Below are 57,671 nucleotides of genomic sequence, written 5' to 3'. Positions count from 1 at the left end.
CCGAGCAGGATCCGGACGACTGGTGGCGGGCGGGCGCGCACGCCGTCAGGCAGGCGCTCGCCGAGGCGGGCGGCCCGTCGATCGACGGGATCGCGGTGGCGACCACGGCTTCGACCGTGGCCGTGCTCGACCGGGACGGCCGCCCGCTGCGGCCGGCCCTGCTCTGGATGGACGGCAGGGCCGGCGCGGAGTCCGAGCTCACCGCCGAGACCGGCCATCCGGTCCTGCGGTACTCCGGTGGCCGCGACGCGGTGGAGTGGCTGGTGCCCAAGGCCATGTGGCTGGCCCGGCACGAGCCCGCCACCTACCGCGCCGCCGCCCGCATCGTCGAGGCGGCGGACTACCTGGTCTGGCGGCTCACCGGACGGTGGGCGGGGTCGCGGATGAACGCGGTCTGCAAGAGCAACTACGACCCGCGCGGCGCCGGTCATCCGCACGACCTGTACGAGGCGCTCGGCATCGGCGACCTGGCCGCCAAGCTGCCCGACGAGATCGTGCCCGTCGGTGACCCGGTCGGGCCGCTCGGCGCGCGGGCCCGCGCGGAGCTCGGCATCACCGGACCGGCCACCGTCGTGTCCGGCGGGATCGACGCGCACCTGTCGCTGCTGGCCGTCGGCGGCGGCCACGAGGGGCAGGTGTCGATCGTCTGCGGCACGTCCAACGCCTTCGTCACGGAGATCGCCGAGCCGGTCTACCCCTCCACCGTGTGGGGGCCGTACCCGGACGCGCTGCGCACGGGCCGCTGGCTCGTCGAGGGCGGCCAGGTGAGCGCGGGCTCCGTCCTGGCGTGGACGGGTGAGGGGCTCATCGGCCGGCCGCGGGCGGAGATCGGCGGGCTGATCAAGGCGGCGGCGCAGTCGCCGCCGGTGGAGCACGGCCTGATCGTCCTGGACTACTTCATGGGCAACCGCACGCCGCTGCGCGACCCGCACCTGCGCGGCGCGGTGCTCGGCCTGACCCTGGCCAGCACGCCCGAGCAGGTCTACCGGGCGGCGGTGGAAGGCGTCGCATACGGCACCCGCCAGGTCGTCGACTCCTTCACCGACGGCGGGATCGCCGTGGACGAGATCTTCCTGTCGGGCGGCATCCAGCACAACGAGCTGTGGCTGCAGACCACCGCCGACGTGCTCGGTCGGCCGGTGCACCTGGTCAGCGGCGACAACCTGACGCTGCGGGCCTGCTCCGTGCTGGCCGCGGCCGGCTCGGGCCGGCACGGCTCGCTGGCGGAGGCGGCGGCACGTTACGCGCCCAAGGTGCGCACGGTCGAGCCGCTCCCCGGCAACGTGGCGGCCTACCGCGACGGCTACGCCGACTACCGCGCCGCCACCGCCGCCACCACCGGCATCTCCCACCGCCTCAGCGGAAGGAGGCCGGGCGCATGAGCCACCGCAACCCGAGAGCCCCGCGCATGAGCCACCGCAACCGGAGGAGGCCCGGCGCATGAGTGACGACGACCAGCTCTACCAGGTGGCCGTCCGCTACTACGAGAGCGGCGAGACCCAGGAGCAGATCGCCACCGCGATGCACCTCACCCGCTGGAAGGTGGGCCGCATGCTGGCCGAGGCGCGCGAGGTCGGCATCGTCCGGATCGAGGTGCTGCACCCGCGCTCCCGGGTCCGCACGCTGGAACGCTCGCTCAGGGAGCGCTTCGGCCTGCGCGACGCCGTCGTGGTCGCCGCGGTCGGCGGCGACGACGCCGAGCAGATGCGCGACCGGGTGGCCGCGGCGGGCGCCGAGCACCTGATGGAGATGCGGCCCGCGCCGAACCTGATCGGCGTCTCCTGGGGCCGCACGCTCGACCGGCTGGCCGGCGGGCTGACCCCCGGCTGGGCCACCGGCGTCAACGTGGTGCAGATCAACGGCGCGCTCAGCCGGTCGCGCCACCCCACCAGCGCGCACAGCATGGCCAGCCTGATGGCCCACCACGGCGGCGGCACCGCGACGCTGCTGGCCGCCCCCGCGATCCTGGAGCAGGAGAGCACCCGCGCGGTGCTGGAGAGCGACCGGGCCATCGCCGACGTGCTGTCCCTGGCCGCCCGCGCCGACCTGTTCCTGTTCAGCCCCGGCGGCATGGACAGCGACTCGGTGCTGGTGGACTCGGGCCAGATCGACGCCGCCCACCTGTCCAGGCTCGCCCGGGCGGGCGCGGTCGGCGACGTGCTCGGGCGCTTCATCGACGCCGACGGCAAGATCGTCGATCCCGCCCTGGACGGGCGTACCCTCGGGCTCTCCCTGGACGTCCTGCGCTCGGCCACCACCTCCGTCGCGCTGGTCAGCGGCGCGGCCAAGCGCGCCGTGTGCCGGGCCGTCGTCTCCAGCGGCCTGTGCGACGTGCTGATCACCGACGACCACAACGCCCGCCATCTCCTGGAGGCCGCATGAGCACGGAACGCCTGCGCATGACCGGGATCGTGAAACGGTTCCCCGGCACCGTCGCCCTGGACGGCGTCGAGCTGAGCGTGCGTCCCGGCGAGGTGCACTGCCTGCTGGGCGAGAACGGGGCCGGCAAGAGCACGCTGATGAAGATCCTGTCGGGCTCGTACCGGCCGGACGAGGGGACGATCCTGCTGGACGGGCAGCCGTACACGCCGGTCACCCCGCACGCGGGACTGGCCGCCGGCGTCGCGGTGATCTACCAGGAGCTGGACCTGCTGCCCGACCTGACCGTGGCGCAGAACCTGCTGCTGGGCCGCACGCCCCGGCTGGGCCCGTTCGTCCGCAGGGCCGAACGGGCGCGGCTGGCCCGCCGGGCGCTGGACCGGGTCGGCGCCCGCTTCCCGGTGACCGCCAGGGTCAGGGACCTGCCGATCGCGGCCCAGCAGCTCACGGCCATCGCCAAGGCGCTGACCGCGGACGCGCGGGTGATCGTCATGGACGAGCCGTCCGCCACGCTCGGCGAGAGCGAGCTGCTCGCCGTGTTCGAGGTCATCAGGTCCCTCGTCGCGGAAGGACGCTCGGTGATCTTCATCTCGCACCGGATGGACGAGGTGATGGAGATCGGCGACCGCGCGACCGTGCTGCGTGACGGCCGCGCCGTCGGCGTCTACGACCTGGCCGTCACCAGTGCGGACGAGATCGTCGCGGCCATGATCGGCGAGGCCGGTGAGCTCGTGGGCGCCACCGACAGGCCCGCGCCCGAGGGCGAGCCGCTGCTGAGCGTCGAACGCGTGCACGTCCCCGGGCTGCTCGACGTGCGCGGCATCGAGGTGCGGCCAGGCGAGGTGGTCGGGCTCGCCGGGCTCGGCGGCGCGGGCCGCACCACCCTGCTGCGCGCGCTGTTCGGCGACCTCAAGGCCCAGGTCACAGCCCGCCTGGACGGCCGCCCGCTCAAGGTGGGCAGCCCGGCCGCGGCCGTGCGGGCCGGGCTCGCGCTGGTGCCGGAGAGCCGCAAGGAGCAGGGGCTGATGCTGGGCCTGTCGGTGAGCCGCAACGCCGCCGTCGGCGCGCTCGGCAGGCCGCCGTGGCTGCTGCCCGGCCGGCTCGGCCGGCGCCTGACCGCGCCCGCCCTGGCCGACCTCGGCGTCAGGGCGGCCGGTCCTGGCCAGCCGGTGGGCCAGCTCTCCGGCGGCAACCAGCAGAAGGTCGTGCTGGCCAAGTGGATCACCCGCGGCGGGATCAGGGTCCTGCTGCTGGACGAGCCCACGCGCGGCCTCGACGTGGGCGCCAAGGCCGACCTCTACCGCCAGGTGCGCCACCTGGCCGACCAGGGCGTGGCCGTCCTGCTCGCCAGCAGCGAGCTCAACGAGCTGACCGCCAACGCCGACCGGATCCAGGTCCTGTACGAGGGCCGCAACGTCGCGCGCTTCGATCCCCGGGTCAGCGCCGAGAACGTCATCGCGCACACCGTCATCACAGGAGCGACACCATGACCGCATCCATCGGATCCTCGGTGACCTCGGCCACCGGGGAGCCGGGCACGCGCTCACGCCGCGGCGCCGACCTGATCGTCAAGTCCAATCTGCTGCTGGTCTTCCTCGGGCTGTGCGTGGTCGCCTCGCTGCTGGCCCCGCAGTTCCTCACCGGCCGCAACATCGCCAACCTGCTGCAGCAGTCGTCGCTGACCGGGATCGTGGCCATCGGCATGACCATGGTGGTGCTGACGGCCGGGATCGACCTGTCCGTGGGCAGCGTGGCGGCCTTCGGCGGGATGACGGTCGCGCTGCTCATGACCTCGGGCGTGCCGGTCCTGCCGGCGATCCTGCTCAGCGTGGTCGCCGGGGCGGCGTTCGGCGCGTTCATGGGCGGGCTGTCGGCGTACCTGACGCTGCCGTCGTTCATGACCACGCTGGCCGGGCTGACCGCCGTGCGCGGGCTCACGTACCTGCTGACCGACGGCAAGCCGGCCGAGGCCGGCGGGTCGGAGGGGTTCCAGCTGCTCGGCGGCGGATTCATCGGTTACGTCCCGATCGTCGGGATCATCTTCGTGGTGGTCACGCTGCTCGCCGCCGGGATCCTGCGCGGCACCACGTTCGGCGAGTACGTCTACGCGGTCGGCAGCAACAAGGAGGCGGCCCGGCTGTCCGGGCTGCCCGTACGTGGAGTGATCACCACGGTGTTCGCCGTGTCGGGCGGGCTGGCCGCGCTGGCCGGGGTGCTGCTCACCTCCCGCCTGACCGTGGGCCAGCCCACCGCGTTCAACGGGCTGGAGCTGGACGCCATCGCGGCGGTGGTGCTCGGCGGCACGAACCTGTTCGGCGGGCGGGGCGGCGTGTTCGGCACGTTCGTGGCCGTGCTGCTGCTGTCGGTGCTGCGGAACCTGTGCAACCTGCTCGGCCTCGGCTCCTTCTTCCAGATGGTGGTGACCGGTCTCATCCTGCTGGTCGCCCTCGTGCTCAACCTGCTCATCGAAAGGCGTGGCGCCCGTGCCTGACACCCTGCCCGGCTCCCTGAGGGGCTATCTGCACGGTTTGCCCGGTGTGGACGAGGTCGGGGTGGCCCGCAGGGCCGCCGGCCTGTCCACCCGGTCGATCAAGACGACCGCGAAGCGGCAGGCGATCGACCTGGCCATCCGGATGGTCGACCTGACCACGCTGGAGGGGTCGGACACCCCCGGCAAGGTACGCGCGCTGGCGGCCAAGGCCGTGCGGCCCGACCCCGCCGACCCCACCGCCCCCTCGGTGGCAGCCCTCTGCGTCTACCCCGACATGATCGCCACGGCCGCGCCGGCGCTGGCGGGCAGCGGCGTCGGGCTCGCCTCGGTCGCCACCGGCTTCCCCGCCGGGCGTACGTCGCTGGAGGTCAAGCTGGCCGACACCCGCGCGGCGGTGGCCGCCGGAGCCACCGAGATCGACATGGTCATCGACCGGGGGGCGTTCCTGGCCGGCGACTACGGCAAGGTCTTCGACGAGATCACCGCGGTCAAGGAGCAGTGCGGCCGGGCGCACCTGAAGGTCATCCTGGAGACCGGCGAGCTGGTCACCTACGACAACGTGCGCCGGGCGTCGTGGCTGGCGCTGCACGCCGGGGCCGACTTCATCAAGACCTCGACCGGCAAGGTCTCCCCCGCCGCCACCCTGCCGGTCACGCTGATCATGCTGGAGGCCGTCAGGGACTACCGGGCCGCGACCGGGCGGCAGGCCGGGGTGAAGCCGGCCGGCGGCATCCGTACCACCAAGGACGCCATCCGCTACCTGGTGCTGGTCAAGGAGATCGCCGGGGACGACTGGCTGGACCCCGCGTGGTTCCGGCTCGGCGCGTCGACGCTGCTGAACGACCTGCTCATGCAGCGCACCAAGCTCGCCACCGGGCACTACTCAGGCCCCGACTACTACACCATCGACTAGGGAGAGGCGTGGAGATCTTCGAGTACGCGCCCGCGCCGGAGTCACGTTCGATCGTGTCCATCCGGCCGTCGTACGACCTGTTCATCGACGGGGAGTTCGTCGAGGCGAAGAACGACGAGCGCATCGTCACCGTCAACCCGGCCGACGAGGAACCCCTCGCCGAGGTGGCCGCCGCCGGCGAGGCCGACGTGGAGCGGGCGTTCGCCGCGGCGCGGCGGGCGTACGAGCACGTGTGGTCGCGCCTGCCGGGCGCCGAACGCGGCAAGTACCTGTTCCGCATCGCCCGCATCATCCAGGAACGCGCCCGCGAGCTGGCCGTGCTGGAGTCGCTGGACAACGGCAAACCGATCAAGGAGACGAGGGACGTCGACCTGCCCCTGGTCGCGGCCCACTTCTTCTACTACGCCGGCTGGGCGGACAAGCTGGCCCACGCCGGGCTCGGCAGTGCCCGGCCGCTGGGCGTGGCCGCGCAGGTCATCCCGTGGAACTTCCCGCTGCTGATGCTGGCCTGGAAGGTCGCGCCCGCGCTGGCCACCGGGAACACGGTCGTGCTCAAGCCGGCCGAGACCACGCCGCTGACGGCGCTGGCCTTCGCCGAGATCTGCCAGGAGGCGGAGCTGCCGCCCGGCGTGGTCAACATCGTGACCGGCGCCGGCGACACCGGCCGGGCCGTGGTCTCCCACCCGGACGCCGACAAGGTCGCCTTCACCGGCTCGACCGAGGTGGGCCGGCAGATCGCCCGCGCCGTGGCGGGCACGGACAAGCGGCTCACCCTCGAACTGGGCGGCAAGGGCGCCAACATCGTCTACGACGACGCCGCCCTCGACCAGGCCGTGGAGGGGATCGTCACCGGCATCTTCTTCAACCAGGGCCACGTGTGCTGCGCCGGGTCGCGGCTGCTGGTGCAGGAGTCGATCCAGGAGGAGCTGCTGACCCGGCTGCGGGCCAGGATCGAGCTGCTGCGGCTCGGCGATCCGCTGGACAAGAACACCGACATCGGAGCGATCAACTCGGCCGCCCAGCTGGCCAGGATCCGCGAGCTGTCCGCCGCCGGGCAGGCCGAGGGCGCCACGGGCTGGTCGCCGGTCTGCCCGCTGCCCGAGCGCGGCTACTGGTTCCCGCCCACCGTGTTCACCGGCGTCACGCAGGCGCACCGGATCGCCCGCGAGGAGATCTTCGGTCCTGTGCTGTCGGTGCTCACCTTCCGTACGCCGGAGGAGGCCGTGGCCAAGGCGAACAACACGCCGTACGGGCTGTCGGCGGGGGTGTGGACGGAGAAGGGCTCGCTGATGCTCTGGACCGCCGCCCGGCTGCGGGCCGGGGTGGTGTGGTCCAACACGTTCAACGTGTTCGACCCCACCAGCCCGTTCGGCGGTTACAAGGAGTCGGGGTACGGCCGCGAGGGCGGACTGATCGGGTTGGAGGCTTACGTCAATGGCTGAGCGGACCTCGACGGGCGAGACGGCGGCGGCGCGGGTCGGCGTGCGCAGGACGTACAAGCTCTACATCGGTGGCGCGTTCCCGCGCTCGGAATCAGGGAGGTCGTATCCCGTGACGTCCGCGGCCGGAGACCACCTCGCCAACGCGGCCCTGGCCTCCCGCAAGGACGTGCGGGACGCCGTCGTGGCGGCGCGGAAGGCGTTCCCCGGCTGGTCGGGGCGGACCGCGTACAACCGGGGTCAGATCCTCTACCGGATCGCCGAGATGATGGAGGGGCGGCGGGACCAGTTCGCGGCCGAGGTGGCCGCGGCCGAGGGCGTGAAAGCGGGGCGGGCGCAGGCGCTGGTCTCGGCGGCGGTGGACCGCTGGGTCTACTACGCCGGGTGGACCGACAAGATCGGTCAGGTGCTCGGCGGCGCGAACCCGGTGTCCGGCCCCTACTTCAACGTGTCGGATCCCGAGCCGACCGGCGTCGTGGGCGTGCTCGCCCCGGCCGGATCGTCGCTGCTCGGGCTCGTGTCCGTGCTCGCGCCGGTGATCACCTCGGGCAACACGGCCGTCCTGGTGGCGGGCGAGCGCGTCCCGCTGCCGGCCGTGACGCTGGCCGAGGCGCTGGCCACCTCCGACCTGCCGGCCGGCGTGGCGAACATCCTGACCGGCCGGGTCGCCGAGCTGGCCCCGCCGCTGGCCGGGCACGCCGACGTGAACGCCCTGGACCTGACCGGCGCCGGCGCGCTCGCGGCCGAGCTGGAGGAGCTGGCGGCCGGCACGCTCAAGCGAGTGCTGCGGCCGGGCCGGGACGACTGGGCCGACGCCGATCCCGGGCTGGCGCGGATCCGCCCCTTCCTGGAGGTCAAGACGGTCTGGCACCCGATCGGCCGCTGAACCCTTGGTCCGGGGGCGCAGGCGACTGCGCACGGGCCTGGCGGTGCGGGCGGCTGGGCACCGGGCCTGACAATGCAGGCGACTGAGCACCGGGCTTGGCGCTGAAGGCGGCTGCCAACGGAAAAGTGCCAGACCCGTCCGGCCAGGTCATGGCCCGGGGCGGGCGCGGGACCGGCGGTGCGCGGAGGTAGGTTCGCGCCATGCACACCGTCGCGGTCCTCGCGCTCGACCAGGTGATCCCGTTCGACCTGTCCACCCCGATCGAGGCCTTCGGCCGGGCGCGGCTGCCCGGCGGCCGGCCCGGCTACCGGCTCCGGGTGTGCGCGCAGCGGCCGGAGATCGACGCCGGGGCGTTCACGCTGCGCGCGCCCTGGGGCCTGGACGGGCTTCAGGGCGCGGACACGATCATCGTGCCGGGCACCGCGACGCCGTTCGCGCCGCTGCCCGGCGTCGTCCGCGACGCGCTGCGCGCGGCCGCCGCGGCCGGCACCCGGATGGCCTCCATCTGCTCAGGCGCGTTCCCCCTGGCCGCGACCGGGCTGCTGGACGGCCTGCGGGTGACCACCCACTGGATCCTGGCCGACCGGCTGGCCGCCGGCCACCCACGGCTCGAGGTCGCCCCCGACGTCCTGTACGTCGACAACGGCCAGTTCCTCACCTCGGCCGGCGCCGCCGCCGGGCTGGACCTGTGCCTGCACCTGATCCGCCGCGACTACGGCTCGGCCGTGGCCGCCGACGCCGCCCGGCTGTCCGTGATGCCGCTGGAACGCGAGGGCGGGCAGGCCCAGTTCATCGCGCACGACCACCAGGTCACGCCCCGGGGCGCCGAGCTGGAGCCGCTGCTCGTCTGGCTCCAGGACAACCTCGCCCGCACGCTCACCCTCGACGACATCTCCTCCCAGGCCGGGATGAGCACCCGTACGCTGATCCGCCGCTTCCGCGAGCAGACCGGCACGACCCCGCTGCGGTGGCTGCACCGCGCCCGCATCCGGCAGGCCCAGCACCTGCTGGAGACCACCCGTCATCCCGTCGAGCGCATCGGCGCGCAGGTCGGCTTCGGCTCGCCGACCGCCTTCCGCGACCGCTTCAAGAAGACGACCGGCGTCAGCCCCAACGCCTACCGGCGGGCCTTCGGCTCATGAGACCCGAGTTGACGTGCTCCGGGGTCCGGGCGCAGGGTGAGCCTCGTGCAGGATGGTGACGCCGCCCGGCTGGCGGACTTCGAGGCCCACCGCGCCCACCTGTGGGGGGTGGCGTACCGGATCATGGGCACCCGCGCCGACGCCGACGACGCGCTCCAGGAGGCGTGGCTGCGCTGGCAGCGGGCGACTCCGGGGGCCGTCGAGGACGTGCGCGCCTATCTGACCACGACCGTGAGCCGGATCTGCTACGACACGCTCACCTCCGCCCGGGCCCGGCGCGAGTCGTACGTCGGGGAGTGGCTGCCCGAGCCGGTGGTGCGGGAACCGGGCCCGGAGGACCGGGCCACCATGGACGAATCGGTCAGCCTGGCCCTGCTGGCCGTGCTGGAGCGGCTGTCGGCGGCCGAGCGGACCGCGTTCGTGCTGCACGACGTGTTCGCGGTGCCGTTCGACGAGATCGCCCGCGTGCTCGGGCGCAGCGACGACGCGGTGCGGCAGCTCGCCTCCCGGGCCCGCGGCCGGGTGCGCGAGTACGCGCCGCGCCGCACCGGTGACCGGGTGGCCCACCGCAAGGCGGTGGCGGCGTTCGCCGCCGCCGCGACCACCGGCGATCTGAGCGGGCTGGTCGCGGTGCTCGATCCCGACGTGGTGTGGCGGGCCGACGGCGGCGGCGTGGTCGGCGCGGCGCTGGTGCCCGTGGTGGGCGCGCAGCGGGTGGCCCGGCTGGTGCGCGGCCTGGTCGAGCGCTGGTACGCGGGCATGACCTCCGAGTTCACCGAGGTCAACGACGCTCCCGGCGTGGTGGTCAGGAACGCGGACGGCACCGTGGACTCCGTGCTGGCCTTCACCGTCGCCGACGGCCGCATCACCGAGGTGTGTCACGTGCGGAACCCGGCCAAGCTCACCGGCGTGTGACCCGACTCACGCTCACGTTCTCCTCCGCCGTGCCGTCTGTCCCGCAGATGGAATTCTCAAGGAGGCGGACATGGACATCCTGGTCATCGGAGCGGGCTACGCGGGCCTCACCACGGCGCTGCGGCTGGACCGTACTCACCGGATCACGCTGATCAGCGCGGACTCGTCCTTCCGGCAGCGGATCAGGCTGCACGAGCTGGCGGCGGGACGGCCGAGCGTGACGATCCCGCTGGCCGAGCTGACCGCGGGCACCGGCATCGCCACGGTCCAGGCGCGGGTGAGCGGCATCGATCCGCAGGCGCGGCGGGTGCGCACTGACGACGGGCGGGTCTTCCCGTACGACACGCTCGTGTACGCCCTGGGCAGCGGCACCGACGTGAGCGCCCCCGGCGTCGCCGAACACGCCTACACCGCCGAGACGGCCGGCGAGCTGCGCGCCCGGCTCGAAGCGGGCGGCGGCGAGGTGGCCGTGGTCGGCGGCGGGCTGACCGGCGTCGAGATGGCCGCGGAGCTGGCCGAGCGCCATCCGTCCTGGCGGGTGTCGCTGGTCACCGGCGGCGAGCCGGGAGCCGGGCTGTCGGAGAAGGGCCGGCGGCATCTGGCCCGCACCTTCGCCAGGCTCGGCGTCCGCACGCACGCGGGGACGCGGGCGACGGGAGCGGGACCCGGCGTGCTCAGGACGGATCGGGGCGACCTGGCGGCCGACGTGGTGGTCTGGGCGGCGTCGTTCGTGGTGCCGCCGCTGGCCGCCGAGGCGGGGCTGGCCGTGGACCCGCGCGGGCGGGCCCTGGTGGACGAGACGCTGAGGTCGGTGTCGCATCCCGAGGTGTACGTCGTCGGCGACGCGGCGGCCGTGCGCGTGCCCGGCGGGGCGTCGCGGATGTCGTGCGCGGCCGGGATGCCGATCGCGGCGCACGCGGCCGACGTGGTCAACGCCAGGGCCGCGGGTCGCGCCGCGCGGCCGTTCCGGTTCCGGTACCTGATCCAGTGCGTCAGCCTGGGGCGGCGCGACGGCGTGATCCAGTTCGTCAGGAGCGACGACTCGCCGGTGGAGTTCATCCTGCGCGGCCGGGTGGCCGCCTGGGTGAAGGAGCTGGTGTGCCGGTTCACCGTCGGGTCGCTGCGGCTGGAGCGCCGCCGTCCCGGCAGCTACCTCTGGCCCAAGGGCTCCGCGCGCCCGTCGTCCGCGCCGGTCAGCGCGTCCAGCTCGGCGGCGTAGAGCAGCGCGGGGTCGAAGCCCATTCCCGTGAAGTGCCCGGCGAGCTCCAGTGACAGGACGCCGTGCAGCCGGGTCCAGAACGTCAGCGCCCGGCGCAGGACGGCCGGCGGGGCGGGATGCCCGCCCGCCCACCGCCGCCGCCCGTCGAGATGCGCGTCGAGCGCCGCCCGGCTGCCGGGCGGTGCGGCGGCGTGCGCGTCGAGTGGTGTCGCGGGGTCGCCGGCGTGCTCGGCGGTGCAGGCGTCGAGCAGGGTCGTCATGGGCTCGGACGCGATCGTGGTGATGTCCCCCGGCGCGTGATAGCCGGGCACGGGGGGGGCCGAAGACGAGGAAGTACCGCTGCGGGTCGTCGAGCGCCCAGCCGCGCAGGACGTGCGCCAGCTCAGCGACGCCGGCCTTCGGGTCCGCCGCTCCGAAGGCGGCGGCAAGACTCCGGTACGCGTCCCTCACCAGCTCGGTGATGAGCTCGTCGCGGCCGGCGAAGTACCGGTAGAGCGCGGGGCCGCTCATGCCCACCCGCCTGGCGATCGCGTTGAGCGAGAGCGCGGAGGCCCCGGCCGTGGCGATCTGCTCCGACGCGCATTCCTTGATCTCGGCCCGCACCTGGGCGCGGTAGCGCCCGCGCGGAGTCGTCGGCTCGACCATCCCATCAACTCCTCACTTCAGTTAGAGTCTATCACTGTAGTGATTGACACTACCGGTAGCGTGGGCTATAACTTCTAACTAGAGCAAGGATCTATAACAGCACCCGAAGGAGAGTCACCATGGACACCGGAGAGCTCGTCGAGGTCGTCCTGCCGGGCAAGGTGGAGCCGGAGAACCTGCGGATCCGGCGCGGAGCGGTCCCCGACGCCGGCCCCGGCCAGGTCGTGATCAGGATGGAGGCGACCGGCGTCTCGTTCGCCGAGCAGCAGATGCGCCGCGGCCGCTACTACGACCAGCCGCCGTTCCCCTTCGTGCCCGGCTACGACCTGGTCGGCACTGTCGTCGCGACCGGTGCGGGCGTGCCTCCCGGCCTGGCCGGCACCCTGGTGGCCGCGCTGGTCAAGATCGGCGGCTGGGCCAGTCACGTCGTCGTGGACGCGGCGGACGTGGTGCCCGTCCCCGAGGGGGTCGGCGCGGCTGAGGCGGAGACCGTCGTGGTCAACGGCATCACCGCCTGGCAGATGCTGCACCGTAAGGCGCGGATCCGCGCGGGACAGACCATCCTGGTGCATGGCGCCAACGGCGGCGTCGGCTCGGTCCTGGTCCAGCTGGCGCACGCGGCGGGCGTCAAGGTGATCGGCACCGCGTCCGCCCGCCACCACGACGCGCTGCGCGAGCGCGGCGTCGTCCCGATCGACTACCGCGACGGAAACGTGGCCGCGCGCGCCCGCGAGGTCGCTCCGCGCGGTGTGGACGCCGTCTTCGACCACGTCGGCGGGCCCGGCATCGTCGGCTCCTGGCGGCTGCTGGCGCCCGGCGGCACGCTCGTCGCCTACGGCACCGCCTCCACCAGGGACGACCAGGGCTCCAAGCAGTGGCCCGTGATCAAGCTGCTGATGCGGGTGTGGCTGTGGAACGCGCTGCCCAACCGCCGCCGGGCCTACTTCTTCAACGTCTGGGCCGGACGGGCCCTGTCGAAGGACCGGTTCCGCGCCCGGCTGCGCGCCGACCTCACCCAGGTCTTCGCGGCGGTCGAGCGCGGCGACATGACGCCCCAGATCGCGGCGCGGTTCCCGCTCACCCGCGTCGCCGAGGCCATGCGGATGGCGGAGTCCGGCACCGTGGCCGGCAAGGTCGTCCTGACCCCATGAGAACGCGGCGGCGCTCCCCGGACCGGATCCGGAAGGCGCCGCCGCGTTCGGCCGGCTAGGCCGCTGCCCGCTCGCGGAGCTCGTGAACCCGCTCCAGGGGCTCGCGGACCGGGACCAGGCGGGCGCCGAGCGCGCGGGCCGCGATCACCATGGCCGCGGCGGCCAGGACGATGTCCTTGAAGATGTACTGCGCCTCCAGCGTCGGCGCGCCGGGGAACAGATCGGTGAAGAAGAGCGCGTACGGGGCGAAGAACCCGGCCAGCGCGCCGGTCATCACCACGAGGCCGGTCTTGAGCAGCTTGCCGGTCACCAGCGTGAGGCCGATGAAGACCTCCATGACGGCGATCACGGCCTGCGCGGCGTAGCCCGACAGCAGGCCCAGGGACAGCTTCTCCAGCGTGGCAACGGACAGGGCCTCCGCCGGGCTGACTCCTGGAAAGAATTTCAGCGTGCCGAAGGCCACGAAGACCAGCCCGAGGCTGATGCGCAGGACGTCGATGCTGTGCCGGCTCAGCCAGGCGGCCAGTCTGGAGATCATGGTGTCGATGGTGGCGGTCATTTCGGGCTCCCTCGTCGAGGTCGTCGATTTCGTCTGCGTTCAGAGTCGCGAAACCGGCGCCGGGAAACGTCAGGCTGAGGGAGGCAACCGGCCTACGTCTTCGCACGTACGCGAAGGGCCGCGGGTACCACCCCAGGCCTCGGGAATCACCCCTAGGGGAGCCTTCCCGCCGCCTTTCCGGCCGTCCGGGCGCACCTTTCCGGACGCCCGGCGAGATTTTCTTGAGATTCGTCGCACCGGATGTCGATCCGGCGTTCCGCCGTTCGACGCCCTGGTGAAAGCGCAACACGGGCGGGGACACCCCGCGGACGTCAAGGAGACGCGAATGAGCACGGTGATCATGCACAACGTCGTTTCGGTCGACGGTTTCATCGCCGACCGGAAGGACGAGGTCGGCCCGCTGTTCGACTGGTACTACAACGGCGACGTCGCACTCGTCGAAGGCGGCCCGTTCAAGGTCTCGCGGACCTCGGCCGACTACGTCCGGCCGATCTGGGAGAGCGTCGGGTCGATGGTGATCGGGCGGCGGCTGTTCGACCTCACCAACGGCTGGGAGGGCAGGCCGGCGACGGGTGACCACGTGGTCGTCGTGTCACACCGGCCCAAGCCGGAGGGATGGCACCCCGAGGCGTCGTACCACTTCGTCGGCGACGTGGCGGCGGCCGTGGCCAAGGCCGCGGAGCTGGCCGGTGAGCGCACCGTCGCCGTGGCGGCCGGCGACGTCGGCGGCCAGGCGCTGGCGCTCGGGCTGGTGGACGAGGTCGCGATGGACGTCGTGCCCGTCGTCCTCGGCTCGGGCCGGCGCTACTTCGGGTCGATCGACGCCCAGCACCTGCTGGAGGATCCGCACGCGGTGGTCCAGGGCGACCGGGTCCTGCACCTGCGCTACCGCGTCCGCCGCTGAATTTCATATCGGCGGACTTTCGTCCATCGGGGTGTTCGACGACATGTTCAGCGGAGAATTGGCGTCGCCGAGTATGTCACTTCCTGCTTCCCTGAGTTCAACTGCCATCACGTGCATTTCACTTGTTCCGGCAAACGAAAGGACGGCGAGGGTGCAGTTTCTCGCGGAAGTCTCTGGCAACGTCACCGCCATCGGATACGGCCTGGCCGCGATAGGACCGGGAATCGGCGTCGGCATCATCTTCGGCCAGGGCGTGCAGGCCATAGCGCGTCAGCCCGAGGCGTACGGACTCATTCGCCAGAACATGCTCCTGGGTTTCGTCCTCACCGAGGCGCTCGCCCTCATCGGGCTGGTGGCGCCGTTCATCTTCCGGTTCGTGGGATGACCTCCGGCGTCACCTCGGCGAGCCGGGCGCGGATGGTCTCCGCGTCGACGCCGCTCTCCTCGGCGCGGTCGGCGCCGAGGCCGGTCAGGATGGCCAGGGCCGCGGACCAGTGGTGGCGGGCCAGGTCGGGGCGGCCGAGCGCGGCGGCGGCGCAGGCCAGGCCGTCGTGGGCGCGGGCCTGGTCGCCGCGCTGACCGAGGTCGGAGGCCAGCGCCAGTGCCGTACGGTGGCTCTCCAGCGCCTCGCCGGGACGTCCGAGGTCGTGGTGCAACCGGCCCAGGCCGTGGATGGCCTCGAACTGCCAGTTGCGATTGCCGATCTCCCGCGCGATCTCCAGGACCCGCCGGTAGCAGTCGACCGCCGCTTCGAGACGTCCCTGGCCGCGGTGCAGGAGGCCGAGGGCGGTCAGGCCGCTCAGCTCGCCCAGCCGGTGGCCGGTGGCGCGGGCCAGGTCGAGGGCCCGGCCCAGGCAGGCGGCGGCGGCCCCGTGGTCGCCGGCCGCGAGGTGGATGCGGCCGAGACCGTTCAGCGCGCGCAGTTCGCCGATGCGGTGGCCGGTGACGCGGGCGATCTCCAGCGCCCGGGTCAGCGCGCGGGCCGCCTGCTCGCGCTCCCCCATCGCGCGGTGCGCGTTGCCGAAGCCGATCAGCGCGTCCAGCTCACCGGTACGGTGCCCGATGGTCCGCGCGATCTCCATGGCACGGGTGTAGTACGCCAGGGCCTCGGGGAAGCGTCCCCTGGACCCGGTGCTCACGCCCAGACCGGAAAGGGCCCGCAGCTCGCCGGCCTCATCGCCGATGGCGCGGGCGATCCGCAGGGCGTCCGTGGTGTCGGCGACGGCGGCCTCGTACCGGCTCGACACGCTCCTGATCTCGCCGAGTTGCAGCAGCGCCTCCATCTCCCCCGCGTCGTCGCCCAGGTCGCGGGCGGCGGACAGGGCCCGCGCGTGCAGGGACTCGGCCTCGGCGTAGCGGCCCCGGCCGCGCAGGCAGCGGTGCAGGGTGGCCGACAGGTGCTGGAGGTGGCCGGGGAAGCCGTGGTCGGCGGCGTACTGGGCGAGGGCGAGCAGATTGGGCAACTCGGCGTCCAGCCAGGCCGTGGCCGCATCCGCGTCCGGCATGAACACGTCGAGCGCGGCCCCGCCGGACGCGGCGACGCCGGGCATGGTCGCGCCGGGCGTCGCGCCGGGCACGGACTCCCCGGAGGAGCGGCGCGGGCGGGTGCCGGGGTCGTAGGGGTAGAGCAGGTCCATCGCCGCCGACGCGGCCCGGCCGTAGTGGTCGAGCAGCCTGGTCATGGCGGCGCGCCGATCGGCCTCCGGCTCGCCGGCCACCCGCTCGGCGCCGTGGGCGCGGATCAGGTCGTGGCAGCGGTAGCGGCCGGGATTGGGCTCCTGCAGGAGATGCGCCTCCAGCAGCCGGTCCAGGGTCACGGTGGCGCGGGCGGCGGGCGTGGCCAGCAGCGCGGCGGCCGCTCCCGCGGCGATGTCGGTCCCCGGGTGCAGGGCCAGCAGCCGGTACGCGCGCTGCTCGGCGGCGCTGAGCTCCCGGTACGACAGGTCGAGCGCGGCGGCGATGCTCCGGCGGCCCGCGTGCAGCTCACTCAGCAGCCGCTGGTGCTCCTCCAGGCGTTCCAGCAGATGCCGTACACTCCAGGCGGGATGGGCCTTCAGCCTGGCCGCGGCCAGCCGGATCGCCAGCGGCAGCAGGCCGCACCGCCGTACGACGTCGGCCAGCACCTCCCGCGACGCGCCGGCCACCCGCTCCTCGCCCGCGGTGCCGGTGAAGAGCGCGATCGCCTCCGCGACCGGCAGTACGTCGACCGAGATCGTCCGGGCCTCGTCGAGCCCGACCAGCCGCCGCCTGCTCGTGATCAGCACCAGCGAGCCCCCCGCGCCCGGCAGCAGCGGCCGGACCTGGGCTTCGTCGGCGGCGTTGTCCAGCACGATCAGCATCTTCCTGTCGGCCAGGATGCTGCGGTAGAGGGCGGCGCGGTCGCCGGTGTCGAGGGGGATCGCCTCACCCGGGAAGCCCAGCGCCTCCAGCAGGCGGGCCAGCGTCTGCGCCGGCTCGGCCGCCGGCACGCCCTGGGTGTGGCCGTGCAGGTCCATGAACAGGTCCCCGTCGGGGAAGTGCGCGGCCACGCGATGGGCGGCGTGCACGGCGAGCGCGGTCTTGCCGATCCCCGCCATACCGTCGATCGCGGTGACCATCACCGTACCTGCAGTGCCCGTTGTGCCGGCGATGCCCGCGATGCCCGCAGCGTCTGTGTCCGCAGTGCCCGTGGCGTCGGCAGTGCCTGTGGTGTCCGGTGCGCCGATGAGGGCCAGTTCGCGGGTACGCCCGACGAAGGCCGTCACGTCGGCGGGGAGCTGGTGCGGCGGCACCCGGGTCCGGCGAGGAGCGCGCGGAGGGCCTGCCGCGAGGCGTTTCAGGGTCGCCAGGTCCGCTTCGCCCAGGTCGAGCGCCTCGGCCAGCAGGCGCACCGAGGCGCTCCGCGGGCGGCGTAGCTCGCCGGTCTCCAGCCTGCGCACGGTGCGGACGTTGAGCCCCGCCCGCGCGGCCAGTTGCTCCTGGGTCAGCAGCGCTCGCTCGCGCCAGGCGCGTAACGACGCGCCCAGGCCGGTCTCGGCCGTGGGACGGCCCGCATCGGTGCCGTCACGTGCTCCTGCAGGCATGAACACATCCCCCGTGATCGTGCGCTGAATCAGGAAGGCACTGTCATGCTATCCCGGCGCCCGGCGAAAGCCCATGCGACAGGTCCGCCCGCTGACCGGTTCCCGCCCTGGTCCGGCCGGGGGCGGACGACGGCCCGACCGGCGCCGCTCACCGGTCCTGGGAGCGGCCGGATCAGCCCTTCGCCCGGATCAACCGGACAGGCCCTTGACGACCTCCTTGGCGATCTCCTCCACGCCCTTGAGCATCTCCGCCTCGGGCACCGGGCGGCTGTTCTCGTCGGAGAGGATCTCGCGGCCCTTGTTGTCGGCGCCGATGAACCTGATGTCGAGCGTGACGTTCCCCCGCACGACGTAGATCCAGGCGGTCGAGGTGTGCCTGACGGTGTGCTCGCTGTAGATCATGTACGCCGAGTCGCCCAGCCCGGAAAGCTCCTTGATCTCCCCATATTTCGTGTTGTAGGGATCTTCGCGCGTCTGGCCGGAGAAGTCGCGCATCGAGTCCCACATGAAGTCGGCGTCCTCCAGGGCGTTGTCATGATCCTGGAAGGCGTTGACCTTGACGTTGATCGACCGCGACAGGTTGTAGCCGCCGGCCATGTGGTAACCCTTCTGGTCCCAGCGGCAGTCCTTCCGCTTGGCGCCGTAGCCGTCCTTGGCGACGCCGGGCGCCGACGAGCTCTTGGGCGCCAGCCGCGAGGTCAGGCTCTCCGGCAGCAGGTCGCACACCTCGGGCACGTCCGCGACCGGCGCGAAGGTGGAGGTGGCGGTCGCGGAAGGGGACGCCTCGGGAGTCTCCTCAGAGGTCTCCTCGGGGGCGGAGGAGGAGGGCTCCAGCGACGGCCTCGCGGACGGCCCTTCGGAGGGCGGGAAGACGGGAAGCTCCACCTCGGGGGGAGGCTGCGCGACGGGCGTGCCGGAGCCCGCGTCGCGGGTGGCGAGGACCGTGCCGCCGATCAGCGCCACCACCGCGGCCGCGGACATGATGCCCACCGCCCAACCCGGCGGCTTCGACGTCGCCGGCCGGGTGCTGCCCCCGTCCGGCCAGTACGACGCGGGAGGCACGGGAGGTCCAGTGGTCATCTTCGCTCCGAAGGGTCGGTCGTCAGAGGGATTGGGGCGAAATATAGCGAAGTGAAAGGGGGTCTCAATACTGTTGCCATTGTGCCTGGACTTCCTCAAGAGAGAATCGCCTCCCGTTACCGCGTGCTCGGAGCACTCGGTCAAGGAGGCATGGGAACCATCTGGCACGCCCACGACGAACTCCTCGACCGCGAGGTCGCGATCAAGGAAGTGCGGCTCCCCGACTCGCTCTCCCCCGCCGAGCGGGAGGAGGCGCTGCAACGCTCGATCCGCGAGGCGATGGCCGCGGCCCAGCTCCGCCATCCGGAGATCATCAAGATCCACGACGTGCTCACCCACAACGGCATGCCCTGGATCGTCATGGAGCTGCTGAAGGGCCGCGACCTGAAGGACGCGGTGGCCGCCGAGGGCCCCTGGGCCCCGCAGCGGGTGGCGGCGCTCGGGCTTCGGGTGCTGGACGCGCTGTCCACCGCACACGCCCACGGCATCCAGCACCGTGACGTGAAGCCGGCCAACGTGTTCCTGTCCGACGACGGGAGGGTGGTGCTGACCGACTTCGGCATCGCCCGGCTGGAGGACCTGGCCACGATCACCGAGTCCGGCCTGCTCATCGGCTCGCCCGGATACATCGCTCCCGAACGGCTGCGCGGCGAGCGCGGCGGCCCGGCCTCCGACCTGTGGTCGCTGGCCGCCACCCTGTACTCCGCCGTCGAGGGGCAGGCCCCCTACGTCGGCACCTCCCCCATGGCCGTGCTGCGCGACGCCCTCACCCTGCCGCCCCGGCCGCCGGTCCGGGCCGGGAGCCTCGGGCCGGTGCTCATGCACATGCTGGCGCGCGAGCCGCACGAACGTCCCGATCCGCGTTCGGCGGCGTACCTGCTGCAACGGGTGGCGGAGGGCCAGGAGCCGATGGCGCCGCTGCCCGCGCCCCCGCAGAAGAGCGGGCGCCGGCCGCTCATCATCGGAGTGGCGGCGACCGCGGCGGCCGCGGTCGTCACGGTGGCGGCCGTGGCCGGCACCACGCTGCTCAAGCCGGAGCCGACCCCGCGGCCGACCACGCGGCCGACCACGCCGGAGACCGCCGCGCCGCCCGCCACCTCCGCCCCGTCCACCCCCGAGCCGTCGGAGCCGGCCACCGCGAAGCCCACCGTGGCGGAGGCGAAGTTCGAGGTCCCGGTGAGCCCGTGTACGCTCCTGACGCCGACCCAGGTGCGGCGGCTGGTCCCGGCCGCGCCGGCCAAGGGCAAGCAGAGGGACGAGGGCTGCGAGTGGACGACGCGCGGCAAGGGCGTCGCGGTGGTTCCGCTGCGCCCGGAGCCGCTGGAGAGCGCCTGGGGCCGCAGCGTGGACGAGGCGTCGGAGAAGTTCGTCAACACGCTCAACGCGGCCGAGTCGGGGGCCGAGCTCTCCTGGAACTGGCCGGGCATCGGCCTGGACAAGCTGATCACCCAGAAGCGCAGGTCGTACGAGGAGGTCAACGGGATCGGGGACGAGGCGTTCAGCTACGAACTGGTCAACCCGAAGGGCCAGGTGGAGCGGCACGACGTCGTCTTCCGGGTGAGCAACGTCGTTATGGAGATCAAGTACATCGACGCCGGGAAGATCGGCGACGATGAGGCCATGCGCAAAGGCGCGCGTGACGCCGCCCGATGGATCGCGGCGGCGCTAGGACGCCAGGAGTGATGCGATGAACCAGCCACGACTCGTGGGCGGGCGCTACCAGCTGCTCGCGCCCATCGGCCGCGGCGGGATGGGTGTGGTGTGGCGGGCCCTCGACACCGGGATCGGGCGCGAGGTGGCGATCAAGCAGGTGCACCTGCCGCCGAACCTGTCGCCCGACGACCAGGGGCGGCTGCGCATGCGCACCCTGCACGAGGCACGGACGGCCGCCGAGGTCAGGCACCCGGCCGTGGTCGCGATCCACGACGTGGTCGAGGACGGGGGTGAGCCGTGGATCGTGATGGAGCTGGTCAACGGGCGCTCCCTCGACCAGGTGGTGAAGTCGGGCGGGCCGATGTCGCCGGAGTGGGCCGCCTCGATCGGCCTGTTCGTGCTGTCGGCCCTGGCCGCCGCGCACGCGCGCGGCCTGCTGCACCGTGACGTCAAGCCGGGCAACGTGCTGCTGGCCGACGACGGCCGCATCCTGCTGTCCGACTTCGGCATCGCCACGCGGACCGGCGGCGGGCCGCAGGGCAGCGCGCCCATGGGCACGCCCGGGTTCACCGCTCCCGAGACGCTCACCGAGGAGCCGGGCCGGGCCGCCGGGCCCGCCTCCGACCTGTGGTCGCTCGGGGCGACGCTCTACACGGCCGTCGAGGGCGTGCCGCCCTTCTCGCGTCCGACCGCCATGGCCACGCACGGCGCGGTGATGACCGAGCCGCCCAGGCCGCCGCAGCGGGCCGGCGCCCTCACGCCCGTGCTCATGCGGCTGCTGGAGAAGAACCCGATGCAGCGCCCCGACACGGTGGCGCTCAGGGAGTCGCTGCAGCACCTCACCGGCCGCACCGCCGCCACCGTCCCGTCGGCGCTCCCGGCGTCCTGGACGCTGCCCCGGATCCCGGTGTACGGCTCCGCGGCGGCGGTGGCCGTCGCCTTCGTCGCGGCCCTGGCGATCATCCTGGCCACCTCGTCCGGGCCCGCCGCACCGGCCACCACGCCGGTCGCCGCCCCGACCGTCACGGCGAAGACCGAGCGGCCCACGCCCGCCGCGACGCCGACCGGCACCTCCGCGCCCTCCGCCACGCCCGCGCCCACCGGCTCGCCGGTCGCGCGTACCCCCGGCAAGTTCACCGCGGTCCCGAGGCCGTGCCAGTTGCTCACCCGGCAGCAGGCCACCGAGCTGGTGGGCCGGTACGTGACCTCCAGCACCGAGCCCAGCGTCAGGTGCGGCTGGGGCGCGCTGCGCGACAGCGGCGACCTCGCCATCTACGCCACCTTCTACCTGTACGCCCAGCAGGGCGACGGTTACGAGACCAAGCTCGCCGAGGAGCACGTGCAGGGCGCCAAGGCGAAGGCCGAGTCGGAGGCGGGCCGGGGCGGCAGCGGCGCCAAGCACGGCGAGGTCTTCGAGATCCCCGGCGCCGGTGACCAGGCGGTCGCCTGGGAGGTGCAGGAGACGGCGTTCAGCACCAAGAAGGTCACGGTCTACTCGGTGTTCAGCACCGGCAACATCGTGGGCGAGGTCCGCTACACCCGTGACGTCAAGGAGGACCCCACGCTGCGGCAGAAGATCCCGAAGGCGATCAAGTACCTCGCCGAGAACCTCGACGCCAAGGGCTGACGCATGCACGTAGTCGCCGGGCGTTACCACCTGGTCGCACCGCTGGGGGCGGGCGGCGCCGGCACGGTCTGGCGGGCGCAGGACGCGGTGCTGCGCCGCGAGGTCGCGGTCAAGCAGGTACGCCTGCCGTCCGACCCGGCCCGCAGGGACAAGGCGCTCGCGGACACCCTGCGCGAGGCCCGCGCCGCCGCCGCGCTGAACCATCCCGCGATCATCACCGTGCACGACGTCATCGCCGAGCAGGGGCAGCCGTGGATCGTCATGGACCTGCTCGCGGGCCGGTCGCTGGCCGACCTGATCAGGGAGTCCGGCCGGCTCCCTGCCGGGCAGGTGGCCACCATCGGGCTGCGGGTGCTCGACGCGCTCGACGCGGCGCACCGGCGCGGGATCCTGCACCGTGACGTGAAGCCCGGCAACGTGATCATCACGGACGCGGGCGAGGCCATCCTCACCGACTTCGGCATCGCCGCCCAGATCGACCCGCAGATCGACCACCGGACCGGCCCAGGGCACGGCCCGCAGGCCGATCCGCGGAGCGGCGCGTGGACCGGCGGCGGCCCCGGCGCCGCCTCGGCGCTCGCGGCGGCCGAGCAGTCGGGCACGCCCGGGTACGTCGCGCCGGAACGGCTGCGCGGGGAGCCCACGGGCCCGGCCTCCGACCACTGGTCGCTGGCCGCCACCCTGTACACGGCGGTGGAGGGGCAGAGCCCGTTCCGGCGCGACACGCCCATGGCGATGGTGGCGGCGGTGCTCACCCAGCCCCCGCTGCCCGCCGTGCACGCGGGGCCGATCGGCGGCCTGCTCATGGCGCTGCTGGACAAGAACCCGGCCGCGCGCCCGCCGCTCTCCGTGATCAAGGACGTGCTCGGCCCGATCGCGGCCCCCCTGCCCACCCGCCGCCCGGTCGGGGGCTCCGTCACCCCCGCCAGGCCACCCACCGACCCCTCCACCGGGGTCGCCACGATGCCGGTGACCCGGAGCAGGAGCAGGCTGCCCCTGGTGCTGGCCGCTCTGACGGCCGCCACCGCCGTCACGGTGAGCGTGGTGCTCCTGGTCAACGCCGCCAACGGGACGACCCCGCCCCCGGAGACCCGCCCGATCGCCCAGCCGTCGAACGGGCCCTCGAACGAGCCGTCCAGTGAACCGCCCTCCAGCCCGCCACCGAGCCCGGCGGCCAGCACGAGCGCGTCCCCGCGCGCACCGGGCGACGGCAAGTTCGCCACCGCACCCAGCGCGTGCGGCCTGGTGTCGGAGGACCAGGCCGCGAAGATCATTCCCGGCCTGGCCAAGCGGCAGTCCGGGATGGACCCCGCCGAGTGCGGCTGGAACGGCGGGGAGGACGTGATCACGGTCAAGGTCACCCGCTCGGCCACGGTGGCGGCGGCACGCAAGGTCTTCGGCGGCAGGAAGGCCGCCCAGGCCTCCAAGACGGGCAGCAGCGGCGGTTCGACCTACCAGGCCGTACGCGATCTCCCCGGCGTCGGGGACGGCGCCTTCGGCCAAAACTGGTACGCGACGACGTTCACCCAGACCCACAGCATCGTGTGGCTGCGGGTCAGCAACGTGGTCGTGCAGATCGACGCGGCCACGTTCGGCGAGTCCAAGCCCCAGGCCAAGCACCAGAACTGGGCGCTCAAGCTCGCCGGCGCGGCGGCGGACACCCTCAGGAACACCTCGCCCCAGGACACCGGCTGATGCGGGCAGCAGTTCCCCCAGACTCGCGGAGAGGAGACGTGGCGGCCGCCCCGCCACGAACGAGATGAACGACTACCCGAACACGGCCCCCGCCAAGCGGCCCGGTCTCCGGATGACGCCCGGCCTGCTCAGCGGGGCGATGGCGGTGCTCGTGCTGATGGTGTTCACCATCGTCTTCCTGGCCACCAGGCAGCCGCCGCCCGCGCCCGTCATCACGCAGGTCTCCGCGCGGACGTCCCGGCCCACGGAGGAGGCCACGGAGCCCGGCACGCCGCCGCCGGCCTCGCCCAGCGAGCAGCCTTCGACCAGCGAGCCGGTGCCGACGGGGGAGGCGAAGTTCACCAAGGAGGTCGATCCGTGCAAGCTCGTCGGTGAGGACCTGCGGGTCAAGCTCGTGCTCTTCCCCGAGGAGACGAAGATCTACAAGGAGGAGTGCGAGTGGGGGACGCTGCCCAGGTTCGGCGGCGGGATCCCGGACAACATGTACCACAAGCTGAAGGTGTACACGAAGGTGTTCACCGGTGGTGTGGCCGAGGCGCATGAGCAGTTCGTCGCCCGCAGGGGCGAGGCCGCGCTGATCCCCAAGGGCTACACCAAGCCCGACCCGATCGTCGGGGACGACTCCTTCGTCACCGGATGGACCCTGCCGGGCGACACGGGCAAGGGACCGACGACGGCGGTCGTGGGGGTCCGCGTGAGCAACGCGGTGATCGAGGTGACGTACGACCGCCGCGTCACCGAGGACCCGGAGGGCAGGCTGACCCGGGGCGCGCTGGAGGTGGCCAAGGCCGTCGCCGACAAGCTCAGCTCCGGCGCGGGGTGAACGAGGCCGCGGTCGTCGTCAGTCCTCTTCCAGCACGTACCGCAGATAGAGGTCCGGCTTGGTGAGAAAGCGCCGCCAGTCGTCGACCAGCTGGAGTGACTCCCACTCGGTGCGCTGGACGCCGTGGTCGCCCAGTTCGACGATCTGCGCTCCCGGCAGGCCGGCCAGGATCGGCGAGTGCGTCGCGCAGATGATCTGCCCGCCTTCGCCGGCGACCTGGTGCATGAGGGCGAGCAGGCGAAGGCAGGACCGGAACGACAGGGCCGCTTCGGGTTCGTCCAGCAGATAGAGCCCCGGCCCTGACACCATGCGGTCGAGGACCGTGAAGAACCCTTCGCCGTGCGACTGCTCCGTGAGGTCGTCCTCCCAGAACCCCTTCATGCCGGACACGTGCTGCCCCAGGGTGAACAGCGTCTCAGCCCGGAAGAAGAAGCCCCGCCGCCCGCGCCGGGGACCGCGCAGCAGGCGAAGACCTGTCGTGGTGAGCTCGACGTCCAGCGCCTCCCCGAGCGGAGAGGGCATCCCCGTGGAGGCGTATTTCGTCCCCGCCTTGCCGCCCTCGGAGTTGATGTCGCACGCGTCGGCGATGGCCTCCACCAAGGTGGACTTCCCCGAACCGTTCTCCCCCACCAGGAACGTCACCCGCTCGGTGAAGGTCAGCCCTTGCGACTGAAGATGGCGAACCACGGGGAGGGCGGCGCACCAGTCGGTCGGGGGCCGGGACAGTTCGAGCCGCGTCAAAAGCACGTCCACCACCTTTCCACGACATCGAGAAGTTTGTCCGCAGGGCTACGAGCCGTTCTCCTTCTTGACCGTGTCGAAGACGATGTCGCGCCAGTCTGCCGGGGTCTTCTTGATGACGCCGACCTCCTTCATGAAGGCGCTGAGCTTGAGTACGCCGTGCGGCGCCGTGGTGAACTCGATGCCGGTGTAGGTCAGGTACTCCTGGTACTTCTCCGGTGCGATCTTGCCCTTCTCCGCCTCCGAGAGGATCTCGGCGGCTTCGGCGGGTGACGTGGTGATGAGCTCGTTGGCGCGGGTGATGTTCTTGTGGAAGGAGGCGAGCACGTCGGGATTGGCCGCCGCGTACTCCTCGCTGGTCACCACCGCGTTGAAGCCGTGCGGGCCGAAGAGCTCGTAGCTGTCGACCAGCTTGCGCGCCCCCTGATCCACGGCCTGGAACTGGAACGGCGGCGAGGTGTAGGCGCCCGCCAGTTGCCCGGCGACCAGGGCCTGCAGCGCCTCCGGGTGGGCCATGGCCACGATGTTCTTGTCCAGCGCGTGCGCGTCGCCGAGTTGCTGCTGGGCCGCGCGCTGCAACATCACCGACTGGATCGAGCCGGGCGAGACGGCGGCGATCTGGTCGGCCGGGCCGAAGTCCTTCAGGCTGCGGAACTTCGGGTCCTTGGCCACCAGCCACAGCGGCATGTCGTTCAGCGAGCAGACGACCTTCCAGGGGACGCCCGCGTCCCAGCCGATGAGGTAGGGGCCGTAGCCGCTGACCCCGAGCTGGAGGCTGCCCGAGACGATCCCGTCCCTGGTCGCAGCGCCGCCGCTGACGGTCTTCCAGTTGATCGTCCGGCCGGGGAGGTCCTGCTCCAGCCAGCCCTTGGCCTGGATGACGATGAGCGCGGCGTAGCTGATGCCCGAGCCCTGGGAGATGTTGATCTCACCGCCGGAGCCGCCCGGCCCACCGGAGCCGCCCGGCCCGCCCGAGCCCCCGTCGCCGCACGCGGCGGTCAGTGCCAGCAGGCCGGCGCCGGTCACGCCGAGGCGCAACGCGTCCCTGCGGCTGTACGAGCGCTGCCTCACGGCGGTGGCGAGGCGGTCCCCGGCGGCGCGGGAGAGTGTCATCACGTTCCTTCCTTCATGCCCCACCGGGTCACCGTGTGCCGTTCGACCAGACTAAAGACCAGGTCGAGGGCGATGCCGATGAGCGCGATCGTCACCAGGCCGGCGAACACGTCGGGCGTGCGCGCGTAGTAGCGGGCGTTGTTGATGAAGAAGCCGAGCCCGCCGTCGGTCCCGGCGGTGCCGAAGACCAGCTCGGCGGCGATGATCGTGCGCCAGCCGAACGCCCAGCCGGTCTTCAGGCCGGAGATGGCGTGCGGCAGCGCGGCGGGCATCATCACGTCACGGGTCAGCCGCCAGCCGCGCAGGCCCAGGTTGCGGCCGACCATGAGGAGGGTGGCGGGCGTGGTACGCAGGCCCATGCTGACGTTGACGGTCATCGGCCACAGGACGGCGTTGGCCGTGACGAAGATCAGCGCCGTGTCGGTCAGCCCGAACCAGAGCATCGCGAGCGGCAGGATGGCCACCGACGGCAGCGGGTTGATCATGGAGGACACCAGTTGCAGCGCGTCGTTCCCGATCGTGGTGGTGGCGGCCAGCACGGTGAGCAGCACCGTCAGCACGATGCCGATGGCCATGCCCGTGCCCAGCAGGCGCAGGGTGGTCAGGGTGGAGACGGCCATCTCGCCGTCGGCCCAGCCGCCGGCCCAGGCCACGGCCACGTCCCAGGGACCGGCGAAGACGAACGGGCTCACCCCGGACAGGGACGCGTACGCCTGCCAGATCCCGATCAGGACGAGGAGGATGATCGCGCGCCGCGACCAGGCAGGCAGGCGCGTCCACGAGCCGGCCGTAGCGGGCCCCGCCACGCGCGCGACCGTGGAGGCGCTATTCGAAGACGGCACCGGCGAGGTCCTCCCCTTCCTCGGCGAGCAGGGCGCGGAGCCGCTGCCGGGCCTCGGCGAAGCCGGGCGCGTCGGGGCCGTCGAGGCCGGACACGTCCACGATCTCCCTGACCCGCGAGGGACGGCCGCCGAGCACGACCACCCGGTCCCCGAGCAGCACCGCCTCGTCGATGCTGTGCGTGACGAACAGCAGCGCCACCCGGGTGCGCGTGACGATGTCGGCCAGCTCGCGCTGCAACCGCCCGCGCGTCTGGGCGTCCAGGGCACCGAAGGGCTCGTCCATGAGCAGCATCAGCGGGTCGATCGCGAGCGCCCGCGCGATGGCGACCCGCTGCTTCATCCCGCCGGACAGCTGGTGCGGATAGCTGTCGAGGACGTCGTGCAGGCCCATGAGCTCCAGGAATTCGACGGCCCTGCGCCGCGCCCCGGCCCGGTCGGAGCCGGTCACCCTGAGCGGGTAACTGACGTTGCCGAGGATGGTGCGCCACGGGAACAGCTGGTCGAACTCCTGGAACACGAACGCCCGGTCGGGGCCGGGCTCCGGCGCGTCCCCGCCCCGGAGGACGACGCGGCCCGACGTGGGACGCAGGAACCCGCCGACGGCCTTGAGGATGGTCGACTTGCCCGACCCCGAGGGGCCGAGCAGCATGACCTTCTCCCCGTACGCCACCTCGAAGGTCGCCTCCTCGACGGCGGGCACGTGTCGGCCCTGCCGCTGGTAGCCGATCGCCACCTGGTCGACGAGCAGCAGCGGGCCGTCGGAGGGCGGGTCGTCGCGCGGGGTGGCGACCGTCGTTGCGGATGTCACGGCAGGTCCCTTTCGGAGCGTCCACGCAGCAATTGAAGGGTAATCCTACAGACAATGTAGGAAATATACGACACGCGGAGGTGCGCCCGCCCACCAGCCGGGCCGGCAGCTCCCCGACGGTGAGCCGTTCGCGCCGGGCCAGGTCGACGACAAGCCGGCGGCGGCTCTGCGCCCCCTCGTTCTCGGCCGGCACCTCGGACAGCGGCCGATGTCGGTCCTCCAGGTGACGAGCGGTGCATTTCCTACCAGTTTTACATGAAAATACTTTCGGTGTGTCGTGTTCATGACATGGCAGGATTTCGCCGTACCGAAAACCTTGAATCGGACAGGGTCGCTGGGCCAGGCTGCTCGACGGCGTTCACGGCGCCGTCGAAAGCGATGGCCGGGCGCCTGTGTGCTTGGAGGCCCCGGTGCGGCGCAACCCCCCTTCCACCCGGCTGCGCCGTGGCGCGTTCGTCCTGCTCGGCGCGCTGCTCGCGCTGACAGGAGCGGTCGTTCCCGCGCAGGCGGAACCCCCTGGACCGCTGCCGCCCGACCTGTCGGCGCGGCTGACCGCCGACGGCGGCGCCACCGACTTCTGGGTGGAGTTCAAAGAACAGGCCACGCTGAAGTCGGCGGCGGCGATCAAGGACTGGTCGGCACGCGGCGAGGCCGTGCTGCGGGAACTGCGCTCGACCGCCGATTCCAGCCAGGCGCGGGCCCTCGGCCTGGTGCGGGCCGCGGGCGCCGAGGCCACGTCCCTCTACATCGACAACTCCCTGTACGTACGCGGCGGCTCCGCCGAACTGGCCTCGAAGCTGGCCGGCGATCCCGCGGTCGAGCGGGTCCGGGTGCCGCGCACGTACACGCTGCCCCGGCCCACCCCGGGCGAGCGGGCCGCCGCGAGCGGCCCGGTGGAGTGGGGCGTCAGCGCCATCCACGCCGACCAGGTGTGGAGCGAGTACAAGAGCACCGGCCAGGGCATCGTGGTCGGCAACATCGACTCCGGGGTGGACTACACCCACCCCGCGCTGGCCGGCTCGTATCGGGGCGCGAACGGCGACGGCGGCTTCACCCACGACTACAACTGGTACGACCCCACCGCGCTCTGCGCCGAGGCCGCGCCGTGCGACAACTTCGGCCACGGCACCCACACCATGGGCACGATGACCGGCGGCGAGGGCATCGGCGTCGCGCCCGGCGCCCGCTGGATCGCGGCCAAGGGCTGCCGCGACTACCAGTGCGGCGAGCTGACGCTGGCGCTGTCGGCGCAGTGGATGCTCGCCCCGGCCAAGGCCGACGGCTCCGACCCCGACCCGGCCCGGCGGCCCAACATCCTCAACAACTCCTGGTCGTCGGGGACCGGGAACCCCTGGTACCAGGACTACGTGCGCCAGTGGGTCGCGGCGGGCATCTTCCCCGTCTTCGCGGCCGGCAACGACGGGCCCGCGTGCGGGACGCAGCACTCGCCGGGCGAGTACCCGGAGTCGTACGCTGTCGGGGCCGTCGACCAGAACGGGAACGTGGCCGGCTTCTCCTCGCGCGGCGAGGCGGGCCTGCCCGACAGCAAGCCCGACATCGCCGCGCCCGGCCAGAACGTGCGGTCGAGCATGCCCGGCGGCGGCTACCAGGTGCAGCAGGGCACGTCCATGGCCGCGCCACACGTCAGCGGCGCCGTCGCACTGCTCTGGTCGGCCGCGCCCGCCCTCGTCGGTGACGTCGCCGCGACCCGGGCGATCCTCGGCGGCACCGCCCGCGACCACGCCGACACCACCTGCGGCGGCACCGACGGCGACAACAACGTCTACGGCGAGGGCATGCTGGACGTCTACCGCGCCGTCGGCGCCACGCCCCGCACCGGCACGGGCGTGCTGACCGGCCAGGTCACCGACCGGAGCACCGGCAAGCCGGTCGCCGGCGCCCGCGTCACCGCCACCGGGCCGCGCGTGCTCGACACCACCACCGGCGCGGACGGCGTCTACCTGCTGCACCTGGACGAGGGCGACTACGACGTCGCCCTGTCGCTCTTCGGCTACGACGCCGCGAAGCTCGGCGGCGTGCGGGTGACCGGGGACGAGAGCACGACCAAGGACGTCGCCCTGTCCCCGACGCCGACGAAGAAGGTGACCGTGCGGGTCGCGGACGGCTCGGATCACGGCTGGCCGCTCTACGCCGAGCTCTCCGTCGAAGGCGCTCCGGCCACCTGGTTCACGGCTCCGGGCGACGGGCGGGCGCGCCTGGACCTGCCCGTGGGCGGCACGTACGAGGTCACCGCCACTCCGCGTTACCCCGGCTACCGGCCGGTCACGGCGCAGGTCTCCGGAACCACGCTCGAACTCAAGGCGGAGACCGACCCCGCGGCCTGCTCGGCGCCCGGCTACGCCGCCGACGGTGGCACGTGCGCGCCGGTGGCGGGCGGGCTCGTGTACGGCAACGTGACCGACGCGAACACCCGCAAGCCGGTCGACGGCGCGACCGTCACCCCTGACGGCGGAGCCGGCCACGACACCGCCGCCACGCCCGACGACCCGGCGCTGGCGGACGGCTTCTACTGGGCGTTCGCGCCCATGCCGGGGGCGGGCCGGCGGGTCCTCACCGCCGTTCAGCGCGGTTACCAGAGCGCCACCGTCCCGCTGCGGTCCGGGGCCGACCAGGTGTCCAGGGCCGACTTCGCGCTCAAGGCGGGGCGGCTGTCGGTGAGCACGGATGAGGTGACGGAGCGGGCTCAGCTCGGGGGGCGGGCGAAGGTCCGGGTGACCCTCACCAACCGGGGGTCGGCGCCGCTGACGTACGACCTCGCCGGGGCGAAGGGCAGCGCGTTGGCCCAGGCGCAGGGTCAGGGCGCGCCCGCGACCCGCATCGAAACCCCCGGCCTCACCCCCGCCGCCCGCACCCCGGCCACCGGCCCTGAGAACGGCCCGGAGAACGGCGCTGAGTACGGCGCTGAGAACGGCGCAACACCCGAACCCGCTGCCGCCGCTACGGACGGTGGCACGCGGGCGGCGGATGGTGGGACGCCGGCGGCGGCGCCTTGGACGGATATATCCAACTATCCGACCACGATCAGGGACAACGCCGTCGGGTACCACGACGGCCGCGTCTACTCCTTCGGCGGCTCCCTGCGCGGCGAGGGCGGCACCCCCGCCTCCTACGTCTACGACCCGGCCGCCAAGACCTGGACCCGGCTGGCCGACATGCCGGACGCCAGGCAGAAGCCCGCCTCGGCGTTCGTGGACGGCAAGTTCTACGTGGTCACCGGCTGGGGTCAGGACGGCACGCCCGCCGCCCGTACCCTCGTCTACGACCCGGAGGCCGACACCTGGAGCACCGGCGCGGACAACCCGCACCCGTGGGGCGCGGTCGGATCCGCCGTGCTCAACGGCAAGATCTACACGGTCGGCGGTTGCACGGGCGAGTGCCAGAGCGCGACCGACCAGGTCACCGTGTACGACGTGGCGAGCGACACCTTCACCGAGGCGGCCCCCTATCCCGAGCCGATCTCGTGGGTGGCCTGCGGTGGCATCGACGGCAAGGTCCACTGCGCGGGCGGCCTGGCGGCGGGCCCGCACGGCACCACGCACGCCTACGTGTACGACCCGGCGCGCAACGCCTGGTCCAAGTCCGCCGACCTGCCGATCGACCTGTGGGCCAGCGGCTACGCGGTGGCCGGCGGCCGGCTCGTGGTGGCGGGCGGCGTGACGAACGGCGGCAGCGCGCTGACCAACGAGGCGTTCGCGTACGACCCGGACGCCGACGCCTGGACGGCGCTGCCGAACTCCCGCAACGCCCTCTACCGCGGTGCCGCCGCCTGCGGCCTGTACAAGATCGGCGGTGCGAACGGGCCGCGCGTGACCCCGTTCGGCGAGGTCCTGCCCACCCTGGACGCCTGCGACCCGGCGGGCACGGCCGCGCCCTGGCTGAGTGCGGACCCCGGGCACGGCACCCTCGCGCCCGGCCGCAGCGTCCGCGTCACCCTCACGCTCGACGCCCGCGAGATCGCCGAGCCCGGGACGTACGAGGCACGGCTGACCGTCAACGAGGACACCCCGTATCCGGCGCCGGCCATCGACGTGACCCTCAAGGCGGACGCGCCCTGGCACTGGGCCCGGCTGTCCGGTGAGGTGAGCTCGAAGGCGTGCGACGGGAAGGCGAGCCCGCTGCCGGGCGCGACGGTGACGCTGCGGCGCGGCCGCGACACGTGGACGGCGACCACCGACACGCAGGGCCGTTACTCCCTGTGGCTGCCGGGCGGCCTGGTGAAGCAGGAGGTCAAGGTGAGCGCCGACGGCCACAAGCCGGCCTCGTTCAACGTCCGCCTGCTGCCACACACGCAGATCCGCCACGACACCACCCTGCCCCGCACGGCCTGCTGACCCCGACCTGACGCAACGCTGGAAGGCCCCGCCACAACAGGGCCTTCCAGCACCCGGCCGACACGTGCACCCCAACCGAAATCGGGCCACGTCGGACGGTCAAGCCCCCTTGGCCGACCCAAGCACCCGACCGGCCAGGACACCTCGACCGAATTGGGCACCCCGCCCGGTCAGGACACCCCGACCAGGGCCGGGCCACACCAGCCGGTCAGGACACCTCGACCGGAGCGGCACCCCTGCCTGTCAGGGTGCCTTGGCCGGTTCGGGGGTCTCGACCGTCAGGTGCGGCTCCAGTGAGCGCAGGAAGTCCGTCGCGTCGAACATCGCGCCGGCCGAGGCGAGCCCCTTCACCCGGAAGTCCCCCGCCAGGATGCGCGCCACGGCCTCCACCGCCAGCGGTGCGGTGATCGCGTAGATGTCGCGGCCGGCGGCCGTGGCGCGGCGCTCGACGCCGTCCTTGCGCACCACGACGTCCACGACGAAGGTCTGGTCGGAGCGGCCAGAGGCGTCGGCCGCCTCCGGTGCGGGGGTGTCGGCACCGGCCAGGTCACGCGCGGCCACGACCGTCATGTAGCCGCGCACCTCGGGCACGTCCAAGTGGCTCGGCACGGTCACGACGTCCGCCATGGTGAACTCCGCCAGCACCCCCCGCCGGCCCATCGGCTCGGGGAAGGGCCAGTCCTGCTCCGTCAACTGGTCGTCGTGGTACTCCAGCGCGCCGTTCCTGAACCGGACCCGCCGACCCGCGCGGCGCTCGTGGGACACCCGGCCCGCCGCCCTGGTCCCCTCCGTGGGATGCCAGCCGCTCAGCCCGTACGCGACGTGCACCACCTCGGCGGCCGTCGCATCGCCCATGGCCGCGGTGGCCAGCAGGTCGCCGAGCCCGCCGTAGAAGGCCATCGCCGGCACCACGGGCGTACCGGCCCGCGCCGCCCGTTCCGCGTAGGTGGCGAACATCGACGCGTTCGCCTCGATCTCGGCCGCGACGTCCACGTACGGGATGCCGGCTCGCAGGGCCGCCTCGACCACGGGACCTCCCGTCACCGCGAACGGCCCCGCGCAGTTGACCACGGCGGCCGCACCGGCGAGCGCCCGATCCAACGCCTCCGCATCATCCACCGCGGCCGCCCGCACCTCCACCCCACCCCCGATCTCCTTGGCCAGTGTCGCCAGGCGATCCGCGTCGCGGCCCGAGAGGATGGGGGTGAAACCGCGCCGGAGCAGTTCGGCCACGACGAACCGTCCCGTGTGCCCGGTAGCCCCGTAGACCACCACCGCGTCCGACGTACCCATGACTTCCCCGATCTCCGATGTGCTGAGGAGTCCACTCTCCACGGTCGCCGGACCCGACCGTGAGAGTCCGGAACGACAGCATGCGTACACTTTCCGACATGCACACCGTCGCGCTGGCGACCGCCGGTCACCTGCTGCACTTCGAGCTGGGCGTGGCCTACGAGATCTTCGGCAACCCGCCGCAGGAGGCCGTGGACGGCTGGTACGACGTCCGGCTGTGCGGGCCGGGCCCGGTGCGGGTGGGCCCGTTCGCGGTCGAGCCGGACCACGGGCTGGACCGGCTCGCCGAGGCCGGCACCGTGATCCTGCCCGCGTGCGCCGACATCGACGAGCCGCCGCCCCCTGAGCTGGTCGAGGCCGTACGGGCGGCCCACGCGGCGGGGGCCAGGATCGCCTCCCTCTGCACCGGGGCGTTCACGCTAGGGGCGGCGGGCCTGCTGGACGGCCGGCGGGCCACCACTCACTGGGCGCACACCGCTGAGCTCAGCGCCCGCCATCCGCGCGCCGTCGTGGACCCGGACGTGCTCTACACCGACAACGGCAGCGTCCTGACCGCCGCGGGGAAGGCCGCCGCCGTCGACCTCTGCCTCCACCTAGTCCACCTCGACCACGGCGCGGCGGTCGCCAACGCGGTCGCCCGCCGCCTGGTCATGCCGCCTCACCGGCCGGGCGGGCAGGCCCAGTTCGTGTCCACGCCGGTGCGGGTCACGGGTGATCACGCGCTCGCCTCCGTACTCGCCTGGGCCATGGAACGGCTGGACCAGCCGCTCACGGTGACGCACCTGGCCCGGCAGGCGAACACGAGCCCGCGCAACCTCGCCCGCCAGTTCCGCGCCGTGACCGGGCAGACGCCGCTGCGGTGGCTGCTGACCCAGCGGGTACGCCGTGCCCAGGAGCTGCTGGAGACCACCGACGAGAGCGTGGAGGCGGTCGCCACCGCCACCGGCATGGGCACCGCCACGACCCTGCGCCGCCAGTTCAAGCGGATCGTCGGCGTCCCACCCGACAACTACCGCCGCTCCTTCCGGGCCTCACCCCGGTGACCCACCCAGGTGCCCGAGGCGCGTCACCGTACCGGCTTCCCGCGCCGGGGTCAGCCTGCCCGACGCCTGGGCCGCCGACGCCCCCTGAGATACGGGCCGAGATGGCTCAGGGCCGCGCGTGCAGGTGTGCCGCGCGGCCGCTGAGGCGCGTCACCCGTGCCGGACCTCGGCTGCGGCGCGAGACGGCCGGACCACCGGTCCTCGGGGGCGCCGCGAGATCATCTCGGCTTGCGGGGGTGTCCGCCGTCTGTTCATATGAGCGACATATCGCCATTACAGGGTCTATGTCCATGATTCGGAAGCTTTGTCGTGGCCTGGCCATCGCCGCCCTGGTCGGCACCGCCGCCCTGACCTCACTCCCCCCGGCCCCAGTGGCAGCGACCGCAGAGGTCACCGCTCCCGAAGGGATCGACCGCGTGCACCAGCGGCTGCTCAAGCACGGCCGCGGCGCCCCGCTCATGATCGCCTCCCACCGCGGCCAGTGGCGCAAGGCCCCCGAGAACTCCCTGGCCGCGATCGACGCCGCCATCAGGGACGGCGCCGAGGTCGTCGAGATCGACGTACGCCCCACCAAGGACGGCCACCTCGTGCTCATGCACGACGAGAGCGTCGACCGGACCACCGACGGCACCGGCCGGGTCGCCGACCTGACCCTCGACCAGATCAGGTCGCTCCACCTCAGGCAGGGCCTGGGCGGCGGCCAGGCCGCGATCACCGAGCACACCGTGCCGACCTTCGAGGAGGCGATGCGGGCCGTCAGGGGCAGGGCGCTGGTCAACCTGGACAAGGGCTGGCCGGTCAGGGCGCAGATGTACGAGGTGCTGAAGCGCACCGGCACCGTGGACCACGGCCTGTTCAAGGGCGCTCCCACGGTCGAGGAGGCCGCCGCCTTCATGGCCGGGGACCCGGAGATCCTTTACCTGCACATCATCGACGACGCCACCGCCGGCGTGGTCGGCACCTTCCCCGGCCGTCAGCCGGTGGCGTACGAGGTGGTCTTCGACAGCACCGACGACCCGCAGGTCACGCGGGAGACGCTGGCGAAGATCGCGCGGCACAGCCGCGTCTGGATCAACAGCATGTGGTACGGCCTGGCCGCCGAATACACCGACGAGGCGTCCCTGCGCGACCAGGACCTCGGCTGGCGCACCCTGGTCAGGACCTACGGCGCGAACATGATCCAGACCGACAACGTCGAGGCGCTCGCCTACTGGCGCGCCGGCGGCGACCTGTCCCGCTACGGCCGGCAGCCCGGGAACCGGACGATCCGCGTCGAGGGCGAGGACTTCGCGCCGGGCGGCGAGGGCGTCGGCTACCACGACCTCGACCCCAACCGCTGCACCGTGGCCCGCCCCGACGAGGGCGTGGACATCTGTGACCTGGAAGGCGCCGTCGCGGTGAACTGGATCCGCGGCGGCGAGTGGCTCAAGTACCGCTTCGAGGTCAGGAAGGCGGGCCTCTACCAGGTCTCGGCCCGCGTCTCCTCCCCCTACTCCCCCGCCGGCACCGTCGTGCTCGACTGGGGCACCGGCTCCGGTACGACCGCCCCGATCGCGAACACCACCAGCCACGACGCGTTCACCCTCCAGCCCCTGGAACGCCGCCGGCTCACCAAGGGCACGCACGAACTGGTCCTGCGCATGCCGGAGACCGCGTACCAGAACTTCAACCTCGACTACCTGCAGCTCGACCTGACCGGCCGCTGACGGAAGCGCCCGGCCTGTCATGATCGTGGGCCGGTGGGCGCGGGTGCGGGCCCGGAGAGGGCGCGCAAGGCCCAGGCGGTGATCCGCCAGAGCGCCTCGAACAGGACGCCCGCGCTCATCTTGCTCGTCCCGGCCGTACGGTCGACGAAGGTGATCGGCACCTCCGCCACCGTGCAGCCCTGGCGCACGGCCCGCAGGGTGAGATCCACCTGGAAGCAGTAGCCGCGCGACTCGACGCCGCCGAGCAGGATCCGGGAGAGCGCGGCGGCGCGGTAGACGCGGAACCCGCCGGTGACGTCGGCGACGGGCAGCCGGAGCGCGAGCCGGGCGTACCGGTTGGCCAGGCGCGAGAGCAGCTCCCGCCGGCGCGGCCAGTTCGCCACCCGGCCGCCGGGCGTCCAGCGCGAGCCGATGACGAGGTCGGCCCGCTCCGCCGCGCGCAGCAGCGCGGGCAGCCGCTCGGGCGGGTGCGAGCCGTCGGCGTCGATCTCCACCAGCAGCTCGTACCCGCGGGCGAGCCCCCAGCGGAAGCCCGCCGAGTACGCGGCACCGAGCCCCTGCTTCCGCTCGCGGTGCAGGACGTGCACGCCGGGCAGCTCGGACGCGAGCCGGTCGGCGATCCGGCCGGTGCCGTCGGGGCTGTCGTCGTCGACGACGAGCATGTGCGCGGCGGGTACGGCGGCGCGGATCCTGGCGACGATGCGGGACAGGTTGTCGCGTTCGTCGTAGGTCGGGATGACGATCAGGACGTTGCTCATGACGGCTCCTCAGCTCGCGTGCTTGTAGTCGGTCCAGCCGGTCGGCCACGGGGTGTGCGGTTCCGAGCAGATCGTGATGGGCAGGCCCAGCTCTTCGTTCGGGACGCCGGTGCCGTGGTCGACGGCTCCGGCGGACGAGCACTGCGCGAAGCGCGACCGCAGCTCGGCGGGCGGCAGCCCCACGGCGACCACCGTCCGCGCCGTCGCGGGCGGCGGGCCCTGGTACCAGAGCTCGTTGTGCCCGCTGTAGACGGGAACGTCCGGGGCGAACCGGTTCAGCGCGCCGGCCTCGCCGTAGTTCGCGGTGAGGACGACCGTCCCCGGCGGCAGCGCCCGCTGCACCCCGGCAACCTGGGCGGCGAAGCGCGGCCAGCCCACCGACTCCCTCGACACCTCGTTCGGCGAGTAGCCCAGCGCCGCCAGCGGGAGCAACGGCAGCGCCACGGCGATCCCGATGAGCGAGGTGCCGAGCAGCCCGCACCACACCGCTCCGCGCCGGGCGGCCCTGCGCTCCATCCAGGCGGCGACGGGCACGCAGCCGGCCACGAAGGCGAAGATCAGGCTGCCCGCGACGTAGTCGGCCCGGCCGCCCGACGCCCAGCCGAGCAGGATCGTCACCAGGGTCGCGATGGCCAGCGGCCGGGTCTCGCGCCACCCGCTCAGCCAGCGCCACCCGACGACGGCGATCACGAACGCTCCCACGCTGAGCAGCGCCACCGTCATCGGCACGAACATGATCCGGTTGATCGGCTCGCTGAGCGTGGCGGCCATGGTGAGCTGCGGCCAGTCGTTGACGGCCTGGTAGACCAGGTTCGGGGCGGCGAGCACGGCGGCCACGATCGCTCCCGCCCAGAACCATCTCTCGGCGAAGACGGCGCGCGGGCCGCGCACGGCCAGTCCGACGCCGATGAGCAGTCCGGTGGCCAGCCCGGTGATCAGCAGCACGATCAAATGCTTGTTGTACGTCGCCGCTCCGGTGACGGCGCCGGCCGCCAGCCACCACCGTCCGTCGCCGCGCAGCAGGGCGCGCAGCACGAACAGGATGCAGGTCGTCCAGAACACGAAGTCGGCCGACTGGGTCAGCAGGGTGTGCCCGGCGACCAGCGGGAACATGCCGGTGCCGAGCCCGGCGGCGGCCAGCGTCTGGGCGCCCGCCCGACCGCCGAGCTCGCGGGTGATCGCGGCGCCGACCAGGATCAGCAGCCCCGCGCACAGGGCGGGGACGACCCGCAGCCCGACGATGGTGTCGCCGAACAGCTCCGTGGAGAGCCTGGCCAGGAGCGGGGTCAGCGGGGGCTGGTCGAAGTAGCCCCAGGCGGGGGTCTGGCCGAGGAGCCGGAAGTAGAGCTCGTCGCGGTGGTAGCCGTAGAACGGGCTCAGGATCAGCAGGGTGACCACGACGGCGGCGGCGATGGGGCCGATGATCCGCCAGGCGATGGCTGGCAGCGGCAAGGCGGAGGTCTGGGGGCTGGGGGCTTTGAGCAGCATGCCTCCACGGTCTTCGAACCCGCCCCGCCTGTCGTCTGGCCACAAGCAGAACCTGAAGTCAGACCCCGGTCATAGCCGCCGCCCCACCAAGGCAGACCCAGACTCGCCCGGCCCACCTGAACGGCCGACGCCATGGCCGAACCCGGGGACAGACTCCAGATGCGGACGACCCACCCGGGAGGCGGACCAGCCATGGCCGAACCCCTATGCAGCGTCCGGACGCAGACGACCCGCCGGACGGGCCACCTTGTGCCCGAACCCAAGGTCACGCTTCCGGCGCGGGCGGCCACCGGAGCGGAGCACGCCGTAGCCGAATCCGGGGTCAGGCTCCGGGGGCGGGTGACTCGCCGGGGTGGACCACGCCGTGGTCGAAGGCGAAGACGACCGCCGCCGCGCGGTCGCGTACTGCCAGCTTGGTGAAGATGCGGCCGACGTGGGTCTTGATCGTGCCCTCGCCGATCACGAGCTGCCGGGCGATCTCGGCGTTCGTGAGCCCACGGCCGATGAGCTTGAGCACGTCGAGCTCGCGGGAGGTGAGGTCGCCGAGCCGGCGGACCGCGTCGGGGTCGGTCACCGGATCCGTGCGGTAGCGCCGCAGCACCCGCCCGCAGACGGCCGGGTCGAGCCAGCCGTCACCCGCCGCGACCGCCCGGACCGCGCGCTGGATGTCCTCGGCCGGAGCGTCCTTGAGGCAGAACCCCGACGCGCCCGCCCGCAGCGACGCCGCCAGCACGGCGTCCTCGCCGAACGTGGTCAGCACCAGGACCCGGCAGGCCGGATCGGCGGCCAGCAGCGCGCGGGTGGCCTCGACGCCGTCCATGTGCGGCATGCGGATGTCCATGACGACGGCGTCGGGCCGGGCCCGCGCGACCTCCGCCAGCGCGGCCCGGCCGTCGGACGCCTCGCCCGCGACGTCGAACCCGTACGGCTCGCGCAGGATCGTGCGTAAACCCGCCCTGGCCAGCTCCTGGTCGTCCACCAGCACCACCGAGATCATGCCGGCAGCTCCGTCCGCACGACCCACCGGTCGTCCTCGGGGCCGGCGGTGACCCGGCCGCCGACCATGCGCACCCGGTCCGCCATCGTACGAAGTCCCATGCCGCCATTCTGCCGAGGCGGGCGCTCCGGCAGCAGATTGACCACCGTGGCCTCGACGCCGCCTTCGTCCGACACGCGCAGCCGGACCTCGACGGAGCGGCGCGGCGCGTGCCGGCTCGCGTTGGCCAGCGCCTCCTGCATGAGCCGGTAGAGCACCATGCCGGTGGTCGGGCTCACCACGGACAGCTCGCCCTCGACGCTCGCCTCCAGATCGAGGCCCGCCGTACGGTATTCGTCGAAGAGCTCGGGCAGCCGGGGCGCGGTGGGCTGCGGCGCGACCACGGCCGGATCGGCGCCTTCCTCGGCCAGCACCCTGACCACTTTGCGCAGCTCCGCCATGCTCTGCCGGGCGAGCCGCTCGGCCTCGGCCAGCCCGGCCGCCGCCCGCTCCGGCTCGTGCTCGATCGCCAGCCGCGCGCCGCCCAGGTGCAACACCGTCACGGCGAGCGTGTGGGCGACGATGTCGTGCAGGTCGGCGGCCAGCCGCTGCCGCTCGGCCAGGGTGGCGGCGGCGTTGGCGGCGCGCTCGGCCCGATGTAACCGCTCGCCCACCTCGATGCGGTAGCGCGCGGCCCAGGCGCTCCAGAAGACGAGCGTCACCGCGCCCAGCCAGTTGGGCCATCCTGGGTCGGGGGTGGTGAACGCCGCCACCAGCACCACGGCCAGCGAGGCGAGCCACATGACGATCCCCGGCCAGAGCCGCAGGGTGAGCCCGACGAACGCGATGTAGAACACCAGGATGAACCAGCCGACGCTGTTGACCGCGAGCCCGGTGAGGGCCGCGACGGCGGCGGGCGCCAGCAGCCCGGCCACCTCGGCCGGACGGCCCGGCGCCGTACGCACCATGACGAGGCAGAGCACGAGGAAGGCGGCTCCGCCGGCGAAAGGCGGCGCACAGCCGCAGCCGTCCGCGATCGTCTGCGCCCATGACAGCCCGACCAGCAGCACCAGCAGCCCGAAACCGACCGGCACCAGCCAGCGGGGAGTCCGCATCACCCGCTCATCGTAGGAACCGGCTGCTCCCCCGCGCATCCACCCTGAGTCATACTCCGCCGTCTGCCCACGGTCTGACCGGCCGGGTCCTCCGGTCAACCCGCGCCCGAACGAGTCGGCCTCCGCACGGCTCGCGAACGAGTGGATCGGCGTCGCACGGATCAGCCCTCGCACGGATCGTGGGACGCCCGGATCGGGCCCGACCGCGCCCCACGAACGGGTCAGGCCGCGCGGGCGGACGGGTCAGGCCGCGCGGGCGGACGGGTCAGGCTGCGCGGGCGGCGCGGCGGGCGTGGTCGCGCAGGCGGCGGGCGGCCAGGTGGATGGTCGAGAGGTGCCGGGCCGCGTCGGCCCGCATGGAGGCGGGAATGTCGGACAACCCTCGATACAGCACGCACGAGAGCTGCAGATAGCTCATGAACAGCGCCAGTTCACCCGCCAGCGGCTCCGGCCGGCCGTCGGCGGTCACCGCCAGCGGCCCCTCCCACCCGTCCACCGCCTCCAGCAAGACCCGCTGCTGGCCGAGCAGGACGGCGAGCACGTCGCCGGCCGGGTAGGGGCCCGATCCGCGCATCGGATGCGCGGCCAGCACGCTCACCACCGCGTCCGCCGCCCCCGCCACCGTCGCTGCCAGCCGCCGCCGATCCGCCCCAGACCTGCCGCTCATCGACCCCGCCTCGCCGCTCATGAGCGCTCCCTCGCCGGCCGGATGCGGCCGATCACGACGTGCTCCCCGCCAGTGCCCGGCGCAGGTAGGTCGCGGTCGGGGAGGTGGGAACGTCGAGCAGGCCCGTGGCCGGGCCCTGATAGAGGAGCCGGCCGCCGCGGCTGCCGCCTTCAGGGCCGAGCTCGACCAGCCAGTCGGCGTGCGCGATCACGTCCAGATTGTGCTCGATCACCACCACCGTGGCCGCGTACTCGTCCACCAGCCGGTCGAGGGTGGTCAGCAGCCGTTGCACATCGGCCATGTGCAGGCCGCTCGTCGGCTCGTCGAGGACGTACGTGGTGCTCCTGCCGCTCAGATGGACGGCCAGCTTGACCCGCTGGCACTCGCCCCCGGACAGGCTCGTCAGCGGCTGCCCCAGGCGCAGGTAGTCGAGCCCGACGTCGCCGACCGCCGCCAGCACCGGGGCGATCTTGCGATTGCCCGCGAAGTGTTCCCGCCCCTCGCCGACGGTCAGCTCCAGCACGTCGCCGATCGTCAGGCCGCGCACCCGGTAACCGAGCACCTCGTCGGTGAACCGCCTGCCGTCACAGGTCTGGCAGGTCAGGCTCACGCCCTCCAGGGAGGCCAGGTCGGTGAAGATCACGCCCAGGCCGTCGCAGGCCGGGCAGGCGCCGGAGGAGTTGGCGCTGAACAGCGACGGGCTCACCTTGTGCGCCTTCGCGAACTCGGCCCGGATCGGGTCGGCCACGCCGGTGTAGGTGGCGGTGGTGGAGCGCCGGTTCGTGTGCGGCATCGACTGGTCCACGATCACGGCATCGGGGTACTGGCGGTGGAAGGCCCCGTTGATCAGGCTCGACTTGCCCGCGCCCGCCACGCCGCAGACCACCGTGAGCACCCCGGCGGGGATGTCCACGTCGAGGTCACGCAGGTTGTTGGTGCCGGCCTTGACGACCGGCATCATCCCGGACGGGGTGCGCACCCGTTCCTTGAGCCGCGTCCGTGCGTTCATGAAGGCGCCGGTCAGTGTGCCGGAGGCGGCCAGGTCCGCCGGCGGGCCCGCGAACACCGCCCGGCCGCCCGCCGCGCCGGCGCCGGGGCCCATGTCGATGACGTGGTCCGCGGCGGCGATCACGTCGTGGTCGTGCTCGACCACGAGCACCGTGTTGCCCTTGTCGCGCAGTGCGTGCAGCAGGTCCGTCAGCCGGTGCACGTCGCGCGGGTGCAGGCCCATGCTCGGCTCGTCGAAGACGTAGAGCAGGTCGTTGAGGCTGCTGGAGAGGTGCCGGACGATCTTCACCCGCTGCGACTCGCCGCCCGAAAGGGTGCCCGTACGGCGGTCCAGGCTCAGGTAGCCCAGACCGATCGTGACCAGGTGGCCCACGCGCGAGACCAACGCCTCGATCACCGGCTTCGCCTTCGGCACGTCCAGCGAGCGCAGCACGCCGAGCAGGTCGTCGGCCTCCATCGCGGTGAGGTCGGCGATGGAGTGGCCGTCGATCCTGCTGTCCAGGGCGAGCGCGGACAGGCGCGTGCCGCCGCAGGCCGGGCAGGGCACCGAGGTGGTGAACCGGGCGATCAGCTGCTTGGTCCGCGGGCCCGGCTCACGGTCGGGATCGAGGTGACGGCGGCGGAACTTCACCACCGCGCCCTCGTAACTCATGTTCACCCGCTGGCCGCCCACGTCCACGGGGACCGTGCCCTCCGTGCCGTGGAGCAGCTCTTCCCGCTCCTCCGGCGTGAAGTCCGCCACCGGCTTGCCGGGGTCGAACCGGCCGGAGGAGGCCAGCAGGTACCAGTCGCGCGACCCGACGGCGAAGATCGGCGCCAGCAGCGCGCCGTCGTTCAGTGATCTCGCCGGGTCGAGGAAGGCGTCCAGGTCGACGCCGACGACCTCGCCCAGCCCCTCGCACTCCGGGCACATGCCGGCCGGCATGTTGAAGGAGAACGCGTCGGCGTACCCGACGAACGGCTCGCCCGCGCGGGAGAACAGCAGCCGCATCAGCGGTGCGATGTCGGTGATGGTGCCGACCGTGGAGCGCGGGCCGCCCGAGAGCGGCCGCTGGTCCACCGCGATCGTCGCGGGCAGGTGCTCGATCAGGTCGAAGTCGGGCCGGGCGGAGCTCGGCAGGAACGTCCGGACGAACGCCGGCAGCGTCTCGTTCCACTGCCGCTGCGCCTCCACCGCGATCGAGTCGAACACCAAGGACGACTTGCCCGAACCCGACAGGCCGGTGACGACGGTGAGCGTGCGTTTCGGGATCTCGACGTCGACGGCGGTCAGATTGTGTTCCCTGGCACCGACCACCCGGATCCACTCCGGCGCCGCTGCGAGGTCCGCACGGGGATGGACTTTCACGACTTCAAGTTTATCGTTGAACCTGTCAGTTGAGAGTTTGCTGTCGCTGCTGCTGAAGACGCAGAGAGTAAGGGGCTGGAAGTCTCAACTGAGCGGTCGAAGGTCACGCGTCCGGGAAGAGGCCGCCTTCCGGCGCGTCCGTGCTCAGGTAGTGGTGCAGCGCGGCGGAGCCCGTCAGCATGGCCGCCGCCGTACGGGTGAGCGCCGCCCGCCGCTCCTCGATCGCGCCGCGCAGCGCCCGCGTGCTCCCCGTGCCGCGCAGCTCGTCGAGCAGGGCCCTGATCTGCGGCAGCGGGTGGCGGCCCTGGCGCAGGATGTTGATCATCCGGGCGTCGCGGACGTCGTCAGGGCCGTAGCGCCGGTAGCCGGTGCCGGGCTCGCGCGGCGGTTTGAGCAGCCCGGCCGACTCCCACAACCGCAGCGCCGAGGCACGCGACCCGAGGTGCCTGGCGGCGTCCCCGATCCGCAGCACGCTCGCGGGCGCGTCGGGGGCCCGGGCGGCGCTCGCCACGGCGTGCAGGGCCTCGCTGGTCGCCTGGAGCTCCTGGCGCCGGCCGTGCAGGGCCGCATGGCTCGCGTCGATGAGCGCGAGCCCCTTCGGCACGTCCCCCTCGTGGACGGCCTGCATGACGGCGCGGGCGGTGTCCCAGCCGAAACCCCTGGCCAGCGTCCGGTACGCGAGCAGCGCGGCACGGTGCCTGGTGTCGAACCGGCGATACCCCGAGGGCGAGCGCTCGGCCGGCGGCAGGATGCCGGCGTCGGCGTAGTTGCGGATCTGCTGGGTGGAGACACCCACCTCACGCGCCAGGTCCACCGGCCGCAACGCCGTCCGCCCGGCGCCGGGACGGGTCGAGGATTCTGCTGCCACGAGGCGATTCTCCCCTCCGCGACGTCCGGCGGCCTGATCCGCGGCCGTCGGCCCGGCCCGCGTGCCCAGCCGCCGGCCCATCCGCGACCTGAGCGGGGCGGGTCGTCGGCGATCTGCGCGTGGCCGGTCAGCCGGCGAGGTCGTCCAGGCGGGCGAGACGGGTGCGGGGGGGTCAGCCGGCGGGGTCGTCCAGGCCGGCGAGGCGGGCGCGGAGGGCGTCCGCGTCGCCGGGGGCGAGTTCGGCGGTGAGGGCGAGGGCGCGCTGGAGGGTCGAGCGGCCCTCGCGCAGCCGGCCCGCGGCCAGTTGCGCCTCGCCGAGCCGGCGCAGCGTCCTCGCGCCGAGCGCGCGCTTGCCGCCCCGCCGCCAGGCCAGCGACCCGCGGTAGTAGGAGATCGCCTGCTCGTACTGGCCGAGCAGGTGGTGGATGTGGCCCAGGCTGTCGAGGGTGGCGGACTCGCCGGGCAGGTCGTGCAGCTCGCGGTGGATGGCCAGGGCCTCCTCGCAGCGCCGCAGCGCCTCCCCGTACGCGCCGAGCTGGGCGTGGAACCAGCCGATGTTGTTCAGCACCCGGCCCTCGCCGGCCCTGTCGCCGGCCGCCCGGCAGAGGCGGAGCGCCTGGTCGCTCAGGCGCAGGCCCTCGTCGTACCGGCCGCGGCGGTCCTCGATCACGCTGCGGTAGATGAGGCAGATCGCCTGCCCGGCCGCGTCGTCCTGCCCGCCGAACAGGTCCTGCGCCGCGCGCAGGTGGGCGTCGCTGGTGGCGTCCTGGCCGAGCCGGATGAGGGCCTGGGCCAGACCCACGTGGGCGTGGGCCTGTGCGGCGGGGTCGTCCAGCCGGGCCGCCGCCTCCAGCGCGATGTGGTGCACGGCGGCCTGGTCGTCCGAGCGTCCCTCCTGCGACAGGAAGCCCCAGCAGGCCCCGGCCAGCTGCCAGGCGTGCCGGTCGAAGCCGAGACGGGCGGCGTGCCTGATCGCGGCCAGCAGCGTCCGGTGCTCGCGGCCGAACCAGGCCTCGCTCTGCGCGCGGTCGGTGATGCGGGACACGACCACGCCGGGCCGCGGCGGCGTCGGGGTCAGCGGGACGCGGTGATAGAGGTCGAGCAGCCGGTCGCCCAGGCAGGCGCTGTGCAGGTAGTGGTCCAGCAGCCGGTGCAGTGCCTCGTGGCGTTCCGCCTCGGAGTCGTGCAGGCGGGTCAGCTCCTCGGCGTACGCGCGCAGCAGGTCGTGCCGGCCGTAACGTCCCGGGGTGCGCTCGACGGCCAGGTTCGCCCTGGTCAGCTCGGTCAGCAGGCGCTGCGCCTGGCGTACCGGGATGCCGGCCAGGCTGGCGGCCGCGGCGGTGGAGATCTCGGGCGCGGGCAGCAGGCCGCACAGGCGGAACAGGCGGGCGGCGTCGGGGGTGAGCGCGCGGTAGGACCAGGACAGGACGGTACGCATGTTCGTCGAGGCGTCGCCGCCGTCGAAGACGTCCAGCCCGTCGGCGCTGTCGCCGCTGTCGGCCCGGCCGCCGCGCGGGCCTTCGCCCCCGCCTTCCACGCCCTGCGCGTCGCCGCCCGCCGGGCCGTCCTCTGGGCCGTCCGCCGGGCCGTCCTCTGGGCCGTCCCCTGGGCCGTCGAGGCCCGAGATCAGGGTGCCGAGCGGGAACGACGGGCGCGTCTGGGCGCGGGCGGCCACGATCGCCAGGGCCAGCGGCAGCCCGGCGCACCGCGAGACGATGTCGTCGACCGCCCGCGGCTCGGCGTCCACCTTGTCCACCCCGAGCCGGCGGGTCAGCAGCAGGCGGGAGTGCTCGGGTGAGAACAGCCCCAGCGACAGCGTGCGGGCGCCCTCCGCCGCGACCAGGCCGGTCAGCTCGGCCCGGCTGGTGATCAGGGCCAGGCAGCCGGGCGCGTTCGGCAGCAGCGGCCGTACCTGGTCGGAGTCGAGGGCGTTGTCGAGCAGGATCAGCATGCGCCGCTCCGCGAGCAGGCTGCGGTAGAGCCCGACCTGCGCCTCCAGCGTGGCGCCCACCAGCTCGGACGGCACCCGCAGCGCGTCCAGGAACAGCCGCACCGCCTCCCCGGGCGGCCGGGCGATGTGGGTGGGGCCGTACCCCTGGAGGTTGACGTAGAGCTGGCCGTCGGGGAAGCGGTCGCTCACCCGGTGCGCCCAGTGCACGGCCAGGGTGGTCTTGCCGACGCCGCCGGTGCCGGTGATCACGCAGGGGGCCATGGCGTGCGCGGCGGCGGCGCCGGGAGCCGGGAGCGTCAGCCGGTCCAGCGTGGCCAGCTCCTCCTCGCGAGCCGTGAACAGCTCGGTGTCGGGCGGAAGGTGCCGCGGCACGGCGACGACGGCGGGCGCCGTCCCCGTCAGGTCGTCGCGGCCGGCCAGGATCGCCTGGTGGAGGCGTTGCAGCTCCTCGCCCGGCTCGATGCCGAGCTCTTCGGCGAAGCGGCGCCTGACGCGGCGGAAGACGGCCAAGGCCTCGGTCCTGCGGTCGCAGCGCAGCAGCGCCGTCATCAGCAGGGAGACCAGGCGTTCGCGCAGCGGGTGCTCGCCGACCAGAGCCGTCAGCTCCGCCGCCGCCTCCTGATGCCGTCCCTGCCGCAGGTCGAGGGCGAGCCGCCGTTCCAGCGCCGCCAGCCGTTCCTCCTCGATGCCGGGAACGACGACGTCGGGCAGCCACCGGCCCGCCACGTCGGCCAGCGCCGTCCCCTGCCACAGCGCGAGCCCGGCGCGCAGCAGCCCGATGGCGCGCTCCGTCCCGCCCTCGCCGCCCGTCTCGCCGCCGGCGTTCCCGGCCTCGCGGACCAGCTCGCGGAAGCGGAACAGGTCGATGCGGTCGCGGGCCACCGCGAGGCAGTAGCCGTGCGCCGAGGTCACCAGCTCGACCTCCTCGTACGGCGCCAGCAGCCGGCGGAGCCGGGAGATGTGCCCCTGCACGGCGTTGCGCGCGAACTCGGGCGACTCGGCCCCCCACAACGCGCTCACCAGCCGCGTCACCGGCACGGGACGCCCCGCTTCGAGCAGCAACATCGCCAGCACGGTCCGCTGCTGGGCGGTGGCGGGGCCGAGCCGTCGCCCGGCGTGCCACACCCCCACCGGTCCGAGCAGGCGGAACTCAACGCCGTCCACGGTCAATCACCCACGTCTTCCAGCCACCCCATGCCTCCGCGAGTGCCCGACGTGATCATCTCATGGCAGCCTAACCGCCGACTCAGTGGAAATTCAGCGCTATTTCAGCACCAAAGTCCACTCTTGCCTCAAGCGGCACTCACGGCCGCGGAACCCTCACGAGGAGGAATGTCATGGAGATCAAGGTCAAGAAGGTCGAGTCCGTCAAGGCCACCCAGAACCCCGCCACGTGAGGCGCTGACACCGCCTGGCGATTTCTCCGCGGGGAGGGAGACGAAAGAACGACGCTCACGTCGCGCAGCGCCGTCGCCCTCCCCGCGGGGCCCCTCGAATCCGCGTACTGGCGCTGGAGGCACGATGCGTGTGGCGTTGAAGGAATGTGACTGGGAGGCGGACGGCGAGGATCTGCTCGTGGTCTTCGACGCCCGCGAGGCGATCACGCTGAGCGATCCCGACGGGCAGGTGGCCGCGCTGCTGAGCGAGCTGCGCCGGGCCCCGCGGACGGCGGCCGAGCTGAGCGCCGCCCTCGGCGCGCACGGGTTCGACGTCTCCGAGGACGACGTCAGCCAGGGCCTGAGCGGGCTCGACTCCCTGGGCCTGGTCGAGGACGCCGACGGCAGGAGCCTCGGCGACCCGGACGAGGACGAACGCCACTTCTCCAACCTCTGCTTCTACGGCACCTACGCCGCCCTGGACCGCCACCGCGCCGGCTTCCAGCGGCCGATGCGCGAGGCCCACGTCCTGGTGCTCGGCGTCGGCGGCGGCGGCTCCTCCCTGGTCCAGTGCCTGGCCGGCCTCGGCGTCGGCGAGATGACGCTGGTCGATCAGGACCGCGTCGAACCCCGCAACTTCGCCCGGCAGTTCCTCTACCGGCACGCCGACATCGGCCTGTCCAAGGCCGAGCGCGCGGCCGCGTGGGTGCGCGACTACGACCCGGGCATCAAGGTGAACGCCGTCGACCGCTGGGTCTCCTGCCCCGAGGACCTCGCGGACCTGGTCGAGGGCATCGACCTGATCGCCGGCGGGCTCGACGGCCATCCGCACGCCAATCTCTGGGCGAACGAGGCCGCGGTCCGGGCCGGTGTCCCTTACGTGCTGGGTGGCGCGAACCGTACGCAATTGATGTACCTCTCCGTGGATCCGGGCCGCACGGCCTGCCTGGCCTGCGACTACGAGGACCGGCCCGCCGAGGACACCTCGGAGGGGATCGCGTACCGGATCGTGGAGAACATGAAGCTGAGCAACCCGCTCACCGGGCCGATGGCGATGCAGGTCGGGTCGCTGCTCGCGTTCGAGGCGCAGCGCTACCTGACCGGGTACGAGCCGCCCCGCGCGGCCGGCTTCCGGGTGACCCTCGATCTGCGCGAAGGGCTGACGCCCGCGTGGCAGGCCCTGCCCAGGAATCCCGACTGCCGGGTCTGCCGGCTGGCGCCGCCGCGCGAAGGTGAGCGCCGATGACCGCTACGGGGACGGTCGCGCTCAAGGCGCTCAGCGTCGTACCGGAGGGAGAGGACGAGGTGCTGGTCGGCGACCCCGCCACCGGCACGTTCGTGACGATCCCGGCGGTCGGCGGGGTGGTGATCGCCGCCCTCCAGCGGGGAGCGAGCGTCGCGGAGGCGGCGGCCGAGGCCGAGGAGTTCGCCGGCGAGCCGGTGAACGTGCCGTCGTTCGTGGAGACGCTCGGGGAGCTCGGCTTCCTGGCCGACCCCGCGGACGAGTCCGCCGCGCCCGATCCCGTACGGACCGCGCCGATCCAGGCCCGCCGCTGGATGACCAGCGTCCGCCCGGAGATCGTCCGCCCCTTCTTCGGCCGCGTGGCCTGGACCTGTTACGCCGCCTGCCTGCTGTTCTCGCTGGGCGTCTTCGTCTTTCGGCCGAACCTGATCCCCGCCCCCGCCACCGACGCCTTCCCCTTCGCCGACATCGGGCTGAGCGCGCTGGCCTGGCTGCCGTTCGTCTGGTTCGCGGCGGCCAGTCACGAGGTCGGCCACTGGCTCGGCGCGCGGGCGCTCGGCATCCAGACCCGCTTCGGCGTCGACCGCCGCATGATCATGCTGGTCTTCGAGACGGACCTCACCCAGCTGTGGACGCTGCCGCGCCGCGTACGCTACGGCCCGCTGCTGGCCGGCCTCGCCGTGGACTCGGTGCTGCTCGCCGCCCTGCTCACCGGCCGGCTGCTGATCGATCTCGGCGTCTGGCGGGCCCCTGAGCTGGTCGGGTCGCTGCTGGCCGCCTGGGCGTTCATCAAGGTCATGCAGATGCTCTGGCAGTGCCTGGTCTTCCTGCGCACCGACCTGTACGCGGTGCTGGTCAACGCGCTCGGCTGCCGCAATCTGTGGCGGGTGAAGTCGCTGATGCTGAAGCGGGCGTTCGGCCGGCTGAGCGCGGAGGAGACCGCGGAACTGGCGGACGCGAGCGAGGCCGACCTGCGTACCGGGCGCTGGTTCCGCTGGGTGTGGCTGGCCGGTGGAGCCGGCGTGGCCGCCTGGTTCTGCCTCCTGCTGCTGCCGGTCTTCGCCGAGGTGCTGCGCTGGGCCGCGGAAGGGCTGGCCGAGGGGCCGCTGACGGTGGGCTTCTGGTACCGGCTGCTCTGCGCGGGACTCCTGCTCGGCCCCGAGACGCTGGCCCTGGTCCTGGCCGTCAAGGAACACGCGGGCCGCTTCGCCGCCCGCCGCACCTGACCTCAGAGGCCCGCTCGCATCACGACGCCCACCGACAATTCCCGGATTCGGGATAAGGTCTCAGATGTGGGACATCAGGTGAGGATCGTCGTGGATGATCTGTCCGGGGAGCGGATCGCCGCGTTTCTCCGTGAGCACATGCGGGAGATGCGGTCCACCACGCCCGAGGAGAGCGTGCACGCGCTCGACCTCGACGGGTTGCGCCGGCCCGAGGTCACGTTCTGGTCGGCGTGGGACGGCGAGGCGGTGGTCGGGTGCGGAGCCGTCAAGCGGCTGGACGCGGAGCACGCCGAGTTGAAGTCGATGCGCACCGCCGCCGAGCGCAAGCGTACGGGGATCGCGTCCCTGCTCATGGAGCACATCCTCATCGAGGCCAAATCCATGGGATTCGGCCGGTTGAGCCTGGAGACCGGCTCGACCGAGTTCTTCCTGCCGGCGCGGAGGTTGTACGAGCGGTTCGGGTTCGCGTACTGCGAGCCGTTCGCGGACTATCAGCCTGACGTGCACAGCGTGTTCATGACGAGGCGGCTCTAGCGTCGCAGCCGGCTCAGCCGGTCGCGAGGGGTCGTTGCATGAGGATCGTGTCGATCGAGCGGCCGTGCTTGTGGCCGACCTCGATCAGGCGGCCCGCATGCGCGAAGCCGAAGCGTTCGTGCAGAGCGACCGAGGCGGGGTTGCCGGTGTCGGCGATGACGGCGATCATGCGGCGGAAGCCCGCCGTCGCGCACCCGTCGATCAGGGGGCCGAGCAGGGCGCTGCCCAGTCCCTTGCCGCTCAGGCCGGGGGCCAGGTAGATCGAGTTCTCGACCGTGTAGCGGTAGGCCGGCTTGGGGCGCCACTGGCCGGCGTAGGCATAGCCGGCCACGTCGCCCGACAGCTCGGCGATCAGGAACGGCAACCCGCGGGCGGTGAGGTCGGTCAGGCGCTGCCGCCAGTCGGCGAGTTGCGGCGGGGCCTGGTCGAAGGTGATCACGGTGTGGGTGACGTAGTGGGCGTAGATCTCCGCCACCTTCTTGAGGTCTTCCGGGGTCGCGGGGCGGATGATCGTCTCGGCGTCTGTCACGATGTCCTCGTTTCTGCGGTTTCCGGTCATGGCAAGACGATCATCACGGTGTAGCGGACCGCTCCGGGGCCCGGATTGCGGAAGTGAGACGGTCCCCACAGTCGGAACCGCAGGCAGTCACCCGCTCGGAGCTCGTGGGCGACGCCGTCCACGGTGAGTTCCAGGACGCCGTCCAAGATCCAGACGTGCTGCTCCTGACCGGGGACGGGCGGCCGGTCGTACGGGATGTCCGCGCCCGGCAGGAGATGGCCTTCGACGATCTGGCCCTTGAGCCCGGGGTGCGGCGGGGACACCGAGCGCCGGGTGAAGCCCGACTCCTCGTCCCGCCACACCAGCTGCCGGCCGGCGCGCACCAGTTGCGGCGGCTCCGACTCCACCTCGGCCAGGAGGTGCGACATCGTCCGGCCGTAGGCCGCGCACAGCTTGCCCAGCAGCGCCGCCGTCGGGCTGATCTCCGCCCGCTCCAGCCGGGACAGGGTCGAACGGCTCACGCCCGTCCGGCCGGCGAGGTCGTCCAGCGACCAACCGCGCTCGGTCCGCAACTCGGCGAGCCGCCCGGCCAGCCGCCCTTCGATGCCGCTGGAGGGATCGACCGGGCGGCCGGGGCCGTCGCTCTGGACGTCGGGACCGCCGGGTGCCCGCCCCTGGAGGCTTCTCATATGTGGGAGCATATCCCTGATCAGGGACGGGCGGCATCCCCGTGGTCATGGTGCCGAGGGGACGCCGATCGCGTCGGCCCAGGTGCGGATCAGCTCGTCGTGGCCGGTGAAGTGGCCGCGCCGCAGGATGCCGGCCGGGTCGATGTGGCGTGACTCCGACAGCCCGAACCGGCGCAGCAGGTCGAGGACGAGCGGTCGCGCCGCCGCCGTCAGGGCGGGAGACAGGCAGGAAGCCAGGTCCACGGTGCGGCGGGCGGTGCCGGCCGTGGCGAGCCGGCGCACTCCCGCCCGGCCGTACGCCCCGCCGTCGTGGTTCCACACCTCCATCGGCACCACGCGACCGTCGCCGGTGGCGGGGATGATCCTGGCCTCGACGCCGGCTCCGCCGCAACCGGTGGCGTGAGCGGCGTAGGAGGTCAGGAGGCGGAGCAGCGCGATGGTGAGCCACGCCAGTGCCCCCTCGCCGATCGCCCACACCTCCCCGCCGTCGGAGGGACTCTCCTTGAGAGTGCCCACCTGGACCGCGCCGAGCGCGGAGCCGTTCGCGTGCAGCTCGCAGTAGTACGTGCCGGCGGGCCGGCCGGGCGGTGTGAAGACGGTCCTGTCCGGGTGGAGCTCCGGCGGTCCGGCGGCGATCCCGATCGGCGCCGGCCAGACGTCGACGTGCCGCCTGACCCACCGCCGCAACTCGTCGCCGCCCGCCACCGCATCGGAGCCCGCCGGTGGCCGATCGAGCGGGACCGTCCTGGTCGAGCTGGGAATGTCGCCGATGGCCGCGATCAGGGCCGCGACCTCGGCCGGCGCCCGGCTGCTCGGCGTCGAGGACACGCTCGGCACGCTGCGCGCCGGATACGCCGCCGACCTCGTCCTGTGCGCGGGGGATCCGCTTCGCGACATCGGCCTGCTGTCGGCCCCCGAGCAGATCGTCCTGGTCGCCCAGCAGGGCGTCGTCCGTAAACTCACGCTGCCAGAAAGGAGCGGCTCGTGCCAGACATGAGCTCCGACACCACAGCGCAAAGGCCGCCGGCCGATCTGCACACCGGCTGGACCGGCCGGGTCATCGGCTATGTCGCGGTCCTCGTCCTGGTGAACGTCATGGTCGACACCGTGCTCGCCTCGCCGACCTTCGTCCTGCCGCAACTGCGCGACGCCTTCGACACCACGCAGTTCGCCTGGCTCGACTCCAGCGCGATGCTGGCGGGCGCCATGTGGGCGCCGCCGTCGCCGCCCTGTTCCTCACCGTCGCGATCATCAGGGACGTCTGCGCGCCCAAGTTCGCCATGATCGTGACCGGCGTCGTCACCTCGGGCTCGGCCGCGTTCGGGATCGTGCAGCCGTTCGTGCTGGAGATCGCGACGAAGGTGTTCGGCTGGCAGTTCGTGTTCGTCGTCTCGGCGGCGTTCGCGGCCGTGGCCGCGCTGTTCGTGCGCCTGGTGATCCCGAACTCCCGGATCACGACGCCGGGCCGGGTCGACGTCGCGGGCGCGCTCGTCCTCGGCGGCGGGCTGGCGGGCGTGCTGGTGTACATCAGCCTCGGGCAGGAGTTCGGCTGGCTGAGCCCGCTTCCGGTCGCCGCGCTCGTCCTGGGCGTGGTGGCACTGCTCGTCTGGTACTTCGTCCTGAGCCGCGTCCCTGAGCCGGTGATCGACGTGCGCGGCATCTCCGCGGTATTCGGGCTGGGCCTGCTCGTGGTGGTGATGGGGACGGGCGCGTACCGGAGCATGCTCGCGCTGTTCAGCCTGCTGATCGACGTCTCACCCGACGAGGGCCTCGGCTACGGGATCGCGGGGCCGGCGGCGCTCGGCCTGATGTTCGGCATCCCGTCGATCGGGATCATGCTCGGCGGCATCGTGGCGGGCGCGATCGCCACCCGCGTGGGACCGGCCTGGCCGCTCGCCGCCGGTCTGACGCTCGGGACGATCGCCTCCCTCACGATGTTCACCGTCGGCGCGGCGAACCTGCCGATCGCCGTGATCTGCTCGTTCCTGCTGAGCGTCACCGCGGGCTCGCTGGTCACCTCGGGCTTCAACCTGGCCTCCATCCTGGCCCCGCCCGAGCGGCAGGGCACCGTCTCCAGCATGGTGATGGTCATGGTCGCGATCGGTTCTGTGACCATGAGCTTCGTCGGCTCGGCGATCCTCGGCGCGACGGACGTCGTCGTGGCCGGTGAGACGGTCAACTCCTCGCTCGGCGTGCACTCCTACATCGCGGTCGCGGGCTGCGCGTTCGTCCTCGCCGCCGTACCCGTGACGTTCCTGCTGCGCCGGATGCGCGGCCACGTCGTCACGGACGTCCCCGTGAGCCAGGTCTAGGAGGAACGGCATGACCGACCACGCACCGGCGAGCCCCGCGCAGGCGCGGCATCCGTACAGTCCCGTGCGCGAGACCGGGGCCGGGCTCGTCTTCCTCTCCGGCCAGCTCGGCGTGGCCGACGGCCTTGCGTCGCCGTCGCCGAGCTGCCCTACCGCGCCCGGGTCGAGCTCGACGCCGTCGCGGTGCGGGACGGTGACTGACATGCGGACCGCCTCCCAGGGCGCGCCTGGCCTCGCGGTGACGGCCGGCGACGTCGTCGCGGCGCGCGCCAGGATCGCCGGCCATGTCGTACGGACGCCGCTGCTGCCCGCCTCGTGGGCGCCGGGCGAGCTCTGGCTGAAGGCCGAGAGTCTCCAGCCGATCGGCGCCTTCAAGCTGCGCGGCGCGGTGAACGCGATCGCGCGGCTGCGTCCCGACGTCCGCGCCGGTGGCGTCGTCACGCATTCGAGCGGCAACCACGGCCAGGCGGTCGCCTGGGCCGCCCGCGCGGCGGGCGTCCCGGCGGTGATCGTCATGCCGGAGGGGGCGACGGCGGTCAAGGTGGAGGCGACCAGGGAGCTGGGCGCCGAGGTCGTCATGGCCCCGGCCGCCCGGCGCGAGCGCGTCGCCGGCACCGTACGGGCGGAGCGCGGCATGACGCTGATCCCGCCCTACGACCACGCCGACGTCATCGCCGGCCAGGGGACGCTCGCCCTCGAAGTGCTGGAGGACCTGGACGAGATCGACACCCTGCTCGTGCCGGTCGGCGGCGGCGGGCTGATCTCGGGCGTGGGGATCGCCGTCGCGTCGCTGTCCCCGCGGACCCGGGTGATCGGGGTGGAGCCCGAACTGGCCGCCGACGCCCGCGCCTCCCTCGCCCGGGGCCACCGGGTCGAGTGGAACGCCCGATCGACCGCCCGCACGATCGCCGACGGGACGCGGACACCGGTCGTGGGCGAGCTCAACTTCCCGATCATGCGGGCGACGGTCGACGACATCGTCACCGTGGGCGAGGACGAGATCCTCGCCGCGGTGTCGGCCCTGGCCCGGCGCTCCCGTCTCGTCGTGGAGCCCAGCGGCGCCCTCGGCGTCGCCGCCCACCTGGCCGATCCCGCCAGGTACGGGCGGGCGGTCGCCGTGCTCTCTGGCGGCAACATCGATCCCGCCGTCCTCTTCCGCGCCCTCGCCTTCCCCGTCTGACCGAGACCGTTCTTGAAAGGAGTCACCGCACATGACCTATGCGCAGGCCGTCGCCGACGGCATCTGGGCGGCCGGCACCGCGCGCGTCGGGTACATCCCGTCCGTGACCGTGGCGCCCATCGTCACCGCGCTGATCGCGTCCGACGGCGGCGCGGACGGCAGCTCGCCGCGCGTCACCCCGCTGTCGCGAGAGGAGGAGGCGATCGGCGTGCTGGGCGCGGTGGCGTTCACCGGCCGGCTCGGCGCCGTGGTCATGCAGGACAACGGCTTCGGCAACGCGCTCACGGCGCTCACCACGTTCACCCTGTCGTACCACCTGCCGCTGCTCGTCTTCGCCAACACCAGGGGCGGTCTCGGCGAGTACAACTCGATGATCCACTCCATCAGCCAGCCCATGCCGGCCGTCCTGCGCGCCGTCGGGCTGCCCGTCATCGAGCTGGACCGCAGGAGCGGCCCCGAGGACTGGCACGACACCGTACGGGAGGCCGGGACGCACGCGGTCATGACGTACCGGCCCGTGGTCGTCCTCGGGTCCTTCTGGAACACCGACGGAAAGGTCGCCTGATGAAGCGGATCGAAGCGCTCGGCGTGCTCGCCGGCCTGACGGAGTGCGTCGCGGCCTGCCGCCACTACGTCGACGAGCTGCCCGGCCTGCTGCGGCCGGAGACGTTCGACCTCGACGGCGACACCGGGATCGTGCGGATCGTCCCGATCGGGGTGGTGTTCGCCATCCTGCCGTGGAACTACCCGTGGTGGCAGGTCATCCGGGCGATGCTGCCCGCGATCGCGGCCGGTGACACCGTCGTGCTCAAGCACGCCGAGTCCGTCACCGGGAACGCCCTGGCGATCGAGGAGGCGTTCGGCCAGGCGTTCGGCGCGGACGTGCTGCGGACCGTCGTCGTCGACGCGCCAACCGCCTCGGCCGTGATCGGGGATCCGCGGGTCGCCGCCGTCACCTTCACCGGCAGCGACCGCGTGGGCGCGCTCGTCGCCGCGCGGGCCGGCGCCGCGCTGAAGAAGTGCGTGCTGGAGCTCGGCGGGTCCGACCCGTTCGTCGTCCTGGCCGACGCCGACATTCCCGCCGCGGCCGCCGCCGCGGCACGTTCCCGGTTCCTGAACAACGGGCAGAGCTGCATCGCCGCCAAGCGGATCCTCGTCCACCGCGACGTACGGGACGCGTTCGCGGACGCGCTCATCCCGCACGTCCGCGAGCTGCGGGTCGGCGACCCGGCGGACGAGCAGACAGACGTCGGGCCGCTCGCCCGCCACGACCTGCGCGACACCCTGCGCGACCAGCAGACCCGGGCCCTGGCCGCGGGCGGCCGGCTGATCGCGCGGGCCGACGCGCCGGAATCCGGCCGGGGCGCCTGGTTCGCGCCGTCGGTGATCGAGGTGGACGGGCCCTCGGCGCTGCTGTCCGAGGAGACGTTCGGCCCGCTCGGGGCGCTCACGACCGGCGCGGACGACGACGAGCTCATCGCGCGCGCGAACGCCTCACGGTACGGGCTGAGCAGCAGCGTGTGGAGCGCCGACGACGACCACGCCGCCGCCGTGGGCGCCCGGATCCAGGCCGGGGCCGTCTTCTTGAACACGATCTCGGCGACCGATCCGCGTCTGCCCACCGGCGGCGTCAAGGCCAGCGGGTACGGGCGCGAGCTCGGCCGGTGGGGGTTGCACGAGCTGGCCAACGTCCAGGCCGTGCGCGTCCGTCGAGGGGGACACCATGAATGACGTGAGTCAGGCCGACGTGGTGCTGTCGGGTTACGGCCCTGTCGGCCGGGCCTTCGCCGGGCACCTGGCGGAGCACGCCGGTGAGCTGGCCCGGCGGCACGGCGTCCGGCCGGTCGTCCGCGCCGTCCGGGCGAGCACGGCGCAGTGCCTGCTCCGGCCGGGCGAGCCGGTGCCGCCGCGCCCGGAGTGGAGCCCGCTCGGCCGGCTGGCGGAGACGCTCG

50 protein-coding genes and 1 pseudogene (2 of these 51 only partly in view) are annotated in these 57,671 nt (G+C 73.0%); 30 read left to right on the top strand and 21 right to left on the bottom strand.

Annotation, left to right across the window (positions count from 1 at the left end):
* The 10 genes from OIE67_RS04580 to OIE67_RS04535 form a co-directional block, all read left to right on the top strand.
* Positions 1-1,382, top strand: the 3' portion of a protein-coding gene (locus OIE67_RS04580) for an FGGY-family carbohydrate kinase (RefSeq protein WP_326636949.1). Its footprint begins 127 nt before the window's first position; 1,382 of the gene's 1,509 nt are visible here — the last part of the coding sequence; the start codon falls outside the window, past its left edge; it ends in the stop codon at positions 1,380-1,382.
* A gap of 58 nt (positions 1,383-1,440) precedes the next feature.
* Positions 1,441-2,382, top strand: coding sequence for a sugar-binding transcriptional regulator (locus OIE67_RS04575; protein ID WP_326636947.1), 942 nt, complete (start codon positions 1,441-1,443; stop codon positions 2,380-2,382).
* Positions 2,379-3,869 (top strand): sugar ABC transporter ATP-binding protein, encoded by a 1,491-nt coding sequence (locus OIE67_RS04570; RefSeq protein WP_326636945.1) that lies wholly within the window; start codon positions 2,379-2,381, stop codon positions 3,867-3,869. Before OIE67_RS04575 ends, OIE67_RS04570 begins: the two co-directional genes overlap by 4 nt.
* A complete protein-coding gene (locus OIE67_RS04565; protein ID WP_106238695.1) occupies positions 3,866-4,870 on the top strand; it encodes an ABC transporter permease in 1,005 nt (334 codons plus the stop codon). Before OIE67_RS04570 ends, OIE67_RS04565 begins: the two co-directional genes overlap by 4 nt.
* A complete protein-coding gene (gene deoC / locus OIE67_RS04560) occupies positions 4,863-5,783 on the top strand; it encodes a deoxyribose-phosphate aldolase (protein WP_326636942.1) in 921 nt (306 codons plus the stop codon). Before OIE67_RS04565 ends, deoC begins: the two co-directional genes overlap by 8 nt.
* Before the next feature lie 14 nt (positions 5,784-5,797).
* A complete protein-coding gene (locus OIE67_RS04555; protein ID WP_326645217.1) occupies positions 5,798-7,225 on the top strand; it encodes an aldehyde dehydrogenase family protein in 1,428 nt (475 codons plus the stop codon).
* The gene (locus OIE67_RS04550) at positions 7,218-8,108 is read left to right on the top strand and encodes an aldehyde dehydrogenase family protein (protein ID WP_326636940.1); all 891 of its coding nucleotides are present in this window, start codon (positions 7,218-7,220) and stop codon (positions 8,106-8,108) included. Before OIE67_RS04555 ends, OIE67_RS04550 begins: the two co-directional genes overlap by 8 nt.
* A gap of 200 nt (positions 8,109-8,308) precedes the next feature.
* The gene (locus OIE67_RS04545; RefSeq protein WP_326636938.1) at positions 8,309-9,250 is read left to right on the top strand and encodes a GlxA family transcriptional regulator; all 942 of its coding nucleotides are present in this window, start codon (positions 8,309-8,311) and stop codon (positions 9,248-9,250) included.
* 45 nt (positions 9,251-9,295) lie between these two features.
* Positions 9,296-10,165, top strand: a complete 870-nt coding sequence (gene sigJ, locus OIE67_RS04540) for an RNA polymerase sigma factor SigJ (protein WP_326636936.1) — start codon at positions 9,296-9,298, stop codon at positions 10,163-10,165.
* 70 nt (positions 10,166-10,235) lie between these two features.
* A complete protein-coding gene (locus OIE67_RS04535) occupies positions 10,236-11,384 on the top strand; it encodes an NAD(P)/FAD-dependent oxidoreductase (RefSeq protein WP_326636934.1) in 1,149 nt (382 codons plus the stop codon).
* Here the strand turns inward: OIE67_RS04535 and OIE67_RS04530 are convergent.
* Both OIE67_RS04530 and OIE67_RS55350 read right to left on the bottom strand, forming a co-directional pair.
* Entirely contained in the window at positions 11,315-11,695 is a 381-nt protein-coding gene (locus OIE67_RS04530; RefSeq protein ID WP_326636932.1) for a TetR-like C-terminal domain-containing protein, read from the bottom strand. The genes OIE67_RS04535 and OIE67_RS04530 overlap by 70 nt on opposite strands.
* Positions 11,696-11,849: 154 nt before the next feature.
* Positions 11,850-12,029, bottom strand: a pseudogene (locus OIE67_RS55350) (TetR/AcrR family transcriptional regulator); the annotation flags it as partial.
* Between the two features lie 119 nt (positions 12,030-12,148).
* Between OIE67_RS55350 and OIE67_RS04525 the strand changes: the two are divergent.
* On the top strand, positions 12,149-13,180 hold the full coding sequence (locus OIE67_RS04525) for a medium chain dehydrogenase/reductase family protein (RefSeq protein ID WP_326636930.1): 1,032 nt from the start codon (positions 12,149-12,151) through the stop codon (positions 13,178-13,180).
* Positions 13,181-13,235: 55 nt separating this feature from the next.
* On the opposite strand, the gene OIE67_RS04520 is transcribed toward OIE67_RS04525, so the two are convergent.
* Positions 13,236-13,739, bottom strand: a complete 504-nt coding sequence (locus tag OIE67_RS04520; RefSeq protein ID WP_326636928.1) for a DoxX family protein — start codon at positions 13,737-13,739, stop codon at positions 13,236-13,238.
* Positions 13,740-14,064: 325 nt separating this feature from the next.
* Here OIE67_RS04520 and OIE67_RS04515 point away from each other — a divergent pair, with 325 nt between their 5' ends.
* Positions 14,065-14,643: a dihydrofolate reductase family protein gene (locus tag OIE67_RS04515; RefSeq protein WP_326636926.1), complete on the top strand. Its 579-nt coding sequence runs from the start codon at positions 14,065-14,067 to the stop codon at positions 14,641-14,643.
* Positions 14,644-14,794: 151 nt separating this feature from the next.
* Entirely contained in the window at positions 14,795-15,028 is a 234-nt protein-coding gene (gene atpE / locus OIE67_RS04510; protein ID WP_326645215.1) for an ATP synthase F0 subunit C, read from the top strand.
* Here the strand turns inward: atpE and OIE67_RS04505 are convergent.
* The gene (locus tag OIE67_RS04505; protein ID WP_326636924.1) at positions 15,006-17,705 is read right to left on the bottom strand and encodes an ATP-binding protein; all 2,700 of its coding nucleotides are present in this window, start codon (positions 17,703-17,705) and stop codon (positions 15,006-15,008) included. The two genes, atpE and OIE67_RS04505, sit on opposite strands and share 23 nt — an antisense overlap.
* 189 nt (positions 17,706-17,894) lie before the next feature.
* On the bottom strand, positions 17,895-18,785 hold the full coding sequence (locus tag OIE67_RS04500) for a hypothetical protein (protein WP_326636922.1): 891 nt from the start codon (positions 18,783-18,785) through the stop codon (positions 17,895-17,897).
* Between the two features lie 51 nt (positions 18,786-18,836).
* On the opposite strand from OIE67_RS04500, the gene OIE67_RS04495 reads away from it, so the two are divergent.
* The 4 genes from OIE67_RS04495 to OIE67_RS04480 all read left to right on the top strand — a co-directional run bounded on the left by OIE67_RS04495 (position 18,837) and on the right by OIE67_RS04480 (position 24,583).
* Positions 18,837-20,468: a serine/threonine-protein kinase gene (locus OIE67_RS04495; protein ID WP_326636920.1), complete on the top strand. Its 1,632-nt coding sequence runs from the start codon at positions 18,837-18,839 to the stop codon at positions 20,466-20,468.
* Between the two features lie 4 nt (positions 20,469-20,472).
* Entirely contained in the window at positions 20,473-22,065 is a 1,593-nt protein-coding gene (locus OIE67_RS04490; protein ID WP_326636919.1) for a serine/threonine-protein kinase, read from the top strand.
* Between the two features lie 3 nt (positions 22,066-22,068).
* Complete coding sequence (locus OIE67_RS04485) at positions 22,069-23,760, top strand: serine/threonine-protein kinase (protein ID WP_326636917.1); 1,692 nt, start codon at positions 22,069-22,071, stop codon at positions 23,758-23,760.
* Positions 23,761-23,824: 64 nt separating this feature from the next.
* Entirely contained in the window at positions 23,825-24,583 is a 759-nt protein-coding gene (locus tag OIE67_RS04480; protein ID WP_326636915.1) for a hypothetical protein, read from the top strand.
* 18 nt (positions 24,584-24,601) lie between these two features.
* On the opposite strand, the gene OIE67_RS04475 is transcribed toward OIE67_RS04480, so the two are convergent.
* Genes OIE67_RS04475 through OIE67_RS04460 form a run of 4 tightly spaced genes read right to left on the bottom strand, consistent with a single transcriptional unit; the run spans position 24,602 to position 28,087 of the window.
* The gene (locus OIE67_RS04475; RefSeq protein ID WP_326636913.1) at positions 24,602-25,330 is read right to left on the bottom strand and encodes an AAA family ATPase; all 729 of its coding nucleotides are present in this window, start codon (positions 25,328-25,330) and stop codon (positions 24,602-24,604) included.
* A gap of 42 nt (positions 25,331-25,372) precedes the next feature.
* Positions 25,373-26,437 carry an ABC transporter substrate-binding protein gene (locus tag OIE67_RS04470; RefSeq protein ID WP_326645214.1) on the bottom strand — a complete coding sequence of 355 codons (1,065 nt, stop codon included), beginning with the start codon at positions 26,435-26,437 and terminating at the stop codon, positions 25,373-25,375.
* Entirely contained in the window at positions 26,437-27,243 is an 807-nt protein-coding gene (locus OIE67_RS04465; RefSeq protein ID WP_326636911.1) for an ABC transporter permease, read from the bottom strand. Before OIE67_RS04465 ends, OIE67_RS04470 begins: the two co-directional genes overlap by 1 nt.
* Before the next feature lie 19 nt (positions 27,244-27,262).
* Positions 27,263-28,087: an ABC transporter ATP-binding protein gene (locus OIE67_RS04460; RefSeq protein ID WP_326636909.1), complete on the bottom strand. Its 825-nt coding sequence runs from the start codon at positions 28,085-28,087 to the stop codon at positions 27,263-27,265.
* A gap of 410 nt (positions 28,088-28,497) precedes the next feature.
* Between OIE67_RS04460 and OIE67_RS04455 the strand changes: the two genes are divergently transcribed.
* Complete coding sequence (locus OIE67_RS04455) at positions 28,498-32,439, top strand: S8 family serine peptidase (RefSeq protein WP_326636907.1); 3,942 nt, start codon at positions 28,498-28,500, stop codon at positions 32,437-32,439.
* Between the two features lie 243 nt (positions 32,440-32,682).
* On the opposite strand, the gene OIE67_RS04450 is transcribed toward OIE67_RS04455, so the two are convergent.
* Positions 32,683-33,732: a saccharopine dehydrogenase family protein gene (locus OIE67_RS04450; RefSeq protein ID WP_326636905.1), complete on the bottom strand. Its 1,050-nt coding sequence runs from the start codon at positions 33,730-33,732 to the stop codon at positions 32,683-32,685.
* 98 nt (positions 33,733-33,830) lie between these two features.
* On the opposite strand from OIE67_RS04450, the gene OIE67_RS04445 reads away from it, so the two are divergent.
* Both OIE67_RS04445 and OIE67_RS04440 read left to right on the top strand, forming a co-directional pair.
* Positions 33,831-34,775, top strand: a complete 945-nt coding sequence (locus OIE67_RS04445; protein ID WP_106238747.1) for a helix-turn-helix domain-containing protein — start codon at positions 33,831-33,833, stop codon at positions 34,773-34,775.
* A 290-nt stretch (positions 34,776-35,065) separates the two neighbouring features.
* Positions 35,066-36,481, top strand: a complete 1,416-nt coding sequence (locus tag OIE67_RS04440; protein WP_326636903.1) for a glycerophosphodiester phosphodiesterase family protein — start codon at positions 35,066-35,068, stop codon at positions 36,479-36,481.
* A 17-nt stretch (positions 36,482-36,498) separates the two neighbouring features.
* On the opposite strand, the gene OIE67_RS04435 is transcribed toward OIE67_RS04440, so the two are convergent.
* The 8 genes from OIE67_RS04435 to OIE67_RS04400 form a co-directional block, all read right to left on the bottom strand.
* On the bottom strand, positions 36,499-37,239 hold the full coding sequence (locus OIE67_RS04435; protein WP_326636901.1) for a polyprenol monophosphomannose synthase: 741 nt from the start codon (positions 37,237-37,239) through the stop codon (positions 36,499-36,501).
* 9 nt (positions 37,240-37,248) lie between these two features.
* Positions 37,249-38,727 (bottom strand): ArnT family glycosyltransferase, encoded by a 1,479-nt coding sequence (locus OIE67_RS04430; protein WP_326636899.1) that lies wholly within the window; start codon positions 38,725-38,727, stop codon positions 37,249-37,251.
* 322 nt (positions 38,728-39,049) lie between these two features.
* A complete protein-coding gene (locus tag OIE67_RS04425; protein ID WP_326636897.1) occupies positions 39,050-39,724 on the bottom strand; it encodes a response regulator transcription factor in 675 nt (224 codons plus the stop codon).
* Positions 39,721-40,818 (bottom strand): sensor histidine kinase, encoded by a 1,098-nt coding sequence (locus tag OIE67_RS04420; protein ID WP_326645212.1) that lies wholly within the window; start codon positions 40,816-40,818, stop codon positions 39,721-39,723. The genes OIE67_RS04425 and OIE67_RS04420 overlap by 4 nt, the downstream gene beginning before the upstream one ends.
* 265 nt (positions 40,819-41,083) lie before the next feature.
* Positions 41,084-41,506, bottom strand: a complete 423-nt coding sequence (locus OIE67_RS04415; RefSeq protein ID WP_326636895.1) for a hypothetical protein — start codon at positions 41,504-41,506, stop codon at positions 41,084-41,086.
* A 31-nt stretch (positions 41,507-41,537) separates the two neighbouring features.
* Entirely contained in the window at positions 41,538-43,841 is a 2,304-nt protein-coding gene (locus OIE67_RS04410; RefSeq protein WP_326636893.1) for an excinuclease ABC subunit UvrA, read from the bottom strand.
* Positions 43,842-43,944: 103 nt separating this feature from the next.
* Positions 43,945-44,709: a MerR family transcriptional regulator gene (locus tag OIE67_RS04405; protein WP_326636891.1), complete on the bottom strand. Its 765-nt coding sequence runs from the start codon at positions 44,707-44,709 to the stop codon at positions 43,945-43,947.
* A 172-nt stretch (positions 44,710-44,881) separates the two neighbouring features.
* The gene (locus OIE67_RS04400; protein ID WP_326636889.1) at positions 44,882-47,824 is read right to left on the bottom strand and encodes an AfsR/SARP family transcriptional regulator; all 2,943 of its coding nucleotides are present in this window, start codon (positions 47,822-47,824) and stop codon (positions 44,882-44,884) included.
* A 357-nt stretch (positions 47,825-48,181) separates the two neighbouring features.
* Here OIE67_RS04400 and OIE67_RS04395 point away from each other — a divergent pair, with 357 nt between their 5' ends.
* The 3 genes from OIE67_RS04395 (at position 48,182) to OIE67_RS04385 (ending at position 51,039) form a co-directional block, all read left to right on the top strand.
* Entirely contained in the window at positions 48,182-49,282 is a 1,101-nt protein-coding gene (locus OIE67_RS04395; protein WP_326636887.1) for a HesA/MoeB/ThiF family protein, read from the top strand.
* The gene (locus OIE67_RS04390; protein ID WP_326636885.1) at positions 49,279-50,505 is read left to right on the top strand and encodes a hypothetical protein; all 1,227 of its coding nucleotides are present in this window, start codon (positions 49,279-49,281) and stop codon (positions 50,503-50,505) included. The genes OIE67_RS04395 and OIE67_RS04390 overlap by 4 nt, the downstream gene beginning before the upstream one ends.
* Positions 50,506-50,571: 66 nt before the next feature.
* The gene (locus OIE67_RS04385; RefSeq protein WP_326636883.1) at positions 50,572-51,039 is read left to right on the top strand and encodes a GNAT family N-acetyltransferase; all 468 of its coding nucleotides are present in this window, start codon (positions 50,572-50,574) and stop codon (positions 51,037-51,039) included.
* A gap of 13 nt (positions 51,040-51,052) precedes the next feature.
* On the opposite strand, the gene OIE67_RS04380 is transcribed toward OIE67_RS04385, so the two are convergent.
* The 3 genes from OIE67_RS04380 to OIE67_RS04370 are packed head-to-tail and all read right to left on the bottom strand — an operon-like array spanning position 51,053 to position 52,932.
* Positions 51,053-51,598, bottom strand: coding sequence for a GNAT family N-acetyltransferase (locus OIE67_RS04380; protein WP_326636881.1), 546 nt, complete (start codon positions 51,596-51,598; stop codon positions 51,053-51,055).
* On the bottom strand, positions 51,595-52,227 hold the full coding sequence (locus OIE67_RS04375) for a helix-turn-helix domain-containing protein (protein WP_326636879.1): 633 nt from the start codon (positions 52,225-52,227) through the stop codon (positions 51,595-51,597). The genes OIE67_RS04380 and OIE67_RS04375 overlap by 4 nt, the downstream gene beginning before the upstream one ends.
* 45 nt (positions 52,228-52,272) lie before the next feature.
* Positions 52,273-52,932 (bottom strand): hypothetical protein, encoded by a 660-nt coding sequence (locus OIE67_RS04370; protein WP_326636877.1) that lies wholly within the window; start codon positions 52,930-52,932, stop codon positions 52,273-52,275.
* A 55-nt stretch (positions 52,933-52,987) separates the two neighbouring features.
* Here OIE67_RS04370 and OIE67_RS04365 point away from each other — a divergent pair, with 55 nt between their 5' ends.
* From OIE67_RS04365 to OIE67_RS04335, 7 genes are all read left to right on the top strand, one after another.
* Positions 52,988-53,224, top strand: a complete 237-nt coding sequence (locus OIE67_RS04365; protein ID WP_326636874.1) for an amidohydrolase family protein — start codon at positions 52,988-52,990, stop codon at positions 53,222-53,224.
* Entirely contained in the window at positions 53,212-53,511 is a 300-nt protein-coding gene (locus OIE67_RS04360) for a hypothetical protein (protein ID WP_326636872.1), read from the top strand. Before OIE67_RS04365 ends, OIE67_RS04360 begins: the two co-directional genes overlap by 13 nt.
* Entirely contained in the window at positions 53,436-54,539 is a 1,104-nt protein-coding gene (locus OIE67_RS04355) for an MFS transporter (RefSeq protein ID WP_326636870.1), read from the top strand. The genes OIE67_RS04360 and OIE67_RS04355 overlap by 76 nt, the downstream gene beginning before the upstream one ends.
* A gap of 202 nt (positions 54,540-54,741) precedes the next feature.
* Positions 54,742-55,719, top strand: coding sequence for a threonine ammonia-lyase (locus tag OIE67_RS04350; RefSeq protein ID WP_407674886.1), 978 nt, complete (start codon positions 54,742-54,744; stop codon positions 55,717-55,719).
* Positions 55,720-55,750: 31 nt separating this feature from the next.
* Positions 55,751-56,284 (top strand): thiamine pyrophosphate-binding protein, encoded by a 534-nt coding sequence (locus OIE67_RS04345; RefSeq protein WP_106238792.1) that lies wholly within the window; start codon positions 55,751-55,753, stop codon positions 56,282-56,284.
* Positions 56,284-57,450, top strand: coding sequence for an aldehyde dehydrogenase family protein (locus OIE67_RS04340; RefSeq protein WP_326636864.1), 1,167 nt, complete (start codon positions 56,284-56,286; stop codon positions 57,448-57,450). The genes OIE67_RS04345 and OIE67_RS04340 overlap by 1 nt, the downstream gene beginning before the upstream one ends.
* Positions 57,443-57,671, top strand: the 5' portion of a protein-coding gene (locus OIE67_RS04335) for a hypothetical protein (protein WP_326636862.1). Its footprint extends 779 nt past the window's final position; 229 of the gene's 1,008 nt are visible here — the first part of the coding sequence; it begins with the start codon at positions 57,443-57,445; its stop codon lies off the right edge, out of view. Before OIE67_RS04340 ends, OIE67_RS04335 begins: the two co-directional genes overlap by 8 nt.

The sequence above is a fragment of the Nonomuraea fuscirosea genome (assembly GCF_035917475.1).
Taxonomy (GTDB): domain Bacteria; phylum Actinomycetota; class Actinomycetes; order Streptosporangiales; family Streptosporangiaceae; genus Nonomuraea; species Nonomuraea fuscirosea.
Note: the sequence above shows the minus strand (reverse complement) of the source record. Positions and strands in the feature narration are given on the sequence as shown.

Bases quoted from the DNA above. Each gene is read 5' to 3' on its own strand.
- OIE67_RS04505 (WP_326636924.1), bottom strand. From the start codon at position 17,705: ATGCCTGCAGGAGCACGTGACGGCACCGATGCGGGCCGTCCCACGGCC.
- OIE67_RS04440 (WP_326636903.1), top strand. From the start codon at position 35,066: ATGATTCGGAAGCTTTGTCGTGGCCTGGCCATCGCCGCCCTGGTCGGC.
- OIE67_RS04375 (WP_326636879.1), bottom strand. From the start codon at position 52,227: ATGAGAAGCCTCCAGGGGCGGGCACCCGGCGGTCCCGACGTCCAGAGC.
- OIE67_RS04350 (WP_407674886.1), top strand. From the start codon at position 54,742: ATGCGGACCGCCTCCCAGGGCGCGCCTGGCCTCGCGGTGACGGCCGGC.
- OIE67_RS04420 (WP_326645212.1), bottom strand. From the start codon at position 40,818: ATGCGGACTCCCCGCTGGCTGGTGCCGGTCGGTTTCGGGCTGCTGGTG.
- OIE67_RS04445 (WP_106238747.1), top strand. From the start codon at position 33,831: ATGCACACCGTCGCGCTGGCGACCGCCGGTCACCTGCTGCACTTCGAG.
- OIE67_RS04545 (WP_326636938.1), top strand. From the start codon at position 8,309: ATGCACACCGTCGCGGTCCTCGCGCTCGACCAGGTGATCCCGTTCGAC.
- OIE67_RS04380 (WP_326636881.1), bottom strand. From the start codon at position 51,598: ATGACCGGAAACCGCAGAAACGAGGACATCGTGACAGACGCCGAGACG.
- OIE67_RS04390 (WP_326636885.1), top strand. From the start codon at position 49,279: ATGACCGCTACGGGGACGGTCGCGCTCAAGGCGCTCAGCGTCGTACCG.
- OIE67_RS04535 (WP_326636934.1), top strand. From the start codon at position 10,236: ATGGACATCCTGGTCATCGGAGCGGGCTACGCGGGCCTCACCACGGCG.
- OIE67_RS04500 (WP_326636922.1), bottom strand. From the start codon at position 18,785: ATGACCACTGGACCTCCCGTGCCTCCCGCGTCGTACTGGCCGGACGGG.
- OIE67_RS04470 (WP_326645214.1), bottom strand. From the start codon at position 26,437: ATGACACTCTCCCGCGCCGCCGGGGACCGCCTCGCCACCGCCGTGAGG.
- OIE67_RS04525 (WP_326636930.1), top strand. From the start codon at position 12,149: ATGGACACCGGAGAGCTCGTCGAGGTCGTCCTGCCGGGCAAGGTGGAG.
- OIE67_RS04395 (WP_326636887.1), top strand. From the start codon at position 48,182: ATGCGTGTGGCGTTGAAGGAATGTGACTGGGAGGCGGACGGCGAGGAT.
- OIE67_RS04520 (WP_326636928.1), bottom strand. From the start codon at position 13,739: ATGACCGCCACCATCGACACCATGATCTCCAGACTGGCCGCCTGGCTG.
- OIE67_RS04365 (WP_326636874.1), top strand. From the start codon at position 52,988: ATGTCGCCGATGGCCGCGATCAGGGCCGCGACCTCGGCCGGCGCCCGG.
- OIE67_RS04570 (WP_326636945.1), top strand. From the start codon at position 2,379: ATGAGCACGGAACGCCTGCGCATGACCGGGATCGTGAAACGGTTCCCC.
- OIE67_RS04415 (WP_326636895.1), bottom strand. From the start codon at position 41,506: ATGAGCGGCGAGGCGGGGTCGATGAGCGGCAGGTCTGGGGCGGATCGG.
- OIE67_RS04575 (WP_326636947.1), top strand. From the start codon at position 1,441: ATGAGTGACGACGACCAGCTCTACCAGGTGGCCGTCCGCTACTACGAG.
- OIE67_RS04490 (WP_326636919.1), top strand. From the start codon at position 20,473: ATGAACCAGCCACGACTCGTGGGCGGGCGCTACCAGCTGCTCGCGCCC.
- OIE67_RS04340 (WP_326636864.1), top strand. From the start codon at position 56,284: ATGAAGCGGATCGAAGCGCTCGGCGTGCTCGCCGGCCTGACGGAGTGC.
- OIE67_RS04485 (WP_326636917.1), top strand. From the start codon at position 22,069: ATGCACGTAGTCGCCGGGCGTTACCACCTGGTCGCACCGCTGGGGGCG.
- OIE67_RS04435 (WP_326636901.1), bottom strand. From the start codon at position 37,239: ATGAGCAACGTCCTGATCGTCATCCCGACCTACGACGAACGCGACAAC.
- OIE67_RS04425 (WP_326636897.1), bottom strand. From the start codon at position 39,724: ATGATCTCGGTGGTGCTGGTGGACGACCAGGAGCTGGCCAGGGCGGGT.
- OIE67_RS04565 (WP_106238695.1), top strand. From the start codon at position 3,866: ATGACCGCATCCATCGGATCCTCGGTGACCTCGGCCACCGGGGAGCCG.
- OIE67_RS04550 (WP_326636940.1), top strand. From the start codon at position 7,218: ATGGCTGAGCGGACCTCGACGGGCGAGACGGCGGCGGCGCGGGTCGGC.
- OIE67_RS04450 (WP_326636905.1), bottom strand. From the start codon at position 33,732: ATGGGTACGTCGGACGCGGTGGTGGTCTACGGGGCTACCGGGCACACG.
- OIE67_RS04430 (WP_326636899.1), bottom strand. From the start codon at position 38,727: ATGCTGCTCAAAGCCCCCAGCCCCCAGACCTCCGCCTTGCCGCTGCCA.
- OIE67_RS04345 (WP_106238792.1), top strand. From the start codon at position 55,751: ATGACCTATGCGCAGGCCGTCGCCGACGGCATCTGGGCGGCCGGCACC.
- OIE67_RS04515 (WP_326636926.1), top strand. From the start codon at position 14,065: ATGAGCACGGTGATCATGCACAACGTCGTTTCGGTCGACGGTTTCATC.
- OIE67_RS04480 (WP_326636915.1), top strand. From the start codon at position 23,825: ATGAACGACTACCCGAACACGGCCCCCGCCAAGCGGCCCGGTCTCCGG.